This is a genomic window from Variovorax sp. PvP013, from assembly GCF_050435945.1.
In the GTDB taxonomy this organism is placed as follows: domain Bacteria; phylum Pseudomonadota; class Gammaproteobacteria; order Burkholderiales; family Burkholderiaceae_C; genus Variovorax.
In genome coordinates this window covers 166,106-223,776 of sequence record NZ_JBNDLF010000005.1, presented here as the reverse complement: position 1 = coordinate 223,776, position 57,671 = coordinate 166,106, and the positions used below count along the sequence as shown (strand labels likewise).

43 protein-coding genes and 1 pseudogene (2 of these 44 running past the window's edge) are annotated in these 57,671 nt (G+C 69.1%); 20 read left to right on the top strand and 24 right to left on the bottom strand.

Going from position 1 to position 57,671, the window contains the following annotated elements; genetic code table 11:
- A protein-coding gene (locus ABID77_RS15900) for a Gfo/Idh/MocA family protein (protein ID WP_429597857.1) crosses the window boundary here: on the top strand, window positions 1-740 show its 3' portion. It extends 514 nt beyond the left edge of the window; the window shows 740 of its 1,254 coding nt (coding positions 515-1,254); its start codon lies off the left edge, out of view; it ends in the stop codon at window positions 738-740.
- 46 nt (window positions 741-786) lie between these two features.
- Here the strand turns inward: ABID77_RS15900 and ABID77_RS15895 are convergent, their stop codons facing one another.
- Window positions 787-1,158, bottom strand: coding sequence for a hypothetical protein (locus tag ABID77_RS15895; RefSeq protein ID WP_429597855.1), 372 nt, complete (start codon window positions 1,156-1,158; stop codon window positions 787-789).
- 184 nt (window positions 1,159-1,342) lie between these two features.
- Between ABID77_RS15895 and ABID77_RS15890 the strand changes: the two genes are divergently transcribed.
- A complete protein-coding gene (locus tag ABID77_RS15890) occupies window positions 1,343-1,531 on the top strand; it encodes a hypothetical protein (protein ID WP_429597853.1) in 189 nt (62 codons plus the stop codon).
- Between the two features lie 27 nt (window positions 1,532-1,558).
- Here ABID77_RS15890 and ABID77_RS15885 read toward each other — a convergent pair whose 3' ends face one another.
- Together ABID77_RS15885 and ABID77_RS15880 are read right to left on the bottom strand one after the other, a co-directional pair.
- Entirely contained in the window at window positions 1,559-2,533 is a 975-nt protein-coding gene (locus ABID77_RS15885) for a ferritin-like domain-containing protein (RefSeq protein ID WP_429597851.1), read from the bottom strand.
- A gap of 488 nt (window positions 2,534-3,021) precedes the next feature.
- Window positions 3,022-3,231 carry a hypothetical protein gene (locus ABID77_RS15880; RefSeq protein WP_429597849.1) on the bottom strand — a complete coding sequence of 70 codons (210 nt, stop codon included), beginning with the start codon at window positions 3,229-3,231 and terminating at the stop codon, window positions 3,022-3,024.
- Window positions 3,232-3,547: 316 nt separating this feature from the next.
- Between ABID77_RS15880 and ABID77_RS15875 the strand changes: the two genes are divergently transcribed.
- Entirely contained in the window at window positions 3,548-4,819 is a 1,272-nt protein-coding gene (locus ABID77_RS15875) for a tetratricopeptide repeat protein (RefSeq protein WP_429597847.1), read from the top strand.
- Here ABID77_RS15875 and ABID77_RS15870 read toward each other — a convergent pair.
- The 3 genes from ABID77_RS15870 to ABID77_RS15860 all read right to left on the bottom strand — a co-directional run bounded on the left by ABID77_RS15870 (window position 4,799) and on the right by ABID77_RS15860 (window position 10,957).
- A complete protein-coding gene (locus ABID77_RS15870) occupies window positions 4,799-6,304 on the bottom strand; it encodes an efflux transporter outer membrane subunit (RefSeq protein ID WP_429597845.1) in 1,506 nt (501 codons plus the stop codon). The two genes, ABID77_RS15875 and ABID77_RS15870, sit on opposite strands and share 21 nt — an antisense overlap.
- A 95-nt stretch (window positions 6,305-6,399) precedes the next feature.
- Window positions 6,400-9,600: an efflux RND transporter permease subunit gene (locus ABID77_RS15865; protein ID WP_429597843.1), complete on the bottom strand. Its 3,201-nt coding sequence runs from the start codon at window positions 9,598-9,600 to the stop codon at window positions 6,400-6,402.
- Window positions 9,601-9,613: 13 nt separating this feature from the next.
- Window positions 9,614-10,957, bottom strand: coding sequence for an efflux RND transporter periplasmic adaptor subunit (locus ABID77_RS15860; protein ID WP_429597841.1), 1,344 nt, complete (start codon window positions 10,955-10,957; stop codon window positions 9,614-9,616).
- A gap of 283 nt (window positions 10,958-11,240) precedes the next feature.
- Between ABID77_RS15860 and ABID77_RS15855 the strand changes: the two genes are divergently transcribed.
- The 7 genes from ABID77_RS15855 to ABID77_RS15825 all read left to right on the top strand — a co-directional run bounded on the left by ABID77_RS15855 (window position 11,241) and on the right by ABID77_RS15825 (window position 21,167).
- Entirely contained in the window at window positions 11,241-12,917 is a 1,677-nt protein-coding gene (locus ABID77_RS15855) for an acetolactate synthase large subunit (RefSeq protein WP_429597839.1), read from the top strand.
- Window positions 12,914-14,041 carry a zinc-dependent alcohol dehydrogenase family protein gene (locus ABID77_RS15850; RefSeq protein ID WP_429597837.1) on the top strand — a complete coding sequence of 376 codons (1,128 nt, stop codon included), beginning with the start codon at window positions 12,914-12,916 and terminating at the stop codon, window positions 14,039-14,041. Before ABID77_RS15855 ends, ABID77_RS15850 begins: the two co-directional genes overlap by 4 nt.
- Window positions 14,038-15,987 (top strand): acyl CoA:acetate/3-ketoacid CoA transferase, encoded by a 1,950-nt coding sequence (locus ABID77_RS15845; RefSeq protein ID WP_429597835.1) that lies wholly within the window; start codon window positions 14,038-14,040, stop codon window positions 15,985-15,987. Before ABID77_RS15850 ends, ABID77_RS15845 begins: the two co-directional genes overlap by 4 nt.
- 133 nt (window positions 15,988-16,120) lie before the next feature.
- Window positions 16,121-17,107, top strand: coding sequence for a Bug family tripartite tricarboxylate transporter substrate binding protein (locus ABID77_RS15840; protein WP_429597833.1), 987 nt, complete (start codon window positions 16,121-16,123; stop codon window positions 17,105-17,107).
- 82 nt (window positions 17,108-17,189) lie between these two features.
- The gene (locus tag ABID77_RS15835) at window positions 17,190-18,116 is read left to right on the top strand and encodes an amidohydrolase family protein (protein ID WP_429597831.1); all 927 of its coding nucleotides are present in this window, start codon (window positions 17,190-17,192) and stop codon (window positions 18,114-18,116) included.
- Between the two features lie 93 nt (window positions 18,117-18,209).
- Window positions 18,210-18,860 (top strand): nucleoside/nucleotide kinase family protein, encoded by a 651-nt coding sequence (locus ABID77_RS15830; RefSeq protein WP_429597829.1) that lies wholly within the window; start codon window positions 18,210-18,212, stop codon window positions 18,858-18,860.
- Between the two features lie 291 nt (window positions 18,861-19,151).
- Window positions 19,152-21,167: an ATP-binding protein gene (locus ABID77_RS15825; protein ID WP_429597827.1), complete on the top strand. Its 2,016-nt coding sequence runs from the start codon at window positions 19,152-19,154 to the stop codon at window positions 21,165-21,167.
- Window positions 21,168-21,472: 305 nt separating this feature from the next.
- Here the strand turns inward: ABID77_RS15825 and ABID77_RS15820 are convergent, their stop codons facing one another.
- A complete protein-coding gene (locus ABID77_RS15820; protein ID WP_429597825.1) occupies window positions 21,473-21,709 on the bottom strand; it encodes a hypothetical protein in 237 nt (78 codons plus the stop codon).
- Between the two features lie 123 nt (window positions 21,710-21,832).
- Window positions 21,833-22,819, bottom strand: a complete 987-nt coding sequence (locus ABID77_RS15815) for a CvpA family protein (protein WP_429597823.1) — start codon at window positions 22,817-22,819, stop codon at window positions 21,833-21,835.
- Between the two features lie 209 nt (window positions 22,820-23,028).
- Between ABID77_RS15815 and ABID77_RS15810 the strand changes: the two genes are divergently transcribed.
- Window positions 23,029-25,008 carry a PAS domain S-box protein gene (locus ABID77_RS15810; RefSeq protein ID WP_429597821.1) on the top strand — a complete coding sequence of 660 codons (1,980 nt, stop codon included), beginning with the start codon at window positions 23,029-23,031 and terminating at the stop codon, window positions 25,006-25,008.
- Here the strand turns inward: ABID77_RS15810 and ABID77_RS15805 are convergent.
- On the bottom strand, window positions 24,999-25,916 hold the full coding sequence (locus ABID77_RS15805; protein WP_429597819.1) for a bestrophin family protein: 918 nt from the start codon (window positions 25,914-25,916) through the stop codon (window positions 24,999-25,001). The genes ABID77_RS15810 and ABID77_RS15805 overlap by 10 nt on opposite strands.
- Window positions 25,917-26,128: 212 nt before the next feature.
- Here ABID77_RS15805 and ABID77_RS15800 point away from each other — a divergent pair, with 212 nt between their 5' ends.
- The 3 genes from ABID77_RS15800 (at window position 26,129) to ABID77_RS15790 (ending at window position 30,067) form a co-directional block, all read left to right on the top strand.
- Window positions 26,129-26,461, top strand: a complete 333-nt coding sequence (locus tag ABID77_RS15800; RefSeq protein WP_429597817.1) for a hypothetical protein — start codon at window positions 26,129-26,131, stop codon at window positions 26,459-26,461.
- 172 nt (window positions 26,462-26,633) lie between these two features.
- Window positions 26,634-28,022 carry a type II toxin-antitoxin system HipA family toxin YjjJ gene (gene yjjJ / locus ABID77_RS15795; RefSeq protein WP_429597815.1) on the top strand — a complete coding sequence of 463 codons (1,389 nt, stop codon included), beginning with the start codon at window positions 26,634-26,636 and terminating at the stop codon, window positions 28,020-28,022.
- Window positions 28,023-28,135: 113 nt separating this feature from the next.
- Window positions 28,136-30,067, top strand: a complete 1,932-nt coding sequence (locus tag ABID77_RS15790; protein WP_429597813.1) for a phage integrase family protein — start codon at window positions 28,136-28,138, stop codon at window positions 30,065-30,067.
- Window positions 30,068-30,092: 25 nt separating this feature from the next.
- Here the strand turns inward: ABID77_RS15790 and ABID77_RS15785 are convergent, their stop codons facing one another.
- From ABID77_RS15785 to ABID77_RS15770, 4 genes are all read right to left on the bottom strand, one after another.
- On the bottom strand, window positions 30,093-30,302 hold the full coding sequence (locus tag ABID77_RS15785; protein WP_429597811.1) for a dodecin: 210 nt from the start codon (window positions 30,300-30,302) through the stop codon (window positions 30,093-30,095).
- Between the two features lie 127 nt (window positions 30,303-30,429).
- Entirely contained in the window at window positions 30,430-31,365 is a 936-nt protein-coding gene (locus ABID77_RS15780; protein ID WP_429597809.1) for an alpha/beta fold hydrolase, read from the bottom strand.
- 119 nt (window positions 31,366-31,484) lie between these two features.
- Window positions 31,485-32,294, bottom strand: a complete 810-nt coding sequence (locus tag ABID77_RS15775; RefSeq protein ID WP_429597807.1) for a DUF5672 family protein — start codon at window positions 32,292-32,294, stop codon at window positions 31,485-31,487.
- A 132-nt stretch (window positions 32,295-32,426) separates the two neighbouring features.
- A complete protein-coding gene (locus ABID77_RS15770) occupies window positions 32,427-33,731 on the bottom strand; it encodes an MFS transporter (RefSeq protein ID WP_429597805.1) in 1,305 nt (434 codons plus the stop codon).
- 145 nt (window positions 33,732-33,876) lie between these two features.
- Here ABID77_RS15770 and argE point away from each other — a divergent pair, with 145 nt between their 5' ends.
- On the top strand, window positions 33,877-35,034 hold the full coding sequence (gene argE, locus ABID77_RS15765; protein WP_429597803.1) for an acetylornithine deacetylase: 1,158 nt from the start codon (window positions 33,877-33,879) through the stop codon (window positions 35,032-35,034).
- Between the two features lie 384 nt (window positions 35,035-35,418).
- Here argE and ABID77_RS15760 read toward each other — a convergent pair whose 3' ends face one another.
- The 4 genes from ABID77_RS15760 to ABID77_RS15745 all read right to left on the bottom strand — a co-directional run bounded on the left by ABID77_RS15760 (window position 35,419) and on the right by ABID77_RS15745 (window position 43,190).
- Window positions 35,419-38,556, bottom strand: a complete 3,138-nt coding sequence (locus ABID77_RS15760; protein ID WP_429597801.1) for an AAA family ATPase — start codon at window positions 38,554-38,556, stop codon at window positions 35,419-35,421.
- Window position 38,557: 1 nt separating this feature from the next.
- On the bottom strand, window positions 38,558-40,249 hold the full coding sequence (locus ABID77_RS15755) for a hypothetical protein (RefSeq protein WP_429597799.1): 1,692 nt from the start codon (window positions 40,247-40,249) through the stop codon (window positions 38,558-38,560).
- 393 nt (window positions 40,250-40,642) lie between these two features.
- Complete coding sequence (locus tag ABID77_RS15750) at window positions 40,643-41,707, bottom strand: alpha/beta hydrolase (RefSeq protein WP_429597797.1); 1,065 nt, start codon at window positions 41,705-41,707, stop codon at window positions 40,643-40,645.
- A gap of 232 nt (window positions 41,708-41,939) precedes the next feature.
- Window positions 41,940-43,190: a flavin-dependent oxidoreductase gene (locus ABID77_RS15745; protein WP_429597795.1), complete on the bottom strand. Its 1,251-nt coding sequence runs from the start codon at window positions 43,188-43,190 to the stop codon at window positions 41,940-41,942.
- 195 nt (window positions 43,191-43,385) lie between these two features.
- Here ABID77_RS15745 and ABID77_RS15740 point away from each other — a divergent pair, with 195 nt between their 5' ends.
- From ABID77_RS15740 to ABID77_RS15730, 3 genes are all read left to right on the top strand, one after another.
- Window positions 43,386-43,877 (top strand): DUF3237 domain-containing protein, encoded by a 492-nt coding sequence (locus ABID77_RS15740; protein WP_429597793.1) that lies wholly within the window; start codon window positions 43,386-43,388, stop codon window positions 43,875-43,877.
- 229 nt (window positions 43,878-44,106) lie between these two features.
- Window positions 44,107-44,922, top strand: coding sequence for a helix-turn-helix transcriptional regulator (locus ABID77_RS15735; RefSeq protein ID WP_429597791.1), 816 nt, complete (start codon window positions 44,107-44,109; stop codon window positions 44,920-44,922).
- Between the two features lie 16 nt (window positions 44,923-44,938).
- Window positions 44,939-45,952, top strand: coding sequence for a Bug family tripartite tricarboxylate transporter substrate binding protein (locus ABID77_RS15730; protein ID WP_429597789.1), 1,014 nt, complete (start codon window positions 44,939-44,941; stop codon window positions 45,950-45,952).
- Window positions 45,953-46,061: 109 nt separating this feature from the next.
- Here the strand turns inward: ABID77_RS15730 and ABID77_RS15725 are convergent, their stop codons facing one another.
- A complete protein-coding gene (locus ABID77_RS15725) occupies window positions 46,062-47,045 on the bottom strand; it encodes a Bug family tripartite tricarboxylate transporter substrate binding protein (RefSeq protein WP_429597787.1) in 984 nt (327 codons plus the stop codon).
- A gap of 215 nt (window positions 47,046-47,260) precedes the next feature.
- Here ABID77_RS15725 and ABID77_RS15720 point away from each other — a divergent pair, with 215 nt between their 5' ends.
- Together ABID77_RS15720 and ABID77_RS15715 are read left to right on the top strand one after the other, a co-directional pair.
- On the top strand, window positions 47,261-48,928 hold the full coding sequence (locus ABID77_RS15720; RefSeq protein WP_429597785.1) for a tannase/feruloyl esterase family alpha/beta hydrolase: 1,668 nt from the start codon (window positions 47,261-47,263) through the stop codon (window positions 48,926-48,928).
- A 294-nt stretch (window positions 48,929-49,222) separates the two neighbouring features.
- Window positions 49,223-50,560: pseudogene (locus ABID77_RS15715) on the top strand (sensor histidine kinase); the annotation flags it as partial.
- Here ABID77_RS15715 and ABID77_RS15710 read toward each other — a convergent pair.
- The 6 genes from ABID77_RS15710 to ABID77_RS15685 all read right to left on the bottom strand — a co-directional run.
- A complete protein-coding gene (locus ABID77_RS15710) occupies window positions 50,549-51,739 on the bottom strand; it encodes an ornithine cyclodeaminase (RefSeq protein ID WP_429597783.1) in 1,191 nt (396 codons plus the stop codon). The pseudogene ABID77_RS15715 and the gene ABID77_RS15710 overlap by 12 nt on opposite strands.
- Before the next feature lie 65 nt (window positions 51,740-51,804).
- On the bottom strand, window positions 51,805-52,731 hold the full coding sequence (locus ABID77_RS15705) for a carbohydrate kinase family protein (RefSeq protein ID WP_429597781.1): 927 nt from the start codon (window positions 52,729-52,731) through the stop codon (window positions 51,805-51,807).
- Window positions 52,732-52,786: 55 nt separating this feature from the next.
- Window positions 52,787-53,704: an ABC transporter substrate-binding protein gene (locus tag ABID77_RS15700; protein ID WP_429597897.1), complete on the bottom strand. Its 918-nt coding sequence runs from the start codon at window positions 53,702-53,704 to the stop codon at window positions 52,787-52,789.
- Window positions 53,705-53,784: 80 nt separating this feature from the next.
- Window positions 53,785-54,741, bottom strand: a complete 957-nt coding sequence (locus ABID77_RS15695) for an ABC transporter permease subunit (RefSeq protein ID WP_429597895.1) — start codon at window positions 54,739-54,741, stop codon at window positions 53,785-53,787.
- Window positions 54,742-54,908: 167 nt separating this feature from the next.
- Window positions 54,909-56,456 carry a sugar ABC transporter ATP-binding protein gene (locus ABID77_RS15690; RefSeq protein WP_429597779.1) on the bottom strand — a complete coding sequence of 516 codons (1,548 nt, stop codon included), beginning with the start codon at window positions 56,454-56,456 and terminating at the stop codon, window positions 54,909-54,911.
- Window positions 56,449-57,671 carry the 3' portion of an ROK family protein gene (locus ABID77_RS15685; protein WP_429597777.1) on the bottom strand. Its footprint extends 22 nt past the window's final position, so only the last 1,223 of its 1,245 coding nucleotides appear in the window; its start codon lies beyond the right edge, outside the window — the gene reads right to left on this strand; it ends in the stop codon at window positions 56,449-56,451. The genes ABID77_RS15690 and ABID77_RS15685 overlap by 8 nt, the downstream gene beginning before the upstream one ends.

The following is a 57,671-nucleotide window of genomic DNA, read 5'->3' as shown; positions in this document are numbered from 1 at the left end:
TGCTGTGCGAGAAGCCGCTGGCCACCAGCGCGGCCGATGCGCGCGCCATGGTGGCCGCCTGCGCGAAGGCCGGCGTCCGGCTCATGGTGGCCTACCGCATCCAGTACCAGCCGCATCATCTGCGGGTGCGCCAGTTCGTCAGGGACGGCACCTTCGGCCGCATCGTGGCCTTCACCGCCGGCAACGTCCAGACCGTCGCCGCCGACGCGACCCGACAGTGGCGCCACAAGCGGGCCCAGGCCGGCGGCGGGGCCCTGCCCGACATCGGGCTGTACTGCCTCAACACCGCGCGTTTCATCATCGGCCAGGAGCCGGTGGAGGTCTTCGCCCACACCTACAGCCCGCCCGGCGACCCGCGCTACGCCGACGTCGAGGAGACGGTGAATTTCATGCTGCGCTTTCCGTCGGGGCTGTTGGCCCAATGCGTGTCCAGCTACGGCGCGCGGGAGGACAAGTGGCAGCGCCTGCAGATGGAGAAGGCCACGCTCGACATGCCCAACGCCTACGACTACCGGGGCCAACGGTTGATCATCGGCCAGCGCCAGGGCGACGACAAGGCGAACAACGAGGTGGTGCTGCCACCCAAGAACCAGTTCACCGCCGAGATCGACCATTTCGCCCAGTGTCTGCGCACCGGGCAGGCGCCGCGCACGCCGGGCGAGGAGGGCGTGCGCGACCACGTGATCATGGAGGCCATCTACCGGTCGGCCGCGTCGGGGCAGGTCGTCAAGCTCGGTTGAGGCATCGAACGGAATCGAGTTTTCCCGTGCCTGGCCTGGCGTCGTCTCAGATCGGCCAGGTCGATGCCAACTCGAAGAACCGCCGCTTGAATCGCTCGGCCTGGGTCTGGCCCGGACCTTGACGGTCCTTGAAGCGACGCGACGTCCGCACCAGCCATTGCCGGGTGGCGCGGGCGAAGGCCGCTTCCGGTCCGTCGCGGCGCAGATCGGCCAGGATGGCGAGAGCGGCGCTCACCTGCTCGCCGGCGCCCGGGATGTCCCCGTCGGTCAGCACCACGGGGCAGCCGACACCTTCCTCGCGCTGTTCGGCGGCGCTCAGGCTGGGGTACTTGGTCATGATGAGCAGGGCGATGATCACGGGATGGCCGGGATGATGGGAACCCCCGACGCCGCACACCTGCTGTTCCAGGGAAGGCATGTCGAATCTCTCAGTGGAAGTCGGGCGACGCGACCCGGGATGGGTCTGCCGCAGCGAGATCCTGACCGCTCTTGTTTCTGAGAGATAGGAACTATTTAATTAGTTCGACTGAATAAGATCCGCCTCGTCGCGGCGCCATCCCAGCGCGTGACTTTGTGCGCACCGCCAGCATCGGAGTCGCCCCATGCTCGACAGATTCATCCACTTCACGTTGTACGTGAGCTGCATCTTCGGCGCCGTCGTCGCCATGTGGCTCGCGACCTTCTGCACCGACGAGGAATGGCCGCTTTGGCTGGTCTTCGCGACCACGCTCCTGCTGGCGGTGTTGCTGCTGCGGCGTCTGGGGATCCCGTTCCCGCTCGGACCTTCCTAGACGCCGCTGACCCGTGCCGCTCGCGGCTCAGGCGTAGGGGCTGGCCATGACGAGCGAGCCGTTCAGTCCGACGGGGAAGAAGCCGCCACGCGACACGCCACCGGCATTGAGGTAGACGATGTTGAGCACGTCGCCGGGCGTGCGGCTGTAGGCGATCCCGTCCTTGTCCAGCGGCACGATGTTGGACGCGCCGTCGGTGCCGGTGATGCCCTGGTCGACGTCGGTCGAGCCGTCAAGCGTGTCGCGCGCGTTGGAGATCGCGTCGGCCGAGGTGCGCAGCGCCGGCGTCGCCACACCCTTGGAGTAGAGCACCGTGCGCACCAGGCCGGCGTGGTAGGCCTCGGCCGCCAGGATACCGGCGGCGGCTTCCAGGTAGGTCTTGTTGGTGATCAGCGGCGCGGCGCCCTTGTACGCCGTCACGCCCACGTCCTCGAAGACGAAGGCGCCCAGCAGGAAGTTCTCGTCGCTGGCGTAGGGATCGAACGCCACGCCCGGACCAACCAGTCCGGCCGCGCGCGCCGCCACCGAGAACGCGCCGTTCGGATCGGTGCCGCCGACGTCGATCTGCGGCTGGGCCACGGCCGCGCTGCCGAGCGCCGCGCGCAGGAACGCGACGTGCGCGATCTCGTCCTGGGCGATCTCCTTGGCGTACTGCGCCACCACCGGGTCGCGGAAGGCCACAGCCCGGCCGCCGACCACGCTGCCCTGGGTACCGACGCCGGTGAGCAGGTTGGCCGGCAGGCCGGTGCCGAAGACGGCGTACTGATAGAACTGGGCTTCGAGGTATTCGAGGTTGAGCGCGAAGTTCAGGATCTCCACGTCGGTGGGACCGGTGCTGGTCTGCGCGACGGCGTCGTCGCCCCCGCCGCCGCACGCCGAGAGGATCATGCCTCCCACCACACCGGCGCCCACGGCGCTGGTCTTGCGGAAGAACTGGCGGCGATCCTCCAGTTTCCTGGCACGGTTCTGCAGAACATCGATCAGCTTGGATTCGGTAGACATCGGAGACTCCTTCGGGTGTCGCGGCTGGCGCGGCGGATGACGATCCTGTCGAACAAGGAGCGAATCACGGGCCGTCGGGCTCCGGGTCTCGCTCCCACCATCGCGCGCCCGGCATTCGGACGGCGCGTGAGTTCTGTACGGAGGGCCCGCGCGATCGGATGCATGTCGAAGTGCGTCGAAATGTAAGGGTGCGGCGCGATGTGCCGGTCGTCTCGGTGCGGCAGCGACCATGCGGGACCGGCCGTGCGTGTCGTGCGAGCTGTGTCGTTCGCCTGGCCATAATGCAAATGCCCTGAAAGCCGTGACTCGGAAGAGTCTGCGCTTTCAGGGCATTGGACGAGGTGCGGAATTGAAGGATCTCGGAACAGGCCTTCGATTCACTTGCGGTTTAAATTCCGAAATGAAATTTAAACAGTAATCCTTTTTTATTATTCCTCATTGAAATCCTCCGGGGCTGGACGACGCGGCGCCTCCAGCAACCAAAGACGTCAATGACCGCCTTGCGACGCCGTGGTGGCGTCGAAGAAATGCTCGTCGCGCTGGCGCACCGGGCCTTGGGGCTCGTCTTCGGCCTGTCCGGAGGAAAACACCAGGCTGCCGAGCGCCAGGACGAAACAGACGGCGATGGAAATCCAGCCGAACGTTGCCACCAGACCCCAGGTCGTTGCGACGCTTGCCAACAGAATAAGAATTTTCATGGTGCCGCGATGATGCAGCGATGCGGGTACCGTGTCTGTGATTCATTTCACAAAACCGTAAGCGCATGGAAGGCTTTCCAATTCCAATTGGAGGACCCAATGTTTAAACGAGAACTTAGGTTTAAGTTTTAGTTTCGATGCGTAATCTAGGGGCGTCGATGCGCGGTGTCCATGGCGCGCAGCCACCGTTCCGAACCTTCGCTCGGTTCCGCGGCAGGCGATCGGTGGCTCCCTGCATGGATTAACCTGCCACGCACCGATGCGCGTCGATCCCGACCGCGCCCGGTCACCCGAACGCATCGCCCGGCAGACGCCCATGACCGCACCTCTTCCTTCGGCCGCCTTCGAAGAAGCCCGCCAGGACTTCATGAAGGGCCTGACCCACCTCGCCGCCCGCCGCTTCGCCGATGCCGAGGCGCATTTCGCGGCGAGCCTGCGTCTGGCCCCGGGCCGGGTCTCGACGCTGATCAACCTGGCGGCGGCTCGGCTGGAACTCGGTCGCGCCGACGCCGCCCTGGACGCCGTGTCGCAGGTGCTGGCGATCGAACCCGACAACGCCGAGGCCTGGTTCCATCGTGGCAACGCCGAAGCGCTGCGTCGACGGCCGGACGAGGCCCTGCGCGGCTTCGAGCGCGCGGGAACGCTCGCTCCCGGGTTCGCCCAGCCGTGGTTCCGCCACGGCCAGGTGCTGCAGGACCTGGGACGCGACGCGCAGGCCCTGCCGTCCTACGAACGCGCCGTGGCCGCCGATCCCACGTTCGCGCCGGCCTGGACCAACCTCGGCACGCTGCTGCGGGAACAAGGCCGCGCGTCGGAGGCCGCGCAGGCCTTCCGGCAGGCCCGCTCGCACGGTGCCGACGACGAGCTGCACGACTATTACCTCGCCGCCGTGGGGGACGGCGCGACGCCGGCCATCGCGCCCGCGCTGTACGTGGAAACCCTGTTCGACGACTACGCCGACACCTTCGCCGGCCACGTCGTCGAGGTGCTCGACTACCGCGCGCACGACATCCTGGCGCGGTTCGTCGAGACGGTGGCACCCGGTCGCACCTTCGCTCGCGCGCTCGATCTCGGCTGCGGGACCGGGCTGTGCGGCGCCCTGCTGCGGCCGAAGGTGCGGCACCTGAGCGGCGTCGACCTGTCGGGAAGGATGCTGGCGCAGGCCGAGGCCACCGGCGCCTACGACATCCTCGCGCGGCAGGACATCGTCGAATTCCTGCGGGCCGCGCCGTCGACCTTCGACCTGGTGACGGCGGCCGACGTGTTCATCTACGTGGGCGATCTGTCGCCCGCCTTCGACGCCCTGCGCCGGGTGCTGGAGCCCGGGGGTGTCTTCGCCTTCTCGGTCGAACTGACGGCGTCGGCGGCGGCCGCCTTCGAGCTGCTGCCGAGCCTGCGCTATGCCCACGGCGAAGACTACCTGCGCGAACGGGCCCGCGCGCACGGTTTCGAGGTCGTGCATGCCGAGCGCGGCGTGGTGCGTCGCGACCAGCGCCGGCCGATCGAGGGCCTGTTCATGGTCCTGACGCCGGGCGGCCCGTCGCCGGCGGGCGGCGCGACGCCTGCGTCAGCCGCCGGGCGTTCCTGAGGCGACGCTGCCCGGCACCGCCTGCGCCGCGGCCCGGGTCGTGTCGAGCCAGCCGCCGCCGAGCACCTTGTAGAGCGTGAGCCGGTTGGCCTGTTCGATGAGTTGCAGGGCCAGCAGCGACTGCTGCGCGGTGTAGAGCGAGCGCTGGGCGTCGAGCACGACGAAGTAGTCGCCGCCGCCGGCGCGGAACAGCGCGTCGGACAGCTCGAAGGCGCGCGTCGTCGCCGCCAGCAGCGACTGCTGCGCCGCCAGGCGCTCGTCGAGGGTGCGCCGCGCCGCCAGGGCGTCGGCCACCTCGCGGAAGGCGGTCTGCAGGGTCTTCTCGTAGGTCGCGAGCTGGATGCGCTGCTGCACCTCGGCCACGCGCAGGTTGGCGCGGTTGATGCCGCCGTCGAAGATCGGCACGCTGATCGACGGCGTGAAGCTCCAGATCGAACTGCCGTCCCGGAACAGGCCGGAGAGGCTGCTGCTGGCCGTGCCACCCGAGCCGGTCAGCGCGATGCGCGGATAGAAGGCCGCGCGCGCCGCGCCGATGTTGGCGTTGCTCGCGCGCAGGGTGTGCTCGGCGGCCTGCACGTCGGGGCGCTGCTGCAGGATGTCCGAGGCCAGTCCGGCCGGGGGCGCCAGCAGGCGGGCCGCCGGCGTCGTCGCCATCGTGTCGGCGGGCGGCAACGGCAGCAGCTCGTCCGGCGGCGTGGCGCCGACCAGCAGCGCCAGCAGGTTGCGGTCCTGCTCGACCTGGCTGTCGTAGGCGGCGGCGTCGGCGCGGGCGGTGTCGACGGTGCTGCGCGCCTGCGCCAACGCCAGGCCCGACTGCGCGCCCAGCTGGTAGCCGCGCTCGATCAGGTCGTAGGACTTCTGCCGGCTCGCCAGCGTGTCGCGGGCGAGCCGCAGGCGCTGCTGGTCGGTGGCCAGCGTGAGCCAGGCGTTGGCGACGTCGGCGACCAGGCTGATGCGGGTCGTGCGGCCCGCGTCCTCGGTGGCGAAGAAGCCCTCCAGCGCCGCCTCGCCCAGATTGCGCACGCGGCCGAACAGGTCGATCTCGTAGCTGGCCAGGCCGACGGTGGCGCTGTACTGCGTCGCGAACCGCGTCACCCCGTTGGCCGCCAGGCTGCCGGGCGTGCGCGAGCGGCTGCCGGAGACGCCGCCGCTCAGGGTCGGGTAGACCGCCGCCTGGACGATGTCGTACTGCGCACGCGCACGCTCGATGTTGAGCACGGCGACGCGCAGGTCGCGGTTGTTCTCCAGCGCCAGCGCGACCGTGCCGCGCAGGCGCTCGTCGACGAAGAAGTCGCGCCAGCCGAGGTCGTGCGGCGCGACCTCGGGCAGGCCGACGGCGCTCGCGCTCGGAGCGACCGCCGTCGCCGCGGACGCGGACGCCCAGGCCTGCGGTACCGGCGCCGCCGGCGTGGCGTGGGGCGGCGCGAGGTTCACGCAGCCCGCGAGCAGGGCGGCGGGGAGGCAGAAGGCGGCGAGTGGTCGCATGGAAGGCGCAGGACGACGCAGGGGGGAAGGGCGAGCGGTGCGGCTGGCGTCCAGGACGAAGGACCCGCGCAGCGCGGACAGGAAACGGCGCCGCATCAACGGCCTCCCGTCGCGGCGGCCGTCGCCACGGCATCGCCGCCGGCCGCCGGGGAAGCGGGTTCGTCCTTGCGCCTGCCCGCACGGCGCTCGATGAAGCCCCGGATCAGCACGAAGAACAGCGGTACGAAGAAGATGCCCAGCGCCGTGCCCACCACCATGCCGCCGAGCACCGCGGTGCCGATCGACTGGCGGCCACCCGCGCCCGCGCCGGTGCCGATGGCCAGCGGCAGGACGCCGAAGCCGAAGGCCAGCGAGGTCATCAGGATCGGCCGCAGGCGCAGCCGCACCGCCTCCAGCGTGGCGTCGAGCACGCTCTTGCCCTGCTCCTGGAGCTGCTTGGCGAACTCGACGATCAGGATGGCGTTCTTCGACGACAGGCCGACGGTGGTCAGCAGGCCGACCTGGAAGTAGACGTCGTTGGTCAGCCCGCGCAGCCCCGTGAAGAGCAGCGCGCCGACGATGCCCAGCGGCACCACCAGGATGACCGAGAACGGCACCGACCAGCTCTCGTAGAGCGCGGCCAGGCAGAGGAAGACGAACAGGATCGAGATGGCGTAGAGCATCGGCGCCTGCGCGCCCGACAGGCGCTCCTGGAACGACGCGCCGGTGAACTCGTAGCCGATGCCCTGGGGCATCTGGCGCATCACGTCTTCCACCGCCGTCATCGCCGCGCCGGAACTCACGCCGGCGGCGGCGTCGCCCACGAACTCGTAGCTCGGGCTGCCGTTGTAGCGCACCAGCTGCGGCGAGCCGTAGCTCCAGCGCGAGGTCGAGAAGGCGCCGAAGGGCACCATCTGGCCGAGCGTGTTGCGCACGCTCCAGCGGCCGATGTCCGCCGGCAGCATGCGGAAGGCCGTGTCGCCCTGCATGTAGACGCGCTTGACGCGGCCGTTGTTGAGGAAGTCGTTGACGTAGGTGCCGCCCATGGCCGAGGACAGCGTGCTGTCGATGGCGCTGGTCGCGAGGCTGAGCGCGCCCGCGCGCGCGTCGTCGATGTCGACCGCGAACTCGGGCGTGTCCTCGAGGTTGTTGCTGCGCACGTTGACCATCTCCGGGCGCTGGCCGAGCAGTTGCAGGGCCTGGTCGCGCGCCTTCACCAGCGCCTCGTGGCCCAGGCCGTTCTGGTCCTTGAGGTAGAAGTTGAAGCCCGCGTTGGCGCCCAGCCCGCGCACGGCCGGTGGCAGCACGACGAAGATGCGCGCGTCGCGCACCGCCGCGAGGTCCTTGCTGCCGCGTCGCGCGATGGCGGCGGCGGAATGCTCGGCGCCCTTGCGCTCGTCCCACGGCTTGAGCAGCACGAAGGCGCGCGCCGAGCTCTGGTCGCCGTTCTGTCCGGTCAGCAGGTTGACGCTCACCACCTCGGGCTGCCTGGCGAAGTAGTCCTGCACCTGGGCCAGGATCGGCTGCAGCCGCGCGTTCGACGATCCCGGCGGCAACGTGATCTGCACCTGCACGAAGCCCTGGTCCTCGTCCGGCAGGAACGAGGTCGGCAGGCGCAGGAACATCACCGCCATCGCCGCGCAGATCGCCAGGTACACCAGCAGGCTGCGCTTGCCGCGCCGCACGATGGCGCCGACGAACCCCTGGTAGCGGTCGGCCGTGCGGTCGAAGCGGCGGTTGAAACCGGCGAAGAAGCGGTCGACGCCGCCCAGCAGTCCCTTGCGCGGCGCGCCGTGCGAGGTGTGCGAGCCCTTCTCGATCGGCTTGAGCAGGGTGGCGCACAGCGCCGGCGTGAGGGTCAGCGCCACCAGCACCGACAGCACCATGGCCGAGACGATGGTGATGGAGAACTGGCGGTAGATCACGCCGGTCGAGCCGCCGAAAAAGGCCATCGGGATGAACACCGCCGACAGCACCAGCGCGATGCCCACCAGCGCGGGCGTGATCTCGTCCATCGACTTGCGCGTCGCCTCCTTGGGCGACAGGCCTTCCTCGCTCATCACGCGCTCGACGTTCTCCACCACCACGATGGCGTCGTCCACCAGGAGACCGATGGCCAGCACCATGCCGAACATGGTGAGCGTGTTGATCGAATAGCCGAACACCGACAGCACGCCGAAGGTGCCCAGCAGCACCACCGGCACGGCGATCGCCGGGATCAGCGTGGCGCGGAAGTTCTGCAGGAAGACGTACATCACCACCACCACCAGCAGCATGGCCTCGATCAGCGCCTTGACCACCTCGTGGATCGAGGCGCTGACGAACGGTGTGGTGTCGTAGCTGACGAAGGTCTCCAGCTGGTTGGGGAACAGCGGCTTGAGCTCGGCGATCTTGGCGTTGACCGCCTCGGCCACCCGCACCGCGTTGGCGCCGTCGGCCAGCACCACGCCCATGCCGGCGCCGGGGCGGCCGTTGAGCAGCGAGCGCACCGTCAGGTTCTCGGCGCCGAGTTCGACGCGCGCGACGTCCTGCAGCCGCACCACCGCGCCGTCGGCCGTGGCGCGCAGCACCACGGCCCGGAACTGGTCGGCCGTGCGCAACTTGCTGCGCGCGGTGATGGTGGCGTTGAGCTGCTGCTGCGAGGCGGCGGGCAGGGCGCCGAGCTGGCCGGCCGAGACCTGTGCGTTCTGCGCCAGCAGGGCGGTGTTGACGTCCGAGGGCATCAGCGCGTACTTGCGCAGCTTGTCCGGGTCGAGCCAGATGCGCATGGCGTAGCCCGTGCCCAGCGTCTGCACCTCGCCCACGCCGTCGATGCGGCTGACGACGTCGATCAGGTTGCTGGTGATGTAGTCGCCGACGTCGACGGCGTCGGCGCTGCCGTCGGCCGAGTACATCGAGACGATCATCAGGAAGTCGTTGCCGCCCTTGGTGACGGTCACGCCGCGGCTCTGCACCGCCTGCGGCAGCCGCGACATCGCCTGCTGCAGCTTGTTCTGCACCTGCATCTGCGCCACGTCGATGTCGGTGCCGGCGTCGAAGGTCAGCTGCGTGCGCGAGATGCCCGAGGAGTTGCTGGTGCCCTGCAGGTAGAGCAGGTTGTCCAGTCCGGTCATCTGCTGCTCGATCACCTGCGTGACCGAGTCCTCCACCGTCTTCGCCGAGGCGCCGGTGTAGGTGGCGTTGATGGAGACGCGCGGCGGGGCGATGTCGGGGTACTGCTCCAGCGGCAGCGAGCGGATCGACATCAGCCCGGCGAGCATCACGATGATGGACAGGACCCAGGCGAAGATGGGTCGGTCGATGAAGAAGCGTGCCATGGCGGCGGGTCCTTCAGCGCAGGGCCGTCACGGGTCGGGCGGCGGCGGTGGCGGGCAGCGCGGCCGCCGGAGCCGTCGCCGGTGCGGCGCTGGCCACCGGGCCGGGGCCCGCCGCGCCGGGCGACTTCGCGCCCGAGGCGGCCGGTGCGGCCGGCGTCGCCGCGCCCGGTGCGCCCGGTGCGCCGGCGACTTCCGAGGCCTTGACCGTGTCGCCCACCCGGGCGCGTTGCGAGCCTTCGACCAGCACGCGGTCGCCGGCGGCCAGGCCGTCGAGCAGCTGCCAGCGGTTGCCCACCGCGCGGCCGACCTTGATCGGGCGACGCGCTACCTTGTCGTCGGCGCCGACCACCAGCGTCGAGGCGCTGCCGTCGGGGGCGCGCGTGACGGCCTGCTGCGGCACCAGCAGCGCCGCCTCGTTCACGCCTTCCTGCAGCACCGCGCGCACGTACATGCCGGGCATGAGCAGGCGATCGGGATTGGGCACCACCGCGCGCAGGGTGACGCTGCCGGTGCCGGCGTCGACCGTGACGCCGGCGAAGGTCAGGCGGCCGGGGTGCGGGTAGGTCGAGCCGTCCTCCAGCAGCAGGCGGATCGGCGCGTCGTCCGCGTCGCCACGCTGCAGCCGGCCGTCGGCGAGGTCGCGCTTCAGGCGCAGCAGCTCGGCGCTGGACTGCGTGACGTGCACGTACACCGGGTCGAGCTGCTGCACGGTGGTCAGCGCGGTCGTCTGGTTGGCCGTGACCAGCGCGCCGGGCGTGACGGTGGAGAGCTCGACCCAGCCGGTGATGGGCGAGTTGATGCGCGTGTAGCCCAGGTTGATGCGCGCGGTCTGCTCGGCCGCGCGCGCCACCGCGACGTCGGCCTCGGCCTGCTGGGCGGCGGCCAGGGTCGATTCGTTGACCTGCTGGCTGATGGCGTCGATCTTCACCAGCTCGCGGTTGCGCTGGGCCACGGTGCGCGCCGTCGCCGCCGTCGATTCGGCCTTGCGCACGTTGGCCTGGGCGCTGGCGTAGCTTGCCTGGAAGGGCGCCGGGTCGAGCTGGTAGAGCGCCTGGCCGGCCTTGACCAGGGAGCCCTCGTTGAACAGCCGCTTCTGGACGATGCCGCCCACCTGCGGCCGGATCTCGGCGATGACCGGCGCCACCGTGCGGCCGGAGAGCTCGGTGTTGAACGACAGGCGCTCCGGCTTCAGGGTGATCACGCCGACCTCCCGGGGCGCCGGCGCGGCGGCGGCCTTGCCGCTGTCGCTGCGCGAGCAGCCCGTCGCGGCGAGCGCGGCGACCAGGCAGGCGGCGACGGCGGATCGGGCGCCGCGGGGAAACGGACGCGGCAACGCGGATCGGACGGAATGAGGCATGGGCATCGCGGGTTGGCGGTTGGCGGTGTGCGGCGGGTGGGCGTGAGCGGGCCCCGGGTGTGATGAGGCATTGTCGCGACGGGTCCGGGCGGCACGGCGCGCAGCCGCATCTTTACCGAACTTCACATGTTTTTCCTTGGCCGGGCGGGTCGGCCATCCGTCGATATCAAGCTTTCGAACTACAAATTTGGACATTCGGTGCACCAAATGGCGGCGGCAGGCCAGAATGGCCGGGCCGCGCACGTTCGCCCGGTCCGACACGAACCCTGTGAGGACACACGCCATGAAGGCTTCCGACATTTTTGTCAAAGCACTGGAAAACGAAGGCGTCACGCGCATCTTCGGCGTTCCAGGAGAAGAAAACCTCGACCTGGTCGAATCCCTGCGTCGCTCGTCGATCGAGCTGATCCTGACGCGCCACGAGCAGTCGGCCGCCTTCATGGCGGCCACCCACGGTCGCCTGACCGGCCGGCCCGGCGTCTGCCTGGCCACGCTCGGGCCGGGGGCGCTGAACCTCGTCACCGGCGCCGCCTACGCCCACCTGGGCGCCATGCCGATGGTCCTGATCACGGGCCAGAAGGCCATCATGACGGCGCGCCAGGCGCGTTTCCAGATCGTCGACATCGTCGCCACGATGAAGCCGCTGACCAAGGCGTCGCGGCAGATCGTGAGCGCCGCCAGCATCCCGACCGTGGTGCGCGAGGCCTTCCGCGTCGCCGCCGAGGAGCGCCCGGGACCGGTGCATCTGGAACTGCCCGAGGACGTGGCCGCCGAGGAGGTGCCCGACACCCTGGGGGTGATCCCGATCCACCCGATCGACCTGCCGGTGGCCCACGGCGCGGCCATCGAGCGCGCGGCGCAGATGCTGCTGCGCGCCGAGCGCCCGCTGATCATGTGCGGCGCCGCCACCAACCGCCCGCGCCTGGAAGGCCAGCTGGCGGATTTCGTGCGGCGCATGGGCATCCCTTTCTTCAACACCCAGATGGGCAAGGGAACGGTGGCCGGCGGCGGCATCGCCGAAGGCACGCGCGGCCTGTGGATGGGCACGGCGGCCCTGACCGAGCGCGACTACGTCCACGAGGCCATCGACCGCGCCGACCTGATCCTGGCGATCGGCCACGACACCATCGAGAAGCCGCCCTTCATCATGGGCCCGGGCGGACCGCTGGTGATCCACGTCGCCTACTCGCCGGCCGCCGTCGAGGAGGTGTACTTCCCGCATGCGGAGGTCGTGGGCGACGTCGGGCCGAGCCTGATGCTGCTGGCCGAGCGCGTCGCCGGCCGGCTGCCCAACGCCGCGGCGTTGCTGCCGCAGCGCCAGGGCATCCTGGAACGCACCATGGACCGCGCCAAGGAATCGCGCTTTCCGCTCACGCCGCAGCGCATCGTCCACGACGTGCGCCGCGTGATGCCCGACGACGGCATCGTGGCGCTGGACAACGGCATGTACAAGATCTGGTTCGCGCGCTGTTACCCCACGCGCACGGCCAATGCGTTGCTGCTGGACAACGCCCTGGCCACCATGGGCGCGGGACTGCCCTCGGCCATGATGGCCGCGCTCCTGCACCCGCAGCGCCGGGTGCTGGCCGTGTGCGGCGACGGCGGCTTCATGATGAATTCGCAGGAGCTGGAAACGGCGGTGCGGCTGCGGCTGAACCTGGTGGTGCTGATCGTCCAGGACGACGCCTACGGAATGATCCGCTGGAAGCAGTCGGTCGACCGGTTCGACGACTGGGGCATGACCTTCGGCAACCCCGACTTCGTCAAGTACGCCGACGCCTACGGCGCCCGCGGCCGCCGGGTCGAGCACGCCGAGGGCCTCGCGGTCGCGCTGGAGGCGGCGTTCGCCGAAGGCGGCGTGCAGCTCATCGCGGTGCCGGTCGACTACTCGGAGAACACCCGGGTGCTGGTCGACGAACTGCGCCATCGCGTCGCCGAAACCACGGGAGCCTCCGCATGAAGATCCGAGCCGCCGTTCTCAACCGGATGGGCGCCACGCCGCCCTATGCCGTCTCGCGTCCGCTGACCATCGAGGAGGTCGACCTGGCGCCGCCCGGCCCCGGCGAAGTGCTGATCCAGGTCGTCGCGGCCGGGCTGTGCCATTCCGACCTGTCGGTGATCAACGGCGACCGGCCGCGCCCGATGCCCATGGCGCTGGGCCACGAGGCCGCCGGCGTCGTCCGGGAGCTGGGCGCGGGCGTGTCGGACCTGGCGGTCGGCGACCACGTCGTCGTCGTGTTCGTGCCCAGCTGCGGCCTGTGCGCGCCCTGCGCCGAGGGCCGCCCGGCGCTGTGCGAACCGGGCGCCGCCGCCAACGGCGCCGGCACGCTGCTGTCGGGCGCGCGGCGCATCTCGCACGTCGGCGCCCCGCTCAACCATCACCTGGGCTGTTCGGTCTTCGCCGAGTACGCCACGGTGTCGCGCCACTCGCTGGTGAAGATCGATCCGGAGGTGCCGCTGGACGAGGCCGCGCTGTTCGGCTGCGCCGTGCTCACGGGCGTGGGCGCGGTGGTCAACACGGCGAAGGTACCGGTCGGGGCGTCGGTCGCCATCGTTGGGCTGGGCGGTGTCGGCCTCGCGGCCCTGCTGGGGGCGTACGCCGCCGGCGCGCGGCAGATCGTCGCCGTCGACCTGGCCGACGACAAGCTGGCGCAGGCGCGCGAACTGGGCGCCACGCACACCGTCAACGCGGGCCTGCCCGACGCGATGGAGCAGATCCGGGCGCTCAGCGGCGGCGGCGTCGAGTTCGCCTTCGAGTTCGCCGGCTCGATCCGCGCGCTCGACCTGACCTACCGCATCACGCGCCGCGGCGGCACCACCGTGACGGCCGGCCTGCCGCCGTCGACCGCGACCCTGCCGCTGGCCGCCGTCAGCCTGGTGGCCGAGGAGCGCACCCTCAAGGGCAGCTACATCGGCACCTGCGTGCCCTCGCGCGACGTGCCGCGCTACATCAGCCTCTACCGGCAGGGTCGCCTGCCGGTCGACCGGCTGCTCACCGGCCGCCTGCGCCTCGACGAGATCAACCACGGCTTCGACCTGCTGCACGAGGGCCGCGCGATCCGGCAGGTGGTGGTGTTCGAATGATCGCGTCCGCGGTCAGGGACAAGGTCGTCACGGCCGACCAGGCGATCGCGCTGATCGCCGACGGCGACGCGGTCAGCTGCTCGGGCTTCGTGGGCATCGGCACGCCCGAGGCGCTGATCGCCGCGCTGGAGCGGCGCTTCCTGGAAACGCAGGGCCCGCGCGACCTGACGCTGATCTTCGCGGCGGCGCCGGGCGACGGCAAGTCGCGCGGCATCAACCGGCTGGCGCACGAGGGACTGATCCGGCGCGCGATCGGCGGCCACTGGGCGCTGGTGCCGCAGCTCGCGCGGCTCGCGACCGACAACCTGATCGAGGCCTACAACCTGCCGCTGGGCGTGATCTCGCACCTGTACCGGGACGTGGCCGCGCACCGCGCCGGCACGCTGAGCAAGGTCGGCCTGGGCACCTTCGTCGATCCGCGCCAGGACGGCGGGCGCATCAACGAGCGCACGCGCGAGCCGCTCGTGCGGGTGATGGAGATCGACGGCGAGGAGTGGCTCTTCTACAAGGTGTTCCCGGTCGACGTGGCGCTGATCCGCGCCACCACCGCCGACCCGTCGGGCAACCTGACCATGGAGCGCGAGGCCCTGACGCTCGACGTCCAGGCCGCCGCGATGGCGGCGCGCAACGCCAACGGCCTGGTGATCGCGCAGGTCGAGCGCATCGCCGCGCCCGGCACGCTCGACGCGCGCCGCGTGGTGGTGCCGGGCGTGCTGGTCGACTGCGTCGTCGTCGCGCCGCCGGAACTCCACACCCAGACCTACGGCACGGCCTACAACGCCGCCTTCTCCGGCGCGCTGCGGGTGCCGGTCGACCGGATCCCGGCGCCGCCGCTCGACGAGCGCAAGCTGATCGCGCGGCGCTGCGCCTTCGAACTGCCGCTGGGCGGCGTGATCAACCTGGGCATCGGCATGCCCGAGGTGCTGGCGGCGGTGGCGGCCGAGGAGGGCGTGCTCGACCACCTGACCCTGACCACCGAGCCCGGCATCATCGGCGGCCTGCCCCAGGGCGGGATGGATTTCGGCGCCGCGGTCAACACCCACGCCCTGCTGCACCAGAACCAGCAGTTCGACTTCTACGACGGTGGCGGGCTCGATCTCGCCTGTCTGGGCATGGCCCAGACCGACCGGGCCGGCAACGTCAACGTCAGCCGCTTCGGCGCGCGGCTGGCCGGGGCGGGCGGCTTCATCAACATCAGCCAGAACGCGCGCCGGCTGGTCTTCGCCGGCACGTTCACGGCAGGCGGGCTGAAGGTGGCCATCGAGGACGGCGCGCTGCGCATCGTCGCCGAGGGGCGCTCGCCGAAGTTCGTCGATGCCGTCGAGCAGATCACCTTCAGCGGGCCGCACGCCGTGGGGGAGGGCCGGTCGGTGCACTACGTGACCGAGCGCTGCGTGTTCTCGCTGCGGCCCGGCGGCCTGCAGCTGGTGGAGATCGCGCCGGGCATCGAGATCGAGCGCGACATCCTGCCGCACATGGCGTTCCGCCCGCTCATCGGCGAGGTCCGGCGCATGGACGCGCGCCTCTACCGCCCCGGCACCATGGGGCTGGCGGGCGCCCTGCTCGACCTGCAGCTGGCCGACCGGCTGAGCTACGACGCCGCGCGCAACATCCTGTTCGTCAACTTCCAGGGTTACGCCATCCGCACCGTGGCCGACATCGACAGCGTCCGCCGGGTGTTCAGGACGTGCTGCGAGCGCATCGGGCGCCGCGTGGCGCTGGTGGCCAACTACGACGGCCTGCGCATCGAGGAGTCGCTCGCCGACGCGTACTTCGCCATGGTCGAGGAACTCCACGCGGCCTACTACGGCACCGCCACGCGCTACACCACCAGCGCCTTCATGCGACTGAAGCTGGGCGCCGCGCTGGCCAGCCGGCCCACCGCGGCGCACGTCTTCGAGACGCACGACGAAGCCATGGACCACCTGCGGCGCCACCCCTCCTGAGCCCCCGCGCCCGGCGCCTCCGCGCCGGTGCCATTGCATTGCGGCATAACAGCCAGACGGTCGGCGACGTTGCTCGCCGGGTCGGCTCGACGGACAGTGCGGGCAGTTCCACACGATCCGCAGGAGACGACACATGATTTCGAGAACACGCCGACGCCTGATGCTCGCCGGCATCGGCGCGGCCGCCACCGGCCTGAGCCTGCCCTCGCCGGCCCAGGCGCCCGCCTGGCCGACCCAGCCCATCCGCATCGTCGTGCCCTTCGGCGCCGGCGGCGTGGCCGACCTGACGGCGCGCGTGGTGGCGCAGCACCTGGGCCAGTCGCTCGGCCAGGCCGTGATCGTCGACAACCGGCCCGGCGCGGGCGGCGTGGTGGCGTCCGACCTGGTGGCCAAGGCCCCGGCGGACGGTCACACCCTGCTGTTGATGTCCAACGCCACGGCGGTCAGCGCCAACCTCTTCAAGACGCTGCCCTTCGACGCGCTGCGCGACTTCGCGCCTATCTCGACCCTGGGCACTTTCGACCTCGGCCTGCTCTCGCGCACCGACGGCCCGTTCCGCAACGCCGCCGACCTGCTCGCCTTCGCGCGCGCCAATCCCGGCCGGCTCAACATCGGCAGCATCAACGTCGGCAGCACGCAGCACCTGGCGGCCGAGCTGCTGAAGATCCAGGGCAAGGTCGACGTGCAGGTGGTGCCCTTCAACGGCTCGCCGGCGGTGCTCACGGCCCTGCGCGGCGGCCAGATCGACGCCGCCGTGGAGATCCTGGCGCCGGTGATGGCGCAGGTGACGTCGGGCGCGCTGCGCGTGCTAGCCGTGACCGGCGACCGGCGCCTGCCGACGCTGCCCGACGTGCCGACGGTCGCCGAGAGCGGCGTCGCCGGCTACGTGGCGACGTCGTGGAACGCGCTGGCCGCGCCGGCGCGCACGCCGGGCGCGGTGATCGATCGGCTGCAGCGCGCCGTCGCGGCGGCGCTGGCCGATGCGGAGGTGCTGAAGAAGCTGCGCGCGCTGTACGTGGCGCCGGCGTCCAGCACGCCGCAGAAGGCCCGCGAGCTGCTGGCGAGCGAGACCACCCGTTGGGGCGACGTCATCGCCCGGGCCGGCATCGCCAAGCAGTGACGGCCAGGCAGCAACACCGTCGTCGCCAACGTCCTTCCTCCCTGATCCACGGAGCCGGTGGTCGCCGCCGGTGCAGCATCCCATGACCGATTTCAAGAAATCCCCCGGCTGGCTCGACTGGCACGCCGATCCGTCGACGCCGAGCTTCCGCCCGCCGCCCGGCAGCGTCGACGCCCATTGCCACGTCTTCGGCCCGGGCGACGAATTCCCCTATGCCCCGGAGCGCAAGTACACGCCCTGCGACGCCTCCAAGGACCAGCTGTTCGCCCTGCGCGACCACCTGGGCTTCGCGCGCAACGTGATCGTGCAGGCCACCTGCCACGGCGCCGACAACCGCGCGCTGGTCGATGCGCTCGTGAATTCGCAGGGCCGGGCGCGCGGCGTGGCCACCGTGCGGCGCGACGTGAGCGACGCCGAGCTGCGGGCCCTGCACGAGGCCGGCGTGCGCGGCGTGCGCTTCAACTTCGTCCGGCGGCTGGTCGACTTCACGCCGCGCGACGAGCTGATGGAGATCGCCACCCGCATCCACGCCCTGGGCTGGCACGTGGTGATCTACTTCGAGGCCGTCGACCTGCCCGAGCTGTGGGACTTCTTCACCCGCCTGCCGACGATCGTGGTGGTCGACCACATGGGGCGGCCCGACGTCGGCCAGCCGGTGGACGGCCCCGAATTCGCGCTGTTCCTGAAGTTCATGCGGGAGCACGCCAACGTGTGGACCAAGGTCAGCTGTCCCGAGCGCCTGTCGGTCGCCGGCCCGGCGGCGCTCGACGGCGAACGGTCCGCCTACCGCGACGTCGTGCCCTTCGCCCGCCGCCTGGTCGAACTGTTCCCCGACCGCGTGCTGTGGGGCACCGACTGGCCGCATCCGAACCTGAAGGACCACATGCCCGACGACGGCCTGCTGGTGGATTTCATCCCGCACATCGCACCGACGGCCGACCTGCAGCATCGGCTGCTGGTGGACAACCCGTCGCGCCTCTATTGGCCGGAGGAAGCCGGGGCGCGTTAGGTCCGGCTGGGCCGGCAGGGGAGCGCGACCCGCGGCGAAGGAGTAAGCGGCACATTGGAGAATCGGCAGCCGCATCAGTCCCGGACCCGACCCATGAACGCTCCCGTGCCATCCCATCCTCCCGCCGTTCCGCCGGCCTATCTCGCGCGCGTGCGCGACCTCCTGCAGGGCGGAGGGCGCAAGCTGCTCGGCCTGGTGGGCGCGCCGGGCGCGGGCAAGTCGACCCTCGCCGAGGCGTTGCGGCAGGCCTTCCCCGGCATTTCGCAGGTCGTGCCCATGGACGGCTTCCACCTCGCCGACGTCGAGCTGCGGCGCCTGGGACGCGCCGGCCGCAAGGGCGCCCCGGACACCTTCGACAGCGCCGGCTACGTCGCGCTGCTGGCACGTCTGCGCGACGCGGCGCCGCGGGACATCGTCTACGCGCCCGAATTCCGGCGCGAGATCGAGGAGCCCGTCGCCGGCGCCATCGCCGTGCTTCCGGAGACCCGGCTGGTCATCACCGAAGGCAACTACCTGCTTCTGGACCGGGGCGGCTGGGAGGGCGTCGCGCCCTTGCTCGACGACGTCTGGTACGTCGACATCGACGACGCGCTGCGCACCGATCGGCTGACGCGACGTCACGAGCGCTTCGGCCGCAGCCGGCAGGACGCCGTCGACTGGGTGGCCGGGACCGACGAGCCCAATGCCCGCCTCGTCGCCGCGACCCGCGCCCGCGCCCGTCTGGTCTTCGACTGGCAGCGCTGAATGGCGACGGCGCGATCGCCGGATCGCGCCGCCCGACCGATGTGGATCGCCCCCCGCACGATCCCGCATCGGGCACATGGATTGCCACGTTCCGATAAAGAACTCTTAAGTACTAGAGCAAGAATTTTCGTGTGCAAATTGAGAGTGATGGACCACTCGAAAGCGCGTGAATCATCCAATTCCGCAGATACCATGAGTTCCATTCGGAGGCGGCGGGATGGTCGATCCATCGACTCGTCAATCTAATTCAGTAATTCGTATTAATTTCTTCCAGGTCGGTCGTTCGCGTCTATGAAATTCGTCCATGCCTTTTCGGGCATCGCACTGGTCATCGGCGTGCTGGCCCTCACGGGCTACGTCCTCGACATTCCCGGCTTGATCGCCTTGCGACCGGAGCATCCGGCCATGTCGATCGCCACCACCCTGGGCGTGGTCGGTCTGGCCGTGTCGCTGCTCGCGAGCAGCACCGGCCGTCGCCGGACCGCCGCCTCGCTCGCGATCGCCGTCGCGGTGCTGACCGTGCTGGTGCTGGCGAGCCATGCCACGGCCGGGACCGACCGCTTGAGCGCCTATCTCGCGCAGCACGTGTTCCGCCTGTCCGGCGCGGCGGTGTCGACGTCGCGCACGACGGCCCTCTCGCTGCTGGGTATCGCCATCTCCATCCTGTTCAGCCGGCGTTCGGTCGTCGCCGACCTGAGCGCCGGCGTCGGCGTGGTCCTCTCCACCATGGCGCTGCTCGGTCATGCCTACGGCATGCACGAGTTCTCCGCCCTGGTGATGTTCAGCAGCATGGCGTTGCAGACGGCCATCGCGATCTTCGTGCTGGCGATCGCGTCCCTGGTGCTGCGGCCCGACCTGGGCTGGTCGGCGGTGGTGGCGTCCTCCTACGCGGCCGGCGGCGCGGCGCGGCGCCAGCTGGGTTTCATGCTGGTGCCGCCGGTCGTCGGCTGGGTGCTGGTGCAGGTGGTCTACCTGGACCGGCTGGATGTCGACACGGCCATGGCGCTGTTCGTCGTCATCACCATCATCCCGATGGCGCTGCTGGTGCTCCGGGACGGCCGTGGCCAGATCGCGCTGGACGACGAGCGCAAGTCGAGGATCGAGGCCATGAACGCCGTCATGGGGCAGGCGCAGCAGCAGCTGGTCGACCAGTTCGGCCAGCTCCAGGCGGAGAGCGCCGAGCGCGCCCGGGCCGAGGCGGCGATGTACCGCGCCCAGCGCATGGAGGCCGTGGGCCATCTCACGGGTGGCATCGCGCACGACTTCAACAACCTGCTCATGACGATCAGCGGCAACGTGCAGTTGCTCAAGCGCAAGATGCCGTCGGACGATCCGCTGTCGAAGTACCTCCTCAATCTCTCGAACGCGGTCGCCAAGGGGGCCAAGGTCACGCAGCAGCTGCTGGCGTTCTCGCGCAGCCAGAAGCTGTCGATCCGGCCGACCGCGATGGAGTCGGTCCTCCTCAGCGCGCGCGACCTGATCGGCCATTCGCTCGGGCCGGCGGTCACGTTGCGCCTGCAGCTCGACGCCGCCGACGCATGGGCGCTGTGCGACGCCGACCAGCTCGAGCTGTCGCTGCTCAATCTGGCCCTGAACTCGAAGGACGCCATGCCCGACGGCGGCGTTATCGGCATCCGCTGCGAGCGCGCGCAGATGAACACGACCGGCGCCTCCTGCGTGCGCGTGCGGGTGTCGGACCACGGCTGCGGCATGACGCCCGAGGTGTTGGCGCGGGCAGCGGAGCCCTTCTTCACCACCAAGGAGAAGGGCAAGGGCACGGGGCTGGGACTGGCGCAGGTCTACGGTTTCGTCACGCAGTGCGGCGGCGAGTTCGCGATCCACAGCGAGGTGGGTGTCGGCACCACCATCGACATGCGCTTTCCGTCGAGCGCTCCCCTGGCGGAACGACCGACCGGCGAACGCGCGATCCCGGACACCCAGCCGGACACCGTGCAGCGACGTATCGTGGTCATCGACGACGACGCCGGCGTGCGCGAGGTGATCGTCCAGGGACTGCGCGACGAAGGCTACCTCGTGAGCGAAGCCGCGGACGGCGAATCGGGTCTTCAGCGCATCGACGACTTCGCGCCGTCGCTCGCCGTCATCGATTTCCTCATGCCCGGTCTGAACGGGGCCGAAGTGGCACGCATCGCCCAGGCTCGGCACCCCGGACTGCCGATCGTCTTCGTCAGCGGCTATGCCGACACGCTCGCGCTCGATGGCGTCTCAGGTGCGACGGTGCTGCGCAAGCCGTTCGACATCCAGACACTGAGCCGTGCCGTAGGCGCGGTGATCGACGCGACCTGAACCGGACGACGAGGAATCACCGTAAAACGGCGCCTCGACTGACATAAAACGTGAATTATTGAAACTAAGTTGTTTCAATTGTCAGGATTTGGAATTTTATGTATCAATATCGCCGTTTGGTCAAAGGATCGTTTCGCAGCTGCGTGGCTTGGGGTCGTTCGCTGCTCAGGCCGTCGCCGCTGGAATGCGCCATCGCCCAGCGCGTGAAGCACTCGCGCCGGCTGGTGCGGGAAGCCAGCGCATGGCAGCCCCTGGAACCCCGCCAGCCGTTGTCGATGCCGCGTTGAAGTGCTGTCTTTCTTGATTCAGTCGCCGATGACTTCGCTGATCTCGGCCGACGATCGCTGCTCCGACGTGAAGCGGGACAGGGCCTCGTCCCATTCGGGCTTGGCCGCGGGCTTTTCCTCCACCGGAATCAATTTCAAGGCGGGCTTGCGATCGGCGTCGCCCGCGTCGTGCGGAAATTCGGGAGCCGGTTGGCGTTCGGCGTCGAAGTAGAGCAATTCGCCGGAAATCGAAACCACGTATTGGACGGTCGTCATCGGAAACCTTTCAGGTGAAAACAGGACCCTTGCGTGCCGATCCCTGAAACGCTGTCGGTGAACAGGCCACGATGGGCAGGGTGCGAGGATGACGCCGGTCCATCGTCACGCTGACGACGGCGCTCAGTTGCGGAAGGTCTGCGTCACCATCAATCCGTGACGTCCGCCGTCCAGGATGCCGACCGCGAGGCGGCCGAAGGCGGGCTGCAGGATGTTGGCCCGATGGCCGGGCGAGTTCATCAGGCCCTTGTGGGCCATCGGCAGGCTGGGGGCCAGCGCCAGGTTCTCGCCCGCGGTCCGGAAGCGCAAGCCGTTCGCGCGCATGCGATCGAAGGGGGTCGTGCCGTCGGGGCCGATGTGGGAGAAATAGCCGCGGGCGAACATGTCCCGCGAATGCGCCCGCGCGGTGTCCAGCGCCTGCGGGTCGGCCTGTAGCGCCGGCAGACCGGCCTTCACCCGTTCCTCGTTGACCAGCACCAGCATCGCGGCCTCGAGATCGGGCCGGGGCGTGGCCCGGGCCACGGAGAACGGCAACCGCACCGACTCGTGCGATTCCGGCGCGATCGTCAGGGAGCGCATCGTGCGTTTGACGGCCGGCTCGAAGATGGGACGCAGCCGCGCCTCCAGGCGTTCGGCCGGCTCGCCCAGCCGCTCGGCGAGCGTGCTCCCGCGCACTTCGTCGGCGACGCGCTCGGACAGGGGCAGCGTCGTCAGCACCACGGCCACCACCGCCGCGTGGATGCATCCGGTGACGGCCCCGGGCACGAGGCCCAGCCAGCGGTTCAGGCCGAAGGCATGGACGCGATAGGGAAGACGCCGCATCAGCGCCCGGGCGATGCCGCCCAGCACGAGCGATGCCGGGACCAACGTCGAACCGAAGGCCACCGGAGCCGCCCAGGGATCGGCCACCCAGGACTGCCGGACCAGCCACGACGCCACGGGGACGTGGAACACCAGCGCGAACAGCAGGCTGGCCGCCAGGGTCGTCAACGACAGCGCACCGGAGACGAAACCCTGGCGCCACCCCGATCCCATGCCCAGGAGGACGACCACCACGAGCAGGAGATCGACGAGATTGAGCGTTTCGGGCAGCCAGGCGGAAGGGTCCATGCGTCCGATCATGGCCGCCGCCGTCGCAGGGACCGCGTGATCCGCCGGATGAAGACGACGTCGGCAGGCAGCGTCAAGCTCCTTCGATCGAATTAACTATTGATATTCGCAAAGGATTCACAGTAAGACATACTTCGTATCAAAGAGGTGACGGTCAGGCCGTTCGTTCGACGTCCGGGTCATTTCCCCCAAGGGCTTTCATCCGCCGCATGCCAGTGAACCATCAGGCGCTTTTCGACGCGTCACCTCAACCTTGTCTCGTGCTCGACCGGTCGCTGCGCATCGTGGACGCGAACCGGGCCTACCTCGCATCGACCCGGCACGCGCTGGCCGAGCTCGCCGGCCGCGACGTGTGGGAGATCTGCAGCGCGGACGCCGAGACGCTGGCGCTGGCGGTCGCGTCGATCGAACGCGTCGTGCGCACCGGTCGGCCGGACACGCTGCCCCTGCTGCGCTTCGACGTCGCCCGTCCGGCGCGGGAGGGCGGCGGGTTCGACACGCGCCACTGGTGCGTCCAGCACATTCCCGTGCTGGACGAGCGGGGGGACGTCGAGGCCGTGCTCCAGTACCCGGTGGACGTGAGCGAGCGCGACGCGCGGCTGAGGCTGGTGGTCGAGAACGCTTTGGACCACGCCATCCTCGCGACCGACCCGGCCGGGGCGATCACGGAGTGGTCCGGCGGCGCGCAGCGCATCTTCGGCTGGGAGGCCGCGGAGGCGATCGGGCGGCACGCCTCGATGATCTTCACCCCCGAGGACCGGCAGGCCGGCATCGACGCGAAGGAGTTCGCCACGGCGATGGCGCGGGGCAGCGCGCCCGACAAGCGCTGGCACGTCTGCAAGGACGGGCGGCGCGTGTTCATGAACGGCTCGCTCAACGTGCTGCCGCCGGGTCCTTCCGGCGAGCCGCGCGGCTTCCTGAAGATCGCCCGCGACGAGACCGACCGCCATCGCGCCGAGGAGGCCCTGTACGAACTCAACGAGACGCTCGAGCAGCGCGTCGAGGAGCGTTCCGAGGCGCTGCGCAGCGCGCAGGACCAGCTGCGACAGTCGCAGAAGATGGAGGCCATGGGCCAGCTCACCGGCGGCATCGCGCACGACTTCAACAACCTGCTGGCCACCATCACCTCCAGCCTGGAGCTGATGAACCGGCGCATCGCCAGCGGGCGCACGGGCGACCTGACGCGCTACCTGACGATGGCCTCGACCGCCGCGCAGAGCGCCGCCGCGCTGATCCAGCGGCTGCTGACCTTCTCGCGCAAGCAGTCGCTCGACCTGCAGGCGGTCGAGGTCAATCGGTTGATCGCGGACATGGAGGACATGCTGCGACGCAGCGTCGGCGAGAGCATCCAGTTCGAGCTCGGCCTGCAGCCGGGGCTGCCGAGCGTGAGTTCCGACCGCAACCAGCTGGAGAACGCGCTGCTCAACCTCACCATCAACGCGCGCGACGCCATGCCCCAGGGCGGCGTGCTGCGCGTGAGCACCTGCAGCCGCGAACTCGACGCCGGCTACGCCGCCATGCATCCCGAGGTGACGCCGGGCCAGTACGTGATGGTGAGCGTCTCGGACAACGGCAGCGGCATGGCGCCGGACGTGGTGGCGCGGGCCTTCGACCCGTTCTTCACCACCAAGCCGATCGGCCAGGGCACGGGGCTGGGTCTGTCGATGACCTACGGCTTCGCACGCCAGACCGGCGGGCACGCCAGCATCCATTCGATCCCCGGCAAGGGCACGACGGTCAACGTGTACCTGCCGTGCAACATGACGCCGCTGCTGCCCCCGGTCACGCGCGAGCAGTCGGTGGCGCGTTCCCCGCAGGGCCGTGGCGAGACGGTGCTGTTCGTGGAGGACGAGCCCGGCGTGCGGCGCGTGCTCTCCGAGATCCTGGGCGAGCTGGGCTACGCGACGCACGAGGCGATCGACGCGGTCGGCGCACTGGCGCTGGAGGAGGATCTGGCGCGCATCGATCTGCTGATCACCGACGTCGGCCTGCCCGGCATCAACGGGCGCGACCTGGCCGAGCTGATGCGCGAGCGCCGGCCGGACCTGAAGGTGCTGTTCATCACCGGCTACGCCAGCAAGGCGGCGGTCAAGGGCGAGTTCCTGGCGCCGGGCATGGACATGCTGGCCAAGCCATTCACCATCGATGCGCTGGCCTACAAGGTCCGGGAGATGCTGGCTCAGGTCTGAATGAACGGATCGGTCGCCGCGCCGGGCGCGGGCGGCAACGGCGGCCGGCCCGCCATCTCGCGCAGCGTGCCTTCGATCATGGCCGACATGGCGTCGAGCGCGAGGTCGTTGGGCTGCAGGCCGAAGGGCTCCTCGATCTCCGCGCCCAGCGCCTCCAGCGCGAAGAAGGTGTAGGCGATGAAGGCCACGATCACCGGCGTCGTCGCGCCGATGGCGTCGACCAGCCCGAAGGGCAGCAGCACGCAGTAGAGGTAGATGGTGCGGTGGATGATGACCGCGTAGGTGAACGGGATCGGCGTGCTGGCGATGCGCTCGCAGCCGCCCAGGGCGTCGGTCAACCGGCCCAGCGGCAGCTCCATGGCCTGCACCAGCGGCGGTGCGAGCCGGCCCGACCGGCATTGCCCGCCCAGCCATTCGCCCGCCATCAGCAGCAGCATCGCGGGCTTATAGCGCGCCGTGCGCAACCGCTCGCAGTCCTCGGACGGCAGCAGGCGCGCGAAGTCGGCCGTCGGGTCGGTCTGGCGCAGTTGGTGGCGCAGGGCGTGGACGAAGGCGGTCAGGCGCGCGGCCAGCACGGCGGCATCGGCCGGGGAACCGGTCAGCGTGAGCGCCTGCCGCACCAGCGTGCGCGTGTCGTTGAGCACGCCGCCCCACAGCACGCGCGCCTCCCAATAGCGCGCGTAGCTGGTGCTGTTGCGAAAGCCCAGGAAGATCGCCAGCGTCAGGCCGATGAGCGAGAACGGCACGAAGTTCAGCGGGATCTTCCATTCGAGCACCCGCCCGTGCAGCACCGTCACGACGACGGCGAAGGCGGTCATGCCCAGCAGCTGCGGCGCGATGTCGCGCAGGACCGAGCCGCGCCAGACGAACAGCATGCGCAGCCAGTGGGGGCGGGGGCGGACGATCATGGGGCGAGGATGGCGATGTCGGGTGGGAGGGGAGCGCGCATTGCCGGGCGGCGCGGGCGGGTGACGGAGTGGCTTGTCGGGTCTCGCGTCGATGCGACCTGTAAACATTATGGGATTCGGTACGGAAGCCGCAGCGCCTAAGCGCGGAACTGGGTCGCCCGGGCCGCGTTGTTCCGGTTCAGGACATCCGACGGACGCGCCATGATCGCCGCATGCCCTCCCAGGTCATCCTCATCCATCCCGACGCGCCGCCGAAGCCGGCGGAGGGCCGGCCGTGCAACGGCTGCGGCGTCTGCTGCGCCAGCGAGCCGTGCCCGGCGGGCGTGCTTGCGAGCCGGCGCCGCCGGGGTGCTTGCGCGGCATTGGTGTGGTCGGAGACCGATGCGCGCTATCGCTGCGGGCTGATCAGCGAGCCGGCCGCCTGGCTGCCGCGTGCGCTGCGTGGCGCGGCGCCGCTGCTGTCGCGGCTGGCGAGGCGCTTCGTCGCGGCCGGACGGGGCTGCGACTCCAGCGTGAGCGTCGAGCGCGGTCCGTCCGGCGGCTGAGGCACGGCCACCGGAGACCGGCACGCGCCTCCCACCGAGCGGCAGGTTTCCGCTCGCGCAGACGGCGCCATGGTCGATAGAATCGTTTCAGGGATCGTTTCATCCACCAGGGCCGGAGACTCGTTCTCTCCAATGAAGAAGGCCTTCGGAAGCCCATCGGAATCGTTTCATCATGACCATCGATCCGGTCGCCCTGTTGCGCCTCGAGGGACCCCTGTCCGCCGGCCGGCTGGCCGAGCGCCTGGGCGTCAGCCGACCCACCCTGAGTCGTGCCGTGCGGGCGGCGGGGGACCGCATCGTCGTGCGCGGACGCGCGCGGGGCACCGGCTATGCCGCCCGGCGCGCGTTGCGCGGATCGATGGCGCCGCTGCCGCTGTTCCGGATCGACCGGACCGGCATGCCGCATCGGATCGCCGAGATCGACCCGATCCACCCCGACGGCGTGGCGCTGGCGTTCGACGGCGATCCGGGCTGGCCGCTCGATCCCTCGATGCGCGCCGGCTGGTTCGAAGGACTGCCCTATCCCATGCAGGACATGCGGCCGCAAGGATTCCTGGGCCGCAATTTCGCCCGGCATCACGCGGCGACGCTCCAGGTCGCCGACGACCCGGCGCACTGGTCGGACGACGACGTGCTCCACGTGCTGTCGATCCTGGGGGACGACACCCCCGGCGACCTGCTGGTGGGAACGCCGGCCTGCCAACGGTGGCTGCGGCACGTCCGGGACACCGCCACCGGCCGGGCGCCGGCCGGTCTGCCGGCCGCGCGGCTGGCCGAGGCCTATCCGCGGCTGGCGTCGGAAGCCCTGGCGCTGGGGGTGGCGGGTTCGTCGGCGGGCGGCGAGTTCCCGAAGTTCACCGCCCTGCGGCAACGCGACGACGGCACGCCGCAGCACGTGCTGGTGAAGTTCTCCGGTTCCGACGACGCGCCCGGCACGCGACGCTGGGCCGACCTGCTGGTCTGCGAGCACCTCGCGGGCCGTGCGCTCGACGACCACCTGGGGATCGCATGCGCCCGCACGCAGATCCATCGGCATGCCCGGAGGACCTTCCTGGAGGTCGAGCGCTTCGACCGGCACGGGGCGCTGGGCCGGTCGGGCGTGGTGTCGTGGCAGTCCCTGAACCACGCGTTCGTCAGTGCCGCCGGACGGCCGTGGGCGCAGGCCGTGCAGCCGCTGGTCCGGCAGAGCTGGGTGGCGCCGGCGGACGCCGATCGCATCCTGCGCATCGGGCTGTTCGGCCAGCTCATCGGCAACACCGACATGCACGACGGCAACCTGTCGTTCCTGACGGCATCGCCGGCCGGCGATGCCCCGCTGTGCCTGGCGCCGGTCTACGACATGCTGCCCATGGCCTACGCACCGGTGCGCGGTGTCGAACTCCCCGAGCGCGCCTACGCGCCCCGGTTGCCGCTACCGGCCGAGGCACCGGCCTGGCGCGAGGCCGCGCAGGCCGCGCTGCGCTTCTGGGAGCGGGCCGCCGACGACGAGCGCATCAGCGACGGGTTCCGGCGCACCTGTGCCGACAACGCGATGCTGCTGAGGACGCTGGCCCGGCGCTGAACGTCGGCCCCGGGGCAGAAGCCGTCGGTCGACGTTCCCGGCGGCATGGCGCGAGAATGAACCATGGTTCCTTTCGAGCCGACGCCAGCCCGACCGCATCGACCGCCCAGCCCATGAAGAAACGCCCCCCGCGCAAGCTCCACAACGCCCACTTCGCCTTCATGCGCGCGCTCGCGCAGGGGCTCGACGAGCGCGCGAGCTGGAACCGCTACCTGCGGCTGGAGGGCGAGCACACCGACCTGCGCAACGTGCGCCGCACCATCGCCTGGATCCGCGACGAGTTCGCCGCCGCCGCCCGGCGGGAGCAGAAGCCCGGCACGGCGCGCCTGATCCTGCTGGACGCGGACCGCTTCGGGGCGACGGCCGCCCTGCCGAGCCTGGAGGAGTTCGCCGCCGCGCACGGCCTGGAGGACTTCCCGGAGGCCGAGCAGATCGCGGCCTACGAGGCGGCCCATGCTGCGTCGGACCCGGGCGCGAGCGGGCGGGGCGGCTCGGCGCCGTCGCGGCGCGCGCGCGTCATCGAGCGCCAGCTGGAAGCCCTGCGCTGGCTGCAGGCGCTGGTCGCGCAGGACCCGCGCCCGGGCGACGGCGTCGGCGCCTGGCTCAATCCGTCGCTGGCCGGACGGCTGGAGCGCGCCGGCGTGCCCACGCTGTTCGCGCTGGTCGAGCGCATCAACGGCATCGGCGCGCGCTGGTGGGTGCAGGTGCCGGGCGTGGGCGAACTCAAGGCCGCGCGCATCCTCGACTGGCTGCATGCCAACGAGGAGGTGCTGGGCCTGCGCGTGGGCGCGCACGTCGGCCAGCGCCGCAGCCGGCTGAGCCCGGCGGCGCTGGCGGCGGTGGTGCCGGCGGCGACGTCGATCGTGCCCTACGAGAAGTTCGTGCTGCCCGCCGCGCTCGACGGCAGCCAGGGCAAGTACCGCGCGCCGCACGACAAGTGCCTGCTGATGGCCGGCAACGACCACGAGGCCATCGGCGCCTGGCTGGCCTCCAAGCGCGCCGGCGACATCGACGGCGACGGCCTGTCGTCGACCCAGCGCTCCTACCGCAAGGAGGCCGAGCGGCTGCTGCTGTGGGCCATCCTGGAGCGCGGCAAGGCGATGTCCTCGCTGTCGGTGGAGGACGCGACGGCCTACCGCGCCTTCCTCGCCGCGCCGCCGTCGAGTTGGTGCGGGCCGCGCCACCGCCAGCGCTGGTCGGCGATGTGGCGTCCGCTCGAAGGGCCGCTCACGTCCACCGCGCTGCGTCAGGCCATCACCATCCTGCGCAGCCTCTACGCCTTCCTGATGAGCCAGAGCTACGTCATGGGCAACCCCTTCGCCGCCGTCGCGCTGCCGCCCAACCCGCAGCGGCCGCTGGGCTCCAACCGCACGCTGAGCTTCGCGCAGTGGGACCACCTCGACGGCCTGCTGCAGCAGCACGTCGACACCGAGGTTGGCCGCCGCCTGCGCCGCGCCATGCGTTGGCTCTACGCGACCGGGCTGCGGCTGGCGGAGATCACCCGCGTGACCTGCGGCGACCTGGAGCAGGTCGAGTACCGCACCGCCGACGGCGACCTGGCGCGCGACTGGCTGCTGTCGGTGATCGGCAAGGGCGGGCGCAGCCGGCAGGTGCCGGTGCCGGCGGAACTGGTCGACGAGCTGGGCGACGAGCTGGCGCGCCACGGTTTCGACCGGCAGGTCGACGCCGTGAGCAACCAGGCCGTCCAGGTGCTGGCGCGCTTCGATCCGGCGCTGGAAGCGCCGCAGACGTGGTCGGCCTCGGGGCTCTACCAAGCGATCAAGGTGTTCGTGACCCGGGCCGCCGACGGGCTCGACGGCGTCGACGCGCAGCAACTGCGCCGCGCCAGCACGCACTGGCTGCGCCACTCGCACGGCTCGCACGCGCTGCAGGGCCGCGAGGGCCAGACGCCGGTGCCGATCCAGGTGGTGCAGAACAACCTCGGCCACGCCTCGATCGGCACGACCTCGATGTACCTGACGACCGAGCGCGATTCGCGGCTGGCGGCGATGCGGGGATTCTGGAAGCCGCGCGAGCCGGGCTGACCGCCGGGCCGGGGACGGCGCCGGCTCAGTCCTCCAGCGTGAAGCCGGCCTTGATCGTCACCTGCCAATGCGCCACCTTGCCGTCCTCGACGTGGCCGCGCGTCTCGACCACCTCGAACCAGTGGATGTTGCGCACCGACTCGCTGGCCTTGGTGAGGGCGGTCTGGACGGCCTCCTCGATGCTGGTGGGCGACGAACCGGTGAGTTCGAGCAGCTTGTAGACGTGGTGGGACATGGCGGTTCTCCTTCTGCGCGAGCGCACGGTGTGGAATGGACGGGATGCCATTTCATTGTGCGCGGCGGCCCGGCCCGCACGGTGACGGACGGGGCCGCCTGATCGGCGCCGGACGGCGCCGCCCGGTTCAGTCCAGCGGCCGGTCCAGGAAGGGCAGGACGCGCGCGAGCAGGGCGTCGGGTGCCTCCTCGGCGACGTAGTGGCCGCAGGGCAGCGCCTCGCCTTCCACCGATTCGGCCACCCGGCGCCATTCGTCGAGCGGGCGGAAGCAACGATGCACCACGCCCTGCTCGCCCCACAGCGCCAGCAGCGGCACCTGCAGTCCACGGCCGGCGTCGCGGTCGGCCCGGTCGTGGTCGAGGTCGATGCCGGCGGCGGCGCGGTAGTCCTCGCAGACGCCGTGCGCGGCGCCCGGCAGGGCCAGGCAGCGCACGTACTCGGCCAGCGCGCGCGGGTCGAAGGGCGCGAGGCCGGCGCTGCGCCGGCCCATCACGTCGCGCAGGTAGGCGGCGGGATCGGCCTCGATCAGGCGTTCGGGCAAGGGTGCCGGCTGGATCAGGAAGAACCAGTGCCAGTAGGCGCGCGCGAAGGCCTCGGTGGTCTGCTCGTACATCGCCAGCGTCGGCGCGATGTCCAGCAGCACCAGGCGCCGCACGGCCTGCGCATGATCGAGCGCCAGCCGGTGCGCCACGCGCGCGCCGCGGTCGTGCGCCAGCACGTCGAAGCGCGCGAAGCCCAGGTGGCGCATCAGCGCGACCTGATCGGCGGCCATGGTGCGCTTCGAATAGTTGGCGTGATCGTCGGCGCCGGCCGGCTTGGCGGAGTCGCCGTAGCCGCGCAGGTCGGCCGCCACCAGCGTGAAGCGCCGGGCCAGGGCGGGCGCCACCTTGTGCCAGATCGCGTGCGTCTGCGGATGGCCGTGCAGCAGCAGCAGGGGCGGGCCGTTGCCGCCGACCACCGCCGCGATGCGGACGTCGTCGCCGACGTCGACGAGGTGACGGGAGAAGCCGGGGAACAGGGCCGCGTCGCCGGTGGGCGCGTCGGTCGGCGAAGGAAGGGTCATGGGCGTGGCGTGAGATCGGATGGAGTCGGACGCCCATCGTAGCGACGACCTACGGAGGCGTGCCGGGTCGCGGTCGGACCGTCACGCCTCCGGGCCCCGGTCATCGCCGCGCCGCACCCTCAGATCAGATGGCCGAAGCGCCGGATCACCGGCTTCCAGTAGTCCGGCTGGAACTGGATCCAGCCGTGGATGCCGAAGGGCATGCTCTCCTGCGCGCGGGCGGCGAAGGGCAGCTTGGCTTCGTCGTAGTCGACGTACTCGGCGCCGAAGCGCGCGGCCTCCGCGCGCGGCGCCAGCTTGAAGCTGCGCGAGAGTCGGGGCAGGTGCCGGATGACGAAGATGTCCTCCAGGAAGCCGCGCCCGCGCACGCGCGCCAGCGTCCGGTAGAACTGCACGTAGCGGTGGAAGCGCCGCGTCAGGCGATGGAAGGCGGCGATGCGTTTCAAGGCGAAGCCGCCGTTGGCGAAGTACTCGGTGCGCTGGATGCCGGCGACCTTGCGCAGCATGCCGTTGACCAGCTTCTTGCGCGGCGACACCGGCAGGCCGCTCTCCCAGCCCTTGTCGTAGATCACCGAGCCGATGTAGTCGTAACCGCGCTCGCACCAGGCTTCCAGGTCGTCCCGGAAGACGAAGGCGTCGAGGTGGCAGATCAGCATGTACTCGTAGGCCAGGAAGCGTTCGTAGAACGCGGGGCTGAGCATCATCCGGCTGAATTCGCGGTGGCCCTGCCATTCGAAGCGCTCGAAGCGGATCTCGGCCTTGCCACGGCAGAAGGACTCGTACCAGCGGGTGTCCAGTCCGACCGGCACCACGAAGGTGATGACGTGCTTCTTGAGCACTTCGAGGGTCTGCGCGAGGGAGATCTTGCCCAGGGCCGTCGGCTCCGGCAGGTGCGTCGGCACGACGACGGTGACCAGCTTCTTTTCCAAGATGAGCCCTTCTTCGACGGAGTTGTATGGTTTGGCGACGAATCTAACCTAGTAATGCAAAAGTTGACATAGGGGTGTGCTATGGAGCGATCCGTCGCCCGGGATGGAAAGGGCGACGGTGTGCAGTCCGTCTCACTGGATCGAGCTTTCGTGCGTCCGGTCGCGGATGAAGCAGGCCGCCACCAGGCCCACCGCCACGCCGAACATCACGTAGTAGGCCGGCGCCATCGGCGAGCCGGTGGCGCGGATCAGCCAGGTGACGATGAACTGCGCGAAGCCGCCGAAGATCATCACGGCGATGTTGTAGGCCAGGGACATGCCCAGCGAGCGCACGTTGGCCGGGAACAACTCGGCGATGACGGTGCTGAAGACGCCGAAGTAGACCGACACGAAGACGCAGATCGACAGCTGCGCCACCAGCAGCCGGATGATCGAGGGCTCGGACGTCAGCCACGCGTAGGCCGGGTACAGCACCAGCAGGTAGCCGATCAGCGAGCCGATCATCAGCGGCCGGCGGCCCACGCGGTCGGACCACGCGCCCCACAGCGGCATCAGCACGATCATGAAGGCGGCGCTGGCCATCTGCACCAGGAAGGTGTCGCGCAGCGGCAGCTTGAGCGTGACGGTGGAGAACGTCGTGAGGTAGGTGAAGGTGATGTAGATCGACACCGTGAGCGTGACCACCAGGCCCATGCCCACCAGCGTCTCGCGCATGTGGTTGCGCAGCATCTCGCCGAGCGTGGCCTGGCGCACCGTGCCGGCGGCCTGCGCCGCCTTCATCTGCTTGAAGGCCTCCGGCTCGTCGACGTGGCGGCGGATGTAGATCGCCACCGGCACGATCAGCAGGCCGAACGCGAAGGGCAGGCGCCAGGCCCAGGCCATGATCTGCGCCTGCGTGAAGATCTCGGTGATCAGCGTGCCGGCGGCGGCGCCCAGCAGCAGGGCGATCATCTGGCCGGTCATCTGCCAGGAGCCGTAGAAGCCGCGCTTGCCCGGCGGCGCCATCTCGATGAGCAGCGCGGTCGAGGTGCCGAACTCGCCGCCGGCGGCGAAGCCCTGCAGCAGCCGCGCCAGCACGATGAACAGCGGCGCGGCGATGCCCACGGCCGCGTAGGTGGGGGCCAGCGTGATCAGCGCGATCGCCACCGCCATCAGTCCGGTGACCATCACCATCGCCGCCTTGCGGCCCTTCCGGTCGCCGTAGAGGCCCAGCACGATGCCGCCCACCGGCCGCATGAAGAAGCCGACGCCGAAGACGGCGGTGGTCAGCAGGATCTGGTTGATGTTGTTGTCGGGGTCGGCCGGGTTGCTGGGGAAGAACAGCTTGGCCACGATGGGCGTCATGAAGGCGAAGGCCAGGAAGTCGTACCACTCCAGCGCGTTGCCGATGACGGCCGCGAGGATGTTCTTCTTGGGGGCGGCGTTGGTTGTTTGCATTGATCTCGCTCGGATGGGAAAGGTCGCACGGGCACGGGGTGCGCATGCAAGAGCGGGGCCATCATGCCCGCGCGCCCGGAATGCCGGGGCGCGCCTCTGCGACATCGGACGCGGCCTACACTGGACCGCTTTGGACGGCCCGCCCATGAACACCCGCCAATGGCTCGAGCACCTGGTCGCCTTCGACACCACCAGCCGCAATTCCAACCTCGACCTGATCGAGTCCGTGCGCGAAGGCCTGGCCGGCCACGGCGTGAAGTCGGACGTGATCGCCTCGCCCGACGGCCGCAAGGCCAACCTGTTCGCGACGCTGCCCGGCACCGACGGCCAGACCGAGGGCGGCATCATCCTGTCGGGCCACACCGACGTCGTGCCGGTCGACGGCCAGGACTGGTCGAGCGACCCGTTCCGCATCGACGAGCGCGACGGCAGGCTGTATGCGCGCGGCTCGGCCGACATGAAGGGTTTCATCGCCACGTCGCTCGCGCTGGTGCCCGAGTTCCTGGCCATGCCGCGCAAGAAGCCGATCCACTTGGCGTTCTCGTACGACGAGGAAGTCGGCTGCGTCGGTGCCCCGGTGATGCTGGCCGAACTCAAGCGGCGCGGCCTGCGCGCCGACGGCTGCGTGGTCGGCGAACCCACCGGCATGCGAGTGGTGGTGGCGCACAAGGGCATCAACCTGTTCCGCTGCCGCGTGCACGGCAAGGCGGCGCATTCGTCCCTCACGCCGCAGGGCTGCAACGCCATCGAGTACGCGGCCCGGCTGATCTGCCGCATCCGCGACATCGCCGACCACTACCGCGCCACCGGCCCGTACGACGAGTTCTTCGACGTGCCCTTCACCACATTGACCACCAACCAGATCCAGGGCGGCATCGCGGTCAACACCATCCCCGAGCTGTGCGAGTTCCAGTACGAGTTCCGCAACCTGCCGGGCATGTCGGTCGACGCCATCCGCGACCAGGTGGAGCAGTACGTGCGCGACGACCTGCTGCCGAGGATGCGCAAGGAGTTTGCCGACGCGGACATCGACATCACCAACACCGCCGCCGCGCCGGGCATGGAGACGGCCGAGCAGGAAGCCATCATCCAATTAGTGCGCGCGCTGACGGACGACCGGGAGACGCGGAAGGTTGCCTATGGCACCGAGGGCGGGCTGTTCCAGCAGGCGGGCATTCCTACGGTGATCTGCGGGCCGGGGCACATCGAGCATGCGCACAAGCCGGATGAGTTCGTGGCGGTGGATCAGTTGGTGGCTTGCGAGGGGTTTTTGAGGAAGGTGGGGGGGTCGCTGGGGGAGTGAAGGGTGACCGAGGTTGGGCGCTTCTATGGAATATGGCTACTGAAAAACAGGGGAAACATTTGCGCCTTTCGTGCTGCTATCAGCTTCGGGCCGACTTTTCATGATGGACTTTTGACAACTGCTTCGGACTGATTGCAGAAGTTCACCAGCGACTGCTTAGATGGCGCATCATTGATGTGCAAATGGGCTCTGATGATCACGAGAAGGGATTGTGGCAGCGACAAGACCCGATTTTTCGGTCTTTGCATCGCGGATGCAGATCGCCGGTGCCGGACGTCTTTAGCGCACGGCCACGGTACCTCAGATAGCACCACCAGAATATTTTTGATGTCTGACTGGAAGCGCATTGGTTCGCGTCGAGTCAATGCACCGGAACACTGGGCTTCAGCCTGCCGGAGCTTCCTTATCAACCTGTGGGTTGCGTACCAGACTGATTGTCTTAAAAGACTCTCCCAGAAAGCTGAACTTTTTTGAGAATAAAGATGCTACTCGAGTGTCCGCCGTCGCAAAAAAGATTTGACGACCCGAGTTCACGGCAAGGTCGCGTAGGTAGTCCAGGAACGACAAAGAATTAAGGTCGTCGACGTGCGCAATTGGGTCGTCGATTAGCAAAACTGGTGGCGCTGACGCGGCCGTGCGATTCCTGGCGAGGAATAATGACAAAGCGAATGCCGATCGCTGCCCGGTGCTGACCTGTTGCAGCGTGCGGGCATCATGTCCATCTGCGGTCCGCAGAAGAACGTCGGGGCTGCCGACGTACTCGTATTCTCGCGGCGAATGGATGCGTGAGAACACTTCATTGATCTGGTCGCCGATGGCGTCAAGCGCTTCCCGCGTAGCGCTTTCTAACGAAGCGTTCTCAATGAGGTCGTCCAAGACCTTGCCCGCCTCAAGCAGCGCCTTTTCCTCGTTGCGATACTTTCTGAGACTGAACTTCAAATCCTGAATCTTTTCTGGCAAGTCCCGCTGCTCGGCCGAGCCTTGCGAATCGCTGCGTAACGCTTCATCGGCTTGCTTGAAAGCGGAGGCCACAGCAGTAATGTGTGCTTGGACTTCAATGAGCGGAACATTGTCACCGACATCAAGGTAGGAACGAAGTCCAAAGACATTGCCCATCACGGAAAGGAACTCATCTTGGAGAGCCACGAGCGATGCGAATGTGCTGATGACTGCTACACGTGTGACCCAGCCTTCGAGGTCGACCGCCTGAGCCAAACTCATTATGGAACTGGTGAGAGCATCGATGTTGCGGTGGCACTCAACAAGCGCAATTCGGTTCGCTTCCACCGACTCCGACTGACGATCGCGTTCCGCAGATGCAATCTCGGCAGTCAAATCGTCCGACTCAACTTCAAACAGCCCAGAAATTCGACCCCACACCAAGTCAGCCTCGTCGCTTGCGAAACCTTCACTACGCAGGTTCTGCCCTTCTTTGATGACGTGCTGGAGTTCTTGCCGCGCTTGGTTCAACCGCTCGCGCAGCGCAAAAAATTCTTCAATAGCTTCATTGGGCGTGGTCCCCTTCAACTGCAACTGCGCCGCATACGTCTGACAGAGCTCAACCGCACTCGCCACCCGCCGTGCTTCGTTCACCTCGTCTTCCGCAATGCGCAGCGACTCTGCAAGAGCCTTCACCTCCTGGGTGGTCTCCGGCCCAGAAGTGAGTTCCTCGATAAGATGCAGCAATGCGCCGTTGGCGTGCACCGTGCGGCAGACTGGGCACATGTCCGGATTCTCCGACGACCTGAGTGCGTCTGTCGCCGCATTTTTCAGCCTCGCTGCCACAGTAGCGCGTGCCGACGCGGCTCTTCCGTGAAGGTCCAGGGCCTGCTGAGCGCGCGTAAACCTCACTTTGGCGGCAGTGGCCGCTTCGGCCGCAACCTGCATTGCGTTTTGCAGTTGAAGAAGCGCGTACTGCTGCGGTACCTGCGGCAGATCACCGGTGACAAAGCCTCCAAGACGCATGGCCAGTTGCTTCGAGAACTCGTGGGCCGACTTGTATCTCCGGCGCACGTCATGAAAACCAGCGGACTCATAGGCAACCCAGCGGTCCAGGTTTCTGATGCTAGCCTCTAGTTCTTCAATCTTCGAGACTAGTCGCTTCCCTTCCCTAACGTGCCCTTCCCGCTGCGCCTCCGCCTGCTTTGCGTTGCTGACCGCAGCTTCCAGTTGCACCGAGCGCTGCTCGATATCCTTGATGGTTCGCGCCGCGCTTCCCTGGGAGACCAGGGCTTGCACGTGAGCCAGCGCGGCAAGAAGTTCCTGACCTTCCCTGGGCGTCGGTACGCTGGCTTCAATTGACCGCTTCCAACCAAGGCCGGCCAGCGCAACTCGATAGGCGTCGGTCATTGTTTTCGCCGTGGACGGCTTGTCCTGCAACTCTTTCAGCCGCCGTTCCAAAACTGTCAACTCCGTCTGCAGGTCATCGGCGCGGCGCTGCGCTTTGTCCCAGGCCTTGTCTATGTCGACGCGAATTTTCTGAAAGTAGTCGAACGTCGTAGCAGCAGACGAGCCGACTAACAACTGGCTCATCTCAGCAGTGATGTCTTCTGGCTTCAAGTTGCCGGACAAGCGATACGAGGCATCGGTGTCGAGAAAGTTGTAAAGAGAGAACCTGTCAACGACGTCGGCAACGCTGTGCTCCTTGCGGTTGTACCAGGCGAGATTTCGCGCCTTGATACGCGGCCCTTCTTCAGTGGATAAAAGCTCGACAGTGCTATCACCCGTGCCAAGCAATAGCTTGCCTTTGAGTCGAACCGGCCCGACGGCTGCACTTCTCCGGTTGTCCCCGCAGTAGAAATATTCGATGGCCTCGAGCAAAGACGTCTTCCCGCTCCCGTTTGCGCCCACGAGCAGCGTGACGTCACCAAAGTCAAAGCTCTTGCCGTTGTGTATTTGCCGGAACGACGCAATGTTCAAGCTCCGCAGCTTTGACGTGGCCAGCGGCACGTCTGCAGAATTCAGGTCCTTGGCCCGCTGCTTTGCAGTCGACGCCCCGCCTGCTGCGCGCTGCGCAATCTTTTCCACCGCGGCGGTGCGTGGGGTAGGAGCGTCGAGCAACAGATCGAGTCCGCCTGCCGAAAGTCGCTGCCGCCAATCCGTCAGCACGTCATAGGTGCTTCCATGCTCCGCAGCTTTGAAAAGCTTCGGCTCTCCCAGCAGGGACTCAAGGTCATCCTGAGAGATGACGCGCTTGCGCGCGTAGTCCTTGTCGGCCTCGATCGCAGACTTGGCCGCAGCGAAGAGAGGATTTGCCTTGGAGTTGGGGCCAGCGACGAAGTAAAGGTACGTGTTCCAGCGCAGGTCACTAGGCGTGTTGAAGAAGTCGTCAGCGAGGATGCGTTCCTGGAAGTCGCGTAGGTGCAGCGAGCGCTCTACCACGTCATCAGCGAAGTCCACGTAAGCAACGGCGTAGGTTTTCTCGCCGAGCTTCTTCTCGCCGCGCACGACGGAATCGTCAACATCATGAAGCCCTGCGAGGAGACGATTCAGCGATTCGCGGGCAGCTTGCATCTCAGGCATGTCACTGCTCTCCTGTGATGGACGCCATGCTGCTTCCATCGTAAGTAAATTGAATCTGCTGCTTGATGTCGAAGAACTTCGTGTCCCCAGCGAACGTGCGATAGCAGATCGCGACGCGGGTCTCATTGCCCTTATTCTCTCGTCGCAGAAGTTCGAACGCGTTTTCGCTAATCTGCTTGACTACATCCAGCGGCGGGTTCGTGCCGAGGTAGGCGACCAGGGCTGGACGAGCAGCGGCCTTGGTCACGTTGGTGTTGGGCGATTTGGGGGACCAGCTGATAGAGGCTCCGACGCCAGCAAGGTCCTTGATTTGCGGTGGCAATTTCGCAGTCTGAAGGATGTGTCCCAAGACCGTAACGCGGCTGATGCGCCTTCGACGTTCCTCGGTGGCTGCGACATCCCTGTCGAGCTCAAGAGTGGTGCGACCTACGACTTCGGTATCTGAGATGCGGCAAACGTCCAGGTTGTCCACGCGGTGCCACTGCTCCTTCATGGTGTAAGGACCGCATGAAAGGGAGATGGCTCGTTCGATGTACAGCCGGTCCTTGATGTCTGTCAGGTTTTGGAACGCTGCGGTGACTTCCGGGCTCGCATTGATGACTGCGCTCCACCCAGTCTCCGGGCAGATTGTGCTCTCCAACCATGTTCCTGCTTCGGCGTTCCAGGTGAACCGCGTATCAAGTTGCGGACCGATGAGCACGTCGTGGACCGCTGCGCCATCTTGTAGGACCTTGGGCACTGTCAGCGCAAAAGTGGCCTCGTCATAGTGGAAGTGCAGGACATGCCGCTTTTTCTCATGCCGTGTGTAGTACAGGCCCTTGGCCTCGTTGTTGGCAACCTCGTCATCCTTCACAGAGCAGCGTCGTTCTGGCAAGTACCAAGCTGAGCCGCTCTCGTTCTTCCACTCATGCGGCGCACGGTCAGGCGAGTCGTATTGGACGACGTTATGAGCCCAGTTCAGGCAGATGATGTCGCAATCAGTTGTGACCGGACTGCGTCGGAAGACCTCATTCCGGTATCGGCGGTAGTCGGTTTGCTTGGGCTTGGGGTTCAGCTGGATGTGGATGAGGACGGTTCTGTCCGACAACTGCCTGATAGCATCAGCGTCCTCCCCAAGGTCCAGCGCATCAGAGCAGATGATTGTTGAAAGCTTGATGTAGCCATCCTTACCCTGGAACCGGTAGATGGCTCGGCCACAGCGCAATTGCTTGTTCTCAAAGCCGTGGTCATCGCGTGAGGGCGCCGTTTTGAACTGGAACAAGACTACCCGTTTGAAGTTCTTGTCGGCGTCTCGGGTCATGAAGAAGTAGGCGACAGGGTCGAAGTAGTTGCCCTGAACTGCTGGAGCGAGGTCCTCTTCGTAGATGACGTCGCAATGTCCGGCGCAGTCCTCCTTGAAGCTGGCAAGCCGTGCGGGCGTCATGCTCTCGCACCCAAGCACCCAAAGGGCGCCCTCAGCGGGGAACGACCCGCCCTGCGCCGCCTTGGCCAGGGAACTAACCGGAAGGAAGTACTCTGGGGTAACAACGAGTTGGTCGCCGCGTTGTGCAGCCAGCGTTAGGAACGCGTCCGCCTGGGCGGCCGCGCTTGCCAGATTTAGAGGGCCAATTCGCTGTGTATCTGCGTAGATCGGACCCGAGGGCTGAAGAAGAAGCGCGCGGTAGCTCTGATGCGTGGCCTGGAGCAGCACCACGTCGGGAGCCTCTAGACCTCGCGATGCAAGAACATCTTCAACATCTCTGATAAAAACAGGCGAAGCCACTTGTAATCCTTTGGCGTTATCCGCCCTTTTCCTCGAGTGGATGGTAGCAATTTGTTGCCGACACGTGCAGTCCTAAGGGCGTCCAGACGCCATTTTCGACCTTGCAGCCTGCTAAGTGTTTACGAGCGACTGCATTTTCTATGGGCGAAGCTGCCGCTCGCGGTCCAGCTCCAACGTTGAATGACAGCTTTAGGTAGTTGAGTTGGGCAAGTCGATGGACCGCAATCGCTGCAAAGCAGCCTTTCAACATCAGCGCCTTCTGCCAAACATCCTTGCACATATCAAATAAATGGTTATTGCTTTATCGACCTTAAAGAACAATCCTCACTTCTTCAAATGCGCATTCATGAACGTCCCAATCTCGCTGAATGCTTCCCGCACTTCCGGAATCCGGTCGTCCCTCCCGTACTGCGCATGCGACTGCCCTTCATACACCTGCAGAAACGAATCAATACCGAGATTGCGCAGCTTGCGATGCACACGCACCGTATTGCTCAACAGCAGATCACGCGTCCCTGAAGTCAGGATCGTCGGCGGAAAGCCGCTCATGTCGCCGTAGATCGGCGAGATCAGCGGGTCCTTCAGATCGTGCCCATTGGCGTAGAAGGCGGCGGCCGCGTCGCAGAAGCCTTCGGTCGATACCAGCACGTTGTCGAGCATGGCATTGGTCTGGAAGGTGTCGCCCGTCTTGGTGCTGTCCGACATGGGCGTGCCGGAGGCGATCGCGCCCGGCAGGGGGATGCCCAATTGCTTGGCGCGCAGGCCCATTTCAAGCACCAGTGCGCCGCCAGCCGAAGTGCCGATGAGGCCCACGCGTTGGGGATTGGTCTTGGCGATCACCGCCTTGTAGACGGCCATCGAATCGTCGAGCGCGGCGGGGAAGTACGCCTCGGGTGGCATGCGGTAGTCGACCGCGATGACACGGTAGCCACCGATGGCGGCGATCAGCATCGCTTCCGGCAACGCCGCCTCCGCCGGATTCAGCACGTAGCAGCCGCCATGGATCTGCACCAGCACGCGATCGCGGTTCTGGGGCAGGATCCGCTCCGGCGTGACCGTGTAGACCTTCACGCCGGCCATCGTGCCGGGCTCGACACGCACCTTCAGCCGCTCGCGCATGGCCTGGACGTTGGGCAGGGCGTTCACCCGCGTGCTCTCCGCCAGCTGCTTCCATCCCTCCGCCGTCGTCGGTGGCGTGTTCCAGCCCGAGCGCAGGGGCTGCGCGATGATCTGCTGCATCGCCGGACTCACGGTATCGGGCACCGGAATCGTCTTCGCGGGCACTTCCCTCGGCGCGAGCGGAGCGGGCTGTGCCAGGAGGGAAGCGGTGGTGGTCAGCAGGGAGAGGGCGACGAACGCGCTGCTCAGGCGGTGCGATTGGAATGGCATGTCGTTCCGTCTTTGGTATTTCGATCCAGCCGACGTTTCCGTCGAGCCATCTCCGGTCGGAGTCGGATCGGTTTATCAAATCAGATTAACGTTTGCCATCGCTTCGACCTGCGGGGAATTACCCTCGGCCGACGCGATTGCGCGTGGACATCGGGTTCGAAGCGATCACGTCTCCGACGCGCGAAGCAGCGCGGCGAGCGCGCGGATCGCCCTGTTCGGCGCGGCTCGTACGTCACACCGTCCGCAACCGCTCCACGTCGAACCCCGCCACCCGCTTGTACCGCGCCGCGATCTCCTCCAGCTCCGCGCGCGGAATCACCTCCTCGACGCTCCCGGCGAACCCCTCCGGCGCCCGCTCCTCCGCCACCTGCATCACCTGCTCCGGCCCGTTCAGCCGATTGCGCAGCACGATCCCCGTCGTCTTCGGCAACCGGTCCGCCTCGTACTCCAGCAACGCATGCTCGATCGAGCTCAGCCGCTTCTGCTGCAGCAGCCCGAAGCACTCCGCGAAATACGCCGCGTCGACGATCGCCTGCGCGCTACCGTTGGAGCCGATCGGGTACATCGCGTGGGCGGCGTCGCCCATCAGCGTGACGCGGCCGAAGGTCCACTTGGGCAGGGTGTCGCGGTCGACCAGCGGGAATTCGTAGACCGCCGTGGCGCCCTCGATCACGGCCGGGATATCGATCCAGTCCCAGTTCCAATCGGCGAAGGCGCCGGAGAAGACGGACTTGTCGACCTTCTTGTTCCAGTCGGTGCGCGGCGGCGTGTCGCCCGGCACGCGCAATTCGGCGATCCAGTTGATGCGCGACCTGCCTTCGCGGCGCAAGGGCTCGGAGATCGGGTAGCAGACGAACTTCTGGTCCTGATGGCCGGCCATGAACATGGTGCGGCCGTCGAGGAAGGGCGTGGTCTCGGTCACGCCGCGCCAGAGCATGCGGCCGGCGAAGCGGGTGGGGGCGTCGTCCGGGTAGAGCGCCTTGCGCACCGCCGAGTGGATGCCGTCGGCGCCGACCAGCACGTCGCCGCGCGCCTCGACCGTGCTGCCGTCCTCGCGCCGCAATGTCACGGTGACGCCGCCGGCGTCCTGCGTGAAGCCGGCGAAGGAGTGGCCGAGGCGGATGGCGTCGGCGCCCAAGCGCTCCACGGCCGTCTGGTAGAGCAGCACCTGGAACTCGCCCCGGTGCACCGAGAACTGCGGCACCGGATAGCCCGCCGCCAGCCCGCGCGGCTCGCTCCACACCGGCTGGCCGAACTTGTTGAAGTACTGCAGCGACGAGGTCTCGATGGCCTTCTCGGCGACCGCGTCGCGCAGGCCGATCGACTCCAGCACCGCCACCGCGTGCGGCAGCAGGTTGATGCCCACGCCCAGCGGACGGATCTCGCGCGAGGTCTCGAACACCTCGACCTCGATGCCCATGCGCTGCAGCTTCAAAGCCAGCACCAGTCCGGCGATGCCGGCGCCTGCGATCAATACCTTCATGCGAGTCGTCTCCTGCTGTGATCCTGAAAACCGAGTGTGACGCGGCGAGGCCCGCGCCGTGTCATCCCAGAGGTGGACAGGGCGCGGCGGCCCCGGTCGCTGTCATCCTCTCGGCGGACGTGGGGCGGCGCCCGGGCGCCTTATCGTGGGCGTCCCGACTTTTCTCTCCCAGGCGCCCGCGCCCATTCTCCCGCCATGAACGACCGAGCCGATCCCGACGCCTTCTCCCTTCCCGCGCCCGCGCTGGTGCCGATGACGCGGATCGTCTGCGAGGTCGGCGCGCTGGTGACATTGGGCATGGCGCCGCGCGGCGAGCGGCGCTACGTGCCGCTGGGCGGCGGCACGGTGCAGGGGCAGGAGCTCAACGGCAGCTTGGTCGAAGGCGGCGTCGACTGGCAGCTCAACCGCGCCGACGGCGTGCTGGAGATCGAGGCCCACTACGTGCTGCGGCTGGACGACGACGCGCTGGTCGAGGTCCACAGCAGCGGCCTGCGCCACGGCCCGGCGGAGGTGATGGCGCGGCTCGGGCGCGGCGAGGCGGTGCCCGGCGACGCCTACTTCTTCCGCACGCTGATCCGCTTCACCACCGGCGCCGAGCGCTGGTCGCACCTGAACGCCACCATGGCCATCGCCCGGGGCACGCGCGAGGCGAGCCGCGTGCTGCTCGACGTCTACCGCCTCACCTGAGGAAGGTACGAATCAACCTTCTGCGCGTCCCGATCTCGCGCCTGCGGTCCTCGCCGTACGGGCGTACGGCTGCGGTCCTCGACGCGACCTCGGGCCTGCTCGACAACGGTCGCTTCGCACCTTCCACGCCGCCCCGGTGGCAGGGTAAGCGCTAGCCGTGGCGTCGCGGCATGCGACTTAAGCTCGCGTCGCGCGTGCCTGCGCGCGCTTCCGCCGGAGACACACGCACATGAATTCCTGGGGCCTGGAGCCCGCCGACCGCGTCGGCCCGCACGCGGCCATGGCCGGCGTCGTCGACGCCATGGGACGCGAGCACTTCGCCACCCGCGCGCTCGCCAGCCTGTCGCCCGTGCTGGGCATCGGCTCCTGGGCGGTCTACCGCCTGTGGCGCGACCGCCCGCCGGTGATGCACCTGTCGGCCAGCCACGGCGTGGCCGACACCACCGGCGAATGCTTCTCCATCTACCGCGACCGCCAGCTGTACCTGCGCGATTCGAGCTTCGAGGCGGTGCGGCGCGACGGCGTCGACGGCCGCGCCGTGATGCTGCAGATGCGCGCCGACGAGGCCCCCAACGCCGAGCACCGCGACGCCATCTACCGCCGCCACGGCATGGTCGAGCGCGTCTCGGTCGCCCGCGCCGAGCCCGACGGCTCGCTGCTGGCGGTCAACGCCTACCGCCACGACCCGGCGTGCGGCGCGGGCGGCGACCTGGCCGGGCGTTTCGGCGAGATCGCCGCGACGCTCATCGCCGCCGTGGCGCGGCACGTCGAATGGACCTGTCCGCCGGCCCCGCCGCCGGGTCCGCGCGAGGCCCTGCGCGCGCGCTGCCCGGCCCTGACCGACCGCGAACTCGACGTGCTCGAGCGCCTGCTCCAGGGCATCACCTACGACGGCATCGCCGCCGACATGGGCCTGGGCGTGTGCACCGTCAAGACCTACCGCGCCCGCGCCTTCGAGCGGCTGGACATCCATTTCAAGAGCGAGCTGTTCGCGCTGTTCGTGCCGCCGCCGCCGGGGCCGTCGCGGCGGGTCCTGCCGGCCTGAGCGGGAGAGGGGTGAGATGGAACATGCCTTCGCACGGACCGCGTCGATCGCCTCGACGTCCCGGCGCCTCTGGCTGGGCGCCGCCTTGGGCGCTGCGGCGGGCATCGCGCTGCCCGCGCGGGCGCAGACACGCAACCCGACGATCCGCATCGTCGTGCCGTTCGCCCCCGGCGGCGGCAACGACGCCTTCGCGCGCCAGATGGCCGACGGCCTCAACCGGACGTTCGGGAAGAACATCGTGGTGGAGAACAGACCGGGTGCCGGCGGCAACCTGGGCACCGAGGCGGTCCTGCGGGCCCCGGCCGACGGCGGCACCTGGCTGCTGGGCCACACCGGCACGGTGTCGATCAATCCGGTGCTCTACAAGGACCTGAAATTCAATGCCGCGACGGACCTGCAGCCGGTCGCCATGTTCGCGTCGTCGGCCCTGCTGCTGGTCGTGCCGGCGACCTCGCCGATCCATGACGTCGGCCAGCTCGCGGAAGCGCTGCGTCGGTCCGGCGGCACGTTGAACTACGCCTCCAGCGGCGCCGGCACGGGCGGACATCTGACCGGCGAGATGTTCATCCACATGCTGGGCGTCAAGGCGACCCACGTGCCGTACAAGGGCACGGCGCCGTCGCTCACCGACCTGGCCGGCGGGCAGGTGGATTTCAGCTTCAGCGTGATCCCGGCCGCGCTGGCACTGGTCAAGGCGGGCAAGTTGCGGGCCTTGGCCGTCACCAGCGCGAAACGCCTGTCGCTGCTGCCCGAGATCCCGACGGTGGCGGAATCGCGCATCGCGGGCCTGACCGGCTTCGAGAGCTCGCTGACCTACGGCATCCTGGTGCCGAAGGGCGTCCCGGCAGCGGAGGTCGGGAAGTTCGGCACCCAGATCCTGCAGGTGGCCGCGACACCGGCGTTCCAGTCGAAACTGGGCATCGAGGGCGCCGAACCCCTGTTGGGCGACGCCGCCGCGTATGCGCTCAGGATCAGGCGGGAAAGCGAAAAATGGGGCGCCGTCGTGAGGACTTCCGGCGCGACGGCCTGAGGACCCGCGAAAGCGCTCGGGTCGACGGGGCCGAGGTGCGGCAGGACCTCGGGCGCGCTGGCGGGTCGGGTGGAGCGGTCCGGCCGTCGCTGCGCCCGGGAGCGGTCGGTCAATCGGCCTTGAAGCCGGTCGCCTTCACCACGCCGGCCCAGCGCGTGGCCTCGCTCTTCACCATGCGCTCGCTGTCGGCGCGGCCCGTGCCGGCCAGGGTGAAGCCGGCTTCCTGCAGCACGCGCCGCACCTCGGGCGCCTGCAGGCTGGCGACCGCCGCCTGACCGAGCGCGTCGAGCGCGGCGGCGGGCGTGCCGGCCGGCGCCATGAGCGCGAACCAGGCGGAGAAGTCGACCTTGGGGAAGCCGGCCTCGGCCATGGTCGCCACCTCGGGCAGCAGGGCCGAGCGCGCCGCGCCGGTGGTGGCCAGGGCGCGCAGCTTGCCGCCCTTGATCTGCGGCGCCGCCAGCGCGGTGGTCACGAAGGCGGCCTGCACGTCGCCGGCCACCAGCGCCGTGATGGCGTCGCCGGTGGCGCGGTAGTGCACCGGCTCGATCTTCAGGCCGGCCTCGCTGGCGAACACCTCGGCGCCGAAATGCCCCGGCGTGCCGGCGCCGAAGGTGCCGAAGTTCACGCGCTCGCCCTTGGCCTGCGCCCCGGCGACGAGTTCCTTGACGCTGCGGTAGGGCGAGTTCGGTGGCACCACCAGGATGAAGTCCGAGCGCACCAGCTCCGACACCGCCACCAGCTCGCGCGCCGGGTCGTAGGAGAGCTTGGTGTACGACGCCGGGGCGATGCTGATCGAGCCGACCTCGCCCAGCAGCAGCGTGTAGCCGTCCGGCGCGGCCTTGGCCACGGCCTGCGCGCCGATCTGCCCGCCGGCGCCGGCGCGGTTGTCCACCACCACCGGCTGTTTGAGCAATTCGCCGAGCTTCAGGCCCACGGTGCGGGCGACCACGTCCGGCCCGGTGCCGGCCGGGAAGCCGACGATCAGCCGCACCTGGCGGTCCGGATAGGCGCCCGACTGGGCGAGCGCCGCCAGCGGCAGGGCCGCCGTGGCGGCGGAAGCGAGGGTGAGGGCGAGCAGGTTACGGCGCAGCATCGGTGATGTCTCCACGGGCGGGTCGGGACCTCGCGGGTCCGGGGTTTTTCGAATGCGTCCGAGTCTGCGTCACCGGGCCGTGTCGGGTGTCATCCCAGAGGACGACACCGGGGCACGAGACGGCGCACGAGCGCGCTGTCATCTTCTCGGATGACCGGCGCCGCGGAACTCGCGCCGTAACGTGCGCCGACAACGAACATCCGGAGACGCAACCCATGACCTTCCCCACATTCCGATCCTCCGCCGCCGCCCTGGCCGCGGCCGCGCTGTGCGCCTGCGGCGGCGGTGGCGACGACGCGCCGCGTCCGGCGCCGCTGCCGACCACCTCCAGCCTCGTGGGCGAGTGCGAGGCGCTCGCCGGCGCGCGGCTCGCGGACACCACGCTGACCAGCGCGACGGTGGCGCAGGGCACCGTCATCAACGGCGTCACGTTGCCGGCGCACTGCGTGGTGCAGGGCCGCATGAACCCGCGCACCGGCGTCGACGGCAAGGCCTACTACACCGGCTTCGAGCTGCGCCTGCCCAAGACCTGGAACGGGCGCTTCGCCTTCCAGGGCGGTGGCGGCAACGACGGCGTGGTGCGTCTCGCGATCGGCGCGCTGGCCGGCAACGACGCCTCGTCGGCGGCGCTGCAGACCAGCGCCCTGGCCAAGGGCTACGCGGTCGTCACCACCGACGCCGGGCACCAGGTGACCGACGCCAGCTTCGGCCTCGACCCGCAGGCGCGCATCGACCACGCCTACGCCGCCTACGACCGCGTGACCGTGGCGGCCAAGGACCTGATCGGCCGGGCCTACGGGCGTGGGCCGGACCGCTCGTACTTCGTCGGCTGCTCCGGCGGCGGCCGGCAGGCGCTGCTGTTCCCGCAGCGCTTCCCGGCGTACTTCGACGGCGTGGCAGCCAACGCGCCGGCCATCAAGGTCGCCAAGGAAGCCTCGGTGGCGTCGACCTGGAGCGTGCGCACGTACGACGCCATCGCGCCGGTGGACGCCGCCAGCGGCCGGCGCATCCTCAGCCGCGCCTTGTCCAGCCAGGACCTGACGCTGGTCTCGGACGCCATCGTCCGGCAATGCGACGCGCAGGACGGCGCCGCCGACGGCATCGTCGGCGTCAACCCGTCGGCCTGCGTCTTCGACCCCGCCGTGCTGCAGTGCACCGGCGCGAAGACCGACGCCTGCCTGTCGGCCGACCAGGTCGGCGCGCTGAAGCGGGACTTCGCCGGTCCGAAGGACTCGGCCGGCCGGTCGCTCTACGCCAGCTGGCCGTGGGACGCCGGCATCAAGGGCGCCGACTGGCGCAACTGGCGCCTGGGCACCTCCACCACGGCGACGCCCAACGCGCGCAACTACACGCTCATCGCCACCGACGCGATGCTCAAGGAGTTCTTCACGCCGCCCGCGCCGACCTTCGACATCACCACCTTCAACTTCGACACCGACCCGGCCCGCATGGACGCCTACGCGGCGAGCTACAACACCACCTCGACCGACGTCGGCGCCTTCCGGCAGCGCGGCGGCAAGATGCTGATCGTCCACGGCACCAGCGACCCGATCTTCTCGGCCAACGACTCGATCGACTACGTCCAGAAACTCGCGGCGGCCAACGGCGGCGACGCCGCGACGCGGGATTTCGCGCGGCTGTTCCTGGTGCCGGGCATGAACCACTGCTCGGCCTCGGGGGGGCCGTCGACCGACGTGTACGACGCCCTGACGCCGCTGGCCGACTGGGTGGAGAAGGGCGTCGCGCCCGACCGCATCGTCGCCCGCGCCGGCGCGACGGCGCCCTGGCCCGGCCGCACCCGGCCGCTGTGCCCGTACCCGCAGGTCGCGACGTACAACGGCAGCGGCAGTTTGGAGGACGCGGCGAGCTTCAGCTGCCGCTGAAGGAAGGGATCGAGTCGGCGGGTCGCCGCATCGGCGATCCGGTGGAAACCCTTATCGATCACGGGGCCGAAATGCGCCAAATGAACGTTGGGACACATTTTTTTGCAAGGATGGCGGTTGGTGAACCGCTGCGTCGTTCGGCGCATTGACAATCCTTCCAGGTCGGGCGACGCCCCGGCACCCATCCTTCATTTTTTCGTGCGATTCCGCCTTTCATCGAACAGACGGCACTTCGGCTTCTTCGGACTGCAGCCGCGTTTCACCTCGGACTCCGCGCTGCAGCCCATCGACGCCATGACCCACGGTGTCCGGGCGATCCGGACGTCGGCGCCGGAGGCGGGTCCCGACGCCGTCGCGACGCCGCCGGCACCGGCGGCTGCATCGGTGCCGTCCCCTTCCCGCGAGCGCGAGCGGGCGATCCAGACCGGCCTGCTGACGATCTTCCTGCGTGGCAGCCGTTTCCGCCAGAACGTCGGCGGCGCGCTGATGACGATCTTCGTGATCTGCTGCTGGGGCCACGCCGCCGCCCCGGCGCTGCTGGCGTGGCTGCTCACCGGACTGTCGATCATCGCGGTGCGCCAGCGCGCGGAGGTGCGCTATCTGCGCAGCGGAGCGTTCGACGACGACGCGGCGCAGGCGGGTTTCGTGCGCACCATGCGGCCGATCTACGGCGCGCACGGCGCGCTCTGGGGCTTCTCGCTGGTCTTCAGCTTCGACCGCATCCCGGTCTACAACCAGCTCGGTTGCTGGCTGGTGCTGGCCTGCGCCGCCTCCGCGCCGCTGACCAGCGTGGCCCTGGTGCCGCGCCTGCAGCGGATCTACACCAACACCCTGTTCGCCATCGTCGTCGGCGTCGTCCTGGTGATGACGGCGACGCGCGAGGCGGCCACCGAGGTGCCGCACTACCTGCTGCTGGGCATCTCGGTCTTCTACTGGTGGCTGCTGGGCCACTACGGTCTGGGCATCCACCAGAACCAGACGGAGCAGTCCGGCCTGCAGTACGACATCCAGCAGAAGGAGCACGAGGCCCGCGCCGCCGTCGAGACCAAGGACCGCTTCCTGGCCGCCGCCGCGCACGACATGCGCCAGCCGGTCATGGCGCTGTCGCTCTACGCCGAGCACCTGATCGCCTACCCCGAGATGCAGGCGGAACTCGCGCCCAAGATCGCCACCGCCACCCAGGCGGTCAAGCACATGTTCGAGTCGCTGTTCGACCTCGCCAACCTCGACAGCGGCCAAGTGATCCTGCAGGTGGAGAAGGTGCGCACCGCCGAGCTGCTCGACAGCCTGGGGGTCCAGTTCGGCCCGCTGGCCGCCGCCCGGGGCATCGAGCTGCGCGTGCGCGGCGTCGCCACCGTGATCCGCAGCGACTCGGTGCGGCTGCAGCGCATGATCGGCAACGTGGTGGGCAACGCCATCAAGTACAGCCCGCCGGGCCGGAAGATCCTGCTGGCCGCCCGCCGCCACGACGGCGGCGTGCGCGTGCAGGTCTGGGACCAGGGCCTGGGCATCCCGGCGCAGGACATCGACCGCATCTTCCAGGAGTTCTATCGCGTCGACCGCCCCGACGCGCCGGCGGTCGACGGCATGGGGCTGGGCCTGTCGATCGTCGCGCGCCTGTCAAAGGTGCTCAACGCCCGCATCCAGGTGCGCTCGACGGTGGGCCGGGGCACCTGCTTCACCATCGACCTGGGCGACGTCGACGACGGCGACGCGGCCAAGCACACCACCTCGCTGGACGTCGGCTGAGGCGGGGGGAACGGTCCGGACGGTCGCGGCGCCGCCGCCGCCGCCATCGCCGCGGGTGTGGCGGAACAGGTCCTTCGGGTCCCCGGCCGCCGGCACCAGGTCGATCGTCGTGCCCAGGTCGCGCCGCTCGGCCTGCGCCCGCACGTAGCGCAGGGTCGAATAGTCCTCCAGCGCGAAGCCGACCGAGTCGAACACCGTGACCTGCCGCGCGTCCTGCCGCCCGGGCACGGTGCCGGCGAGCACGCGCCAGAGGTCGACCACCGGAAAATCGGCCGGCAGCTGCTGGATGTCGCCCTCGATGCGGGTCTGCGGCTCGTACTCGACGACCACGCGGGCACCGCGCAGCACGTCGGCGTGCAGTTCGGTCTTGCCGGGGCAGTCGCCGCCCACGGCGTTGACGTGCATGCCCGGCTCGATCATCTCCGGCGTGAGGATGGTGGCGTAGGCCTTGTCGGCCGTCACGGTGGTGACGATGTCGGCGCCGCGCACGGCCTCGGCGGTCGAGCCGCAGCGCACGACGCGCAGGGCGCTCCAGGGCGCGAGGTTGCGCACCAGCCGGTCGGTGGCCGACGGGTCGACGTCGTACACCGCGATCTCGTCGATGCCCCGATGAAGGTGGAAGGCCAGCGCCTGGAACTCGCTCTGCGCGCCGTTGCCGATGAGCGCCATGCGGCGCGCGTCGGGCCGCGCCAGCGCGCGCGCGGCCACCAGCGAGGTCGCGCAGGTGCGCAGCGCGGTGGCGACGGTGAGTTCGGACAGCAGCACCGGATAGCCGGTCCCGACCTCGGCCAGCACGCCGAAGGCCATCACCGTGCCGAGACCGCGCGCGGTGTTGCGCGGATGGCCGTTGACGTACTTGAAGGCGTAGGTGTCGGGGCCGGCGACGGGCATCAGCTCGATGACGCCGCCCTCGGAATGGCTGGCGGTGCGCGCCGACTTGTCGAAGTCGTCCCAGCGCAGGAAGTCGGCGTGGATGGCATCGGCGAGCTCGCCGATGAAGGTGCGCAGGCCGATCGATTCGATCAGCCGCGACATGGTCGGTACGTCGACGAAGCGGGTCATGGCGGGTCCTCCGTGTGCGAGGCCCATTGTGACCCCCACCCACGACGCCCGCGCGCCGCGCGGGGTCAGTCCAGCTCGCCCCGACGTGGCATGTCGGCGCCGCGGCGCGAGCAGGTGATCGACGCCGCGCGCGCGGCGAAGCGCAGCATGGCCTCGAGCCGGGCGGCGTCGAGCGCGGCGACGGCGGCGGCCGTCAGCAGGTCGTGCTCGTCGAGCCAGGTCAGGAACGCGGCCTGGAAGGTGTCGCCCGCGCCCACGGTGTCGACCACCTCGGTGCGCGGCGACGGCGCGGTGACGCTGGTCGTGCGCGTCCAGGCGGTGGCGCCGTGCGGGCCGCGCGTCACGATGACCAGCGCGGCGCCCTGGTCGAGCCAGCGCGCGGCCACGGCCTCGGGCGTCTCGTTCGGGTAGAGCAGGTCCAGGTCCTCGTCGCTCGTCTTGAGCACGTGGGCGAACTGGACCATGTATTCGACGACGCCGCGCCAGTGCGCGATGTCGGGTTCGACGTTCAGGCGCACGTTCAGGTCGTACGCCACGAGCCGACGGTCGCGTTCGCGGGCGGCCAGGGCGCGCAGGGCGCTGCCCACCGGCTCGACCGCGAGCGCGTAGGAGCCGAACTGCAGGGCGCGCGTGGCCTCGGGCAGCGCCGGCAGGGTCTCGTTGGTGATCTGCCGGTCGGCCGCGCCGTCGCCGTGGAAGGCATAGCGCGGCACGCCCAGCGCGTCGACCAGCACCATGCTGATGGTGCTGGGCGCGTCGTTGCGCAGCACCAGCGAGGTGTCGACGCCCTCGGCGGCGAGGGACTCCATCAGGCGCTCGCCGATGGCGTCGCTCGACAGTCCGGTGAGGAAGGCCACCGGCCGTCCGAGCCGGGCCAGTCCCTGCGCCACGTTGAGCGGCGAGCCGCCGATGCGCGCATCGAGCGTCAGGCCGGTGGGCGTCCGCGCGCCCGTGTAGACATCCATCAGTGCTTCACCGCAGACCACGAACATGGCCGTCCTCCCTGGGTTGTGTATGAACGATTCGACGAGGGGGTCCGGGCGGCGCTCAGCGCGGCGACGACCAGCCCTTGTAGTCCTTGACGTTGTCGCGCGTGATCAGCGTCGAGGGCAGCAGCGTCATCGGGTTGGCCGGCTTCTTGCCGTTGATGATGTCCTGGCCGAGCTCGACCGCCTTCTGCGCGATGGCGTAGGGGTCCTGGCTGGCGGAAGCCTGCACCTGGGTGTCGCCCTTGAGCGCGGTCTCGATGTCCGGCGCGCCGTCGACCGAGGTGATGACGATGCCCTTGCGCTTGAGCTGGCGCGCGGCGAGGTCGATGCCCACGGCCTGCGGGTCGTTGATGGCGAACACGGCGTCGATCTTGGGGAAGCGCGTGAGGTGGTTCTGCATCACGTTCAGGCCGCCTTCGCGCGAGCCCTTGCCGTCCTGGTCGTCCGACAGCACCTTGATGTCCGGGCTCTTCTTGAGCACCGACTTGCAGCCGTTGACGCGGTCGATCACGGCCGAGACCTGCGGGCCGTTCTGGATGATGACGTTGCCCTTGCCGCCGATCTTGTCGACGATGAACTGGCAGGCGATCTCGCCGGCCTGCACGTTGTTGGTCTGCACGGTCGCGTCGGCGCCGTTGGCCGCCACGTCCACGCCCACCACCACGATGCCGGCCTTCTTGGCCTTCACCAGCGCCGGCTCGATGGCCTTGGCGTCGACGGCGTTGACCAGGATCAGGTCGGTGCCGGCGGCGATGAAGCCGTCGATCTGCGAGAACTGCTTGTTGAGTTCGTAGTCGGCCGACAGCATGGTGACCTTGGCCGACGGGTTGAGCTGCTTGACCTTGGCTTCGGCGCCCTTGGCCAGCGAGACGAAGAAGGGATTGCCCAGCGAGCCGAGCGTGATGCCGACGTTCTTGATCGGCTTGTTCTGCGCCTGCACGGCGGGGGCCGCGATGGCGGCGGCGATCACGGTCAGGGCGAGGATGGTTTTGCGCACGGAAAGTCTCCTAGTGAAACGGGAACGGAAATGAAGAAGAGGAAAGGAACGAAGGGGGCTCAGGTCCTGGCCGAGCCGCGGCGGCGGTAGCTGTCGAGCGCCACGGCGCCGATGATCACCAGGCCCTTGACGATGTACTGCCAGATGTCGGAGACGCCCATCAGGATCAGGCCGTTGGTCAGCACCGCGATGATCAGCGCGCCGATCAGCGTGCCCAGGATGGAGCCGGTGCCGCCGACGAAGCTGGTGCCGCCGAGGATGACCGCCGCGATGGCGTCGAGTTCGTAGGAGGCGCCCAGCTGCAGGCCGTTGGCCGACTGGAGGCGGGCCGAGGCCATCACGCCGCCCAGGCCCGAGAGCAGGCCCGAGGTGCAGTAGACGAACAGCAGCACCGCCCAGACCTTGATGCCGGCCAGGCGCGCCGCCTCGGGGTTGCCGCCGACGGAGTAGATGTTCAGGCCCAGCACCGTGCGGCGCAGGATGAACCACGACAGCGCCACCACCACGAAGGCGATGATCACCAGCGACGGGACGCCCAGCACCTCGCCGTCGCCCATGAAGGCGAAGGGCAGGTTGGGATTGGAGATGGTGGCGTCGTTGCCGATCAGCCGCGCGATGCCGCGCACCGCCGTGAGCGAGCCCAACGTGACGATGAACGAGGGCAGCTTCACGAAGGCGATCAGCACGCCGTTGATGAGGCCGAAGAGCAGGCCGCAGGCCAGGCCCGCGACGATGCCCAGCATGCCGAACTCGGGGATGTTCGACACCAGCATCGCCACCACGGCCGAGGCCGCCAGGATCGAGCCTACCGACAGGTCGATGCCGCCGGTCAGGATGACGAAGGTCATGCCCGCGGCCAGCACGATGTTGATCGAGGCCTGCTGCGTCATGATGGAGAAGTTCTGCACGCTCAGGAAGCTCTCGGTGCCCACGGCGAAGCCGATGCACAGCAGCACCAGCACCGGCAGCATGCCCAGCGCGCGGATGAAGTCCTTGCCGGTGGAGGCGCTGCTCATGCGCGGTTCGGGCGGCGGGCTCGAGGGCGTGGTGGCGGCTTCCACCCCGGTCAGGGCGTTGGAGGTGTGTTCGGTCATGGGGGTCTCCGGTGGTGTCTTCGATGTCGTTGGGGACAGGGACTGGGATCGGGAATCGGGGGAAATGGATCGGGACGGCGGCGGGGGCGTCAGTGCAGCACCGGCGCCTGGAGCACGTCGGCGCCGGTGGCCAGCGCGACGATGTTCTCCTGGCTGATCGCGTGGCCGCTCGTGCCGCCGACCTCGCCGACGAGGTGGCCCTCGCGCATCACGATGACGCGGTCGCAGATGCCCACGACCTCGGCCAGCTCGCTGGAGATCACCAGCACGGCGACGCCGCGGCGCGCCAGCTCGTCGATCAGGCGGTAGATCTCGCTCTTGGCGCCGATGTCCACGCCGCGCGTGGGCTCGTCCAGGATCAGCACGCGCGGACCCAGCTCCAGCAGCCGCGCGAGCAGCACCTTCTGCTGGTTGCCGCCCGAGAGCGAGCCGACGTTGACCTTGGAGGAGGGCACGCGGATGGAGAGCTGGTCGATGGCGTCGTTCGCGCGCCGGACGGCGCGCTTGCCGTCCATCACGCCGCCGGCGCCGGCGTCGCTCGGGCAGACCATCACGTTGATGTTGTCGCGCACCGAGAGGTCGAGGAACAGGCCCTGGCCCTTCCTGTCCTCGGTGAGGTAGAGGATGCCCGAGCGGATGGCGTCGATCGGCTGCTGGATGTCGAGCACCTTGCCGCTGCCGTTGAGCGAGACCTGGCCGGCGGTGCGCGGGTCGGCGCCGAAGATCAGGCGGGCGAGCTCGGTGCGCCCGGCGCCCACCAGGCCGGCCAGGCCCAGCACCTCGCCGGCGTGCAGCTCGAAGCTGCAGCCGTGCACGCGGCGGCCGTCGGCCAGGCCGGTCACGGTCAGGGCCTTCTCGCCGGTGTGGTGACCCGAGCCCTCCTTGCGGTAGAAGCCCGAGAGGTCGCGCCCGACCATCATCTTGACCAGCTTGTCGCGCGTCAGCTCGGCCCGGTCGAGCGTGCCGACGTAGGTGCCGTCGCGCAGCACCGTCACCTCGTCGGCCAGCTCGTCGATCTCGTCCATGCGGTGGCTGATGTAGAGGATCGCCATGCCCTCGTCGCGCAGGCGGCGGATGAGCACGAACAGGCGGTCGGTCTCGTGCGTCGACAGCGGCGTGGTCGGCTCGTCCATCACCAGGATGCGGCAGTCGAAGTGCACCGCGCGGGCGATCTCCACCAGCTGGCGCTGGGCGATCGACAGCGTCTCCACCCGCGTGGTGGGGCCGAAGTCGGCGCCCAGGCGCACGAGCGTGGCCTCGCAGGCGCGGGTCATGCCGGTACGGTCGACCAGGCCGGCCTTGCGCAGCGGCCGGCCCATGTAGATGTTCTCGGCCACCGACAGGTTGGGCGCCAGGCTGAGTTCCTGGTAGATCACCGACACGCCCAGGTTCTTGGCCGCCAGCGGGCCGTCGATGTGGACCAGCTTGCCGTCGATCAGGATCTCGGCGCCGGCGTCGGGCATGTAGGCGCCCGAGAGCACTTTCATGAGCGTCGACTTGCCCGCGCCGTTCTCGCCCATCAGGGCGTGGATGTGGCCGGCGCGCGCCTTCAGGCGCACGTCGCGCAGCGCTTTCACGCCGGGAAAGGTCTTCGAGATCTTGCGCAGCTCCAGCAGCGCGGCCGTGGGTTCAGGCATGAGTCGTCTCCAGTGGGTGGCGGTGCGAGCGCCCGCGCAGCACGTCGGCGCGGGGCGAGAAATTGAAGAACATCGGCAGGCTCGCCGCGCCGATGGCGCCGGCGTCGGCCCGGAAGCTGCCGCGCAGCAGGCGCGGCGTCTGGCGCGCCTCGGGGGCGATCAGGCGCAGGCCGGCGTCGACGCGGCGCAGCAGCTCGCCCACCAGGCCGCCGTCGATGTCGCAGTCGATCACGACCACCGGCAGGTCCAGCACGGCCAGCGTGGCGCGGATCGAGGGCACCAGCGCGTCGACGCAGTCGTCGAGCCACTCGTTGAGCTCGGCGCGGCCGGCCTTGACGCAGGCTTCGAGGTCGCCGTTGCCGCGCACCTCGACGCCGTGGTGGCGCAGGTGGCGCGAGAGCGAGTTGAGCGAGGCGCGCGACAGCAGGATGTCCCAGCGCCGCTCGGCCGGCGGCGCCGAGTCCAGCAGGCTCGCGGGCACCGGCATCAGGCCGAGATCGGCCGCGTTGCCGGTGGCCCCGCGCAGGCTCTCGCCGCCCATCACCGCGCCCGCGCCCAGCGCCGGACCGATGAAGACGTAGAGGAAGTCGCTCTCCTCGCGCCCGACGCCGAAGAACAGCTCGGCGATGGCGGCGGCGTTGCCGTCGTTCTCGCGGAACACCGGGTGATGCACGGCCTGGCCGAGCATCGCGCCGAAGTCGACCTCGTCCCAGACGCGGAAGTCGGCCTTCAGGTCCAGCTCGCGCAGCCAGCTGCCCAGGTTGTAGGGCTGGGCCAGGCCCACGCCCATGAAGCGGCGGCGCTGGCCGGCGTCCAGCACGGTCAGCAGGCGCGCGACGTCCTTGCGCACGATGGCCAGGGCGCGCTCGGGGTCGGGCAGCAGCAGGTCGTGCGACTCGCGCGCCAGGATGTTGCCGCCCAGGTCGATCAGCACGCTCTCGATGCTGGTGCGGTCCAGGCGCACGCCGATGCCGTAGGCGCCTTCGTGGTTGATGCGGTAGAGCCCGGCGGGCTGGCCGCGCTGGCCGTCCTGGCGGCGGCCGGCCGGCTCGATGAGCTGTGCGTCCTCCAGCGACTGCACGATGCTGCCGACGGCGGTGTTGGTGAGCTTGGCCCAGCGCGCCAGGTCGGCCTTCGAGGCCTCGCCCGCACGGCGCAGCCGCTGCAGCAGCGTGCGCTCGTTGTAGAGACGCAGGCTGTTCGAGTTCGCGCCTC

Bases quoted from the DNA above. Each gene is read 5' to 3' on its own strand.
- argE (WP_429597803.1), top strand. From the start codon at position 33,877: ATGAACACCCGCCAATGGCTCGAGCACCTGGTCGCCTTCGACACCACC.
- ABID77_RS15835 (WP_429597831.1), top strand. From the start codon at position 17,190: ATGACCGATTTCAAGAAATCCCCCGGCTGGCTCGACTGGCACGCCGAT.
- ABID77_RS15780 (WP_429597809.1), bottom strand. From the start codon at position 31,365: ATGACCCTTCCTTCGCCGACCGACGCGCCCACCGGCGACGCGGCCCTG.
- ABID77_RS15855 (WP_429597839.1), top strand. From the start codon at position 11,241: ATGAAGGCTTCCGACATTTTTGTCAAAGCACTGGAAAACGAAGGCGTC.
- ABID77_RS15770 (WP_429597805.1), bottom strand. From the start codon at position 33,731: ATGCAAACAACCAACGCCGCCCCCAAGAAGAACATCCTCGCGGCCGTC.
- ABID77_RS15760 (WP_429597801.1), bottom strand. From the start codon at position 38,556: ATGCCTGAGATGCAAGCTGCCCGCGAATCGCTGAATCGTCTCCTCGCA.
- ABID77_RS15750 (WP_429597797.1), bottom strand. From the start codon at position 41,707: ATGCCATTCCAATCGCACCGCCTGAGCAGCGCGTTCGTCGCCCTCTCC.
- ABID77_RS15785 (WP_429597811.1), bottom strand. From the start codon at position 30,302: ATGTCCCACCACGTCTACAAGCTGCTCGAACTCACCGGTTCGTCGCCC.
- ABID77_RS15895 (WP_429597855.1), bottom strand. From the start codon at position 1,158: ATGCCTTCCCTGGAACAGCAGGTGTGCGGCGTCGGGGGTTCCCATCAT.
- ABID77_RS15840 (WP_429597833.1), top strand. From the start codon at position 16,121: ATGATTTCGAGAACACGCCGACGCCTGATGCTCGCCGGCATCGGCGCG.
- ABID77_RS15705 (WP_429597781.1), bottom strand. From the start codon at position 52,731: ATGTTCGTGGTCTGCGGTGAAGCACTGATGGATGTCTACACGGGCGCG.
- ABID77_RS15725 (WP_429597787.1), bottom strand. From the start codon at position 47,045: ATGCTGCGCCGTAACCTGCTCGCCCTCACCCTCGCTTCCGCCGCCACG.
- ABID77_RS15740 (WP_429597793.1), top strand. From the start codon at position 43,386: ATGAACGACCGAGCCGATCCCGACGCCTTCTCCCTTCCCGCGCCCGCG.
- ABID77_RS15870 (WP_429597845.1), bottom strand. From the start codon at position 6,304: ATGCGACCACTCGCCGCCTTCTGCCTCCCCGCCGCCCTGCTCGCGGGC.
- ABID77_RS15820 (WP_429597825.1), bottom strand. From the start codon at position 21,709: ATGACGACCGTCCAATACGTGGTTTCGATTTCCGGCGAATTGCTCTAC.
- ABID77_RS15865 (WP_429597843.1), bottom strand. From the start codon at position 9,600: ATGGCACGCTTCTTCATCGACCGACCCATCTTCGCCTGGGTCCTGTCC.
- ABID77_RS15695 (WP_429597895.1), bottom strand. From the start codon at position 54,741: ATGAGCAGCGCCTCCACCGGCAAGGACTTCATCCGCGCGCTGGGCATG.
- ABID77_RS15830 (WP_429597829.1), top strand. From the start codon at position 18,210: ATGAACGCTCCCGTGCCATCCCATCCTCCCGCCGTTCCGCCGGCCTAT.
- ABID77_RS15850 (WP_429597837.1), top strand. From the start codon at position 12,914: ATGAAGATCCGAGCCGCCGTTCTCAACCGGATGGGCGCCACGCCGCCC.
- ABID77_RS15860 (WP_429597841.1), bottom strand. From the start codon at position 10,957: ATGCCTCATTCCGTCCGATCCGCGTTGCCGCGTCCGTTTCCCCGCGGC.
- ABID77_RS15845 (WP_429597835.1), top strand. From the start codon at position 14,038: ATGATCGCGTCCGCGGTCAGGGACAAGGTCGTCACGGCCGACCAGGCG.
- ABID77_RS15800 (WP_429597817.1), top strand. From the start codon at position 26,129: ATGCCCTCCCAGGTCATCCTCATCCATCCCGACGCGCCGCCGAAGCCG.
- ABID77_RS15880 (WP_429597849.1), bottom strand. From the start codon at position 3,231: ATGAAAATTCTTATTCTGTTGGCAAGCGTCGCAACGACCTGGGGTCTG.
- ABID77_RS15735 (WP_429597791.1), top strand. From the start codon at position 44,107: ATGAATTCCTGGGGCCTGGAGCCCGCCGACCGCGTCGGCCCGCACGCG.
- ABID77_RS15805 (WP_429597819.1), bottom strand. From the start codon at position 25,916: ATGATCGTCCGCCCCCGCCCCCACTGGCTGCGCATGCTGTTCGTCTGG.
- ABID77_RS15745 (WP_429597795.1), bottom strand. From the start codon at position 43,190: ATGAAGGTATTGATCGCAGGCGCCGGCATCGCCGGACTGGTGCTGGCT.
- ABID77_RS15825 (WP_429597827.1), top strand. From the start codon at position 19,152: ATGAAATTCGTCCATGCCTTTTCGGGCATCGCACTGGTCATCGGCGTG.
- ABID77_RS15810 (WP_429597821.1), top strand. From the start codon at position 23,029: ATGCCAGTGAACCATCAGGCGCTTTTCGACGCGTCACCTCAACCTTGT.
- yjjJ (WP_429597815.1), top strand. From the start codon at position 26,634: ATGACCATCGATCCGGTCGCCCTGTTGCGCCTCGAGGGACCCCTGTCC.
- ABID77_RS15815 (WP_429597823.1), bottom strand. From the start codon at position 22,819: ATGGACCCTTCCGCCTGGCTGCCCGAAACGCTCAATCTCGTCGATCTC.
- ABID77_RS15790 (WP_429597813.1), top strand. From the start codon at position 28,136: ATGAAGAAACGCCCCCCGCGCAAGCTCCACAACGCCCACTTCGCCTTC.
- ABID77_RS15690 (WP_429597779.1), bottom strand. From the start codon at position 56,456: ATGCCTGAACCCACGGCCGCGCTGCTGGAGCTGCGCAAGATCTCGAAG.
- ABID77_RS15720 (WP_429597785.1), top strand. From the start codon at position 47,261: ATGACCTTCCCCACATTCCGATCCTCCGCCGCCGCCCTGGCCGCGGCC.
- ABID77_RS15730 (WP_429597789.1), top strand. From the start codon at position 44,939: ATGGAACATGCCTTCGCACGGACCGCGTCGATCGCCTCGACGTCCCGG.
- ABID77_RS15890 (WP_429597853.1), top strand. From the start codon at position 1,343: ATGCTCGACAGATTCATCCACTTCACGTTGTACGTGAGCTGCATCTTC.
- ABID77_RS15875 (WP_429597847.1), top strand. From the start codon at position 3,548: ATGACCGCACCTCTTCCTTCGGCCGCCTTCGAAGAAGCCCGCCAGGAC.
- ABID77_RS15885 (WP_429597851.1), bottom strand. From the start codon at position 2,533: ATGTCTACCGAATCCAAGCTGATCGATGTTCTGCAGAACCGTGCCAGG.
- ABID77_RS15710 (WP_429597783.1), bottom strand. From the start codon at position 51,739: ATGACCCGCTTCGTCGACGTACCGACCATGTCGCGGCTGATCGAATCG.